Genomic DNA, 55,378 nt, shown 5'->3' with positions numbered 1-55,378 from the left:
AAGACCCGCCTTGGCGGCGGCGAATTGCGCAAAGCCCGCCTTGCCCCGCAGGCTCGCAGAAGCGCCGGTGAAGATCACCGTGCCGCGGCCGATCGGCGCCAGATGACGCGCCGCCTCGCGCCCCACGAGGAAGCCGCCGAAGCAGCAGATGCGCCAGAATTCCTCGAATTGGGCGGCCGTCAGATCGCGAAAGCCGATCTGGCGGTTGATGCCCGCGTTGAAGACGACCAGGTCGGGCGGAGCGATATCGTCCCGGTCAGTAAAGGCGTGCTCGAACAGCCGGATGACCGCAGCTTCGTCCGTCGCATCGGTTTCGATCGCTTCGGCGCTGCCGCCGGATGCCTGGATGGCAGCAGCCACCCGATCGATCTTCGCCGCCGTCCGGCCGGCGATGACGACATGGTAGCCCCTGGTCGCGAGAAGCCGGCAGAGCGCAGCACCCAGTCCCTGTTCCGCACCCACTCCGACGATGATGGCGCTTGGCGTGCTCATTCGGCGGCCTCCCTGGCATCGAGTGTTGGATAATCGGTATAGCCCTCGGCGCCGCCGCCGTAGAAAGTCGGGCGATGATAGGGATTGAGAGGCGCACCCCGCCGAATGCGCTCCGGCAGATCCGGATTGGCGATGAACAGACGGCCGAAAGCGATGGCATCGGCATGGCCGGCGGCAAGTGCGGCCTCGGCCGCATCCGGCCGGAAGTTGCCGGCGGCGATCAGTGTGCCGGACCAGGCGGGCCGGAAGAGTTCCGCAGCCGAAGGCACGTTCTTGCGGTCGACTTCGGCCTGACCGGCACCGCTTGCGCGCGGCTCGATCAGATGCAGATAGGCGAGGTTCAGCCGGTCCAGCTCGCGGATGACATGGCCATAAAGGCGCAAGGGATCGTCCTCGCCGCTGTCATTGGCGATGCCGAATGGCGAAAGGCGGACGCCGACGCGATCCGATCCCCAAACATCGGATACCGCCTCGACCACTTCGAGGAGCAGCCGCGTGCGGTTTTCGATCGAGCCGCCATATTGGTCGGTGCGCTGGTTGGTTCGTGCCTGCAGGAACTGCTCGATCAGATAGCCGTTGGCACCATGGATCTCGACGCCGTCGAAGCCCGCCTGCTTGGCATTGGCGGCCGCCTGGGCATAGACGTCGATCAAAAGCGGCATGAGGTCGATGTCAATCGCCTGCGGCGTCTCGAAGGGCACGCGTTCGAAGGTAGCCGTAAAGGCCTGCCCTTTGGCGGCGACGGCGGAAGGAGCAATCGGTGGAGCACCGTCAGGCTGATGGGAGGAATGGGAGATGCGGCCGACATGCCAGAGCTGCAGGAAGATCTTGCCGCCCTTGCAATGAACCGCGTCCGTCACCGCCTTCCAGCCGGCGACCTGTTCGGCGGTGTGGATGCCCGGCGTCGCCGGCATACCCTGTCCGGTACGGGAAACCTGCGAACCTTCGGAAATGATGAGCCCGCCCTCGCTGGCGCGTTGGGCATAATATTCGGCATTCAGTGCCGAAGGCACATTGCCCGGCTGGCTCGCGCGCATGCGGGTGAGGGGGGCCATGACGATGCGATGCGCAAGTTCGTAGGGGCCAATGGAAAGCGGCGAAAACAAAATGGCTGTCATAAAATTCTCCTGCCTGGAGCGAAAACTGCTCCCCCGGGCGGAAGGGCCTGTCAGCGGCGATTCGGTCTCGGGAGTTCGAATAAGATGATGGTCATCATTTATTCCAACAATCGGACGTGCGCAACTGAATCTCGTATCAGACCGGGATCGTTGCGAGAAAGCCGAGCAAGGCAGCGTTGAACTGCGCCGGTCGCTGCAGCGGCGCGAAATGGCTGACGCCGGGCAAAAGGATCAGCTGCGCACCGGGAATGTGCCGCGCGAGATGATCGGCATGTTCATGCTTGATGAACTCGTCATGCTCGCTCTGCACGATGGCGACGGGCACGTCGATCTCGGCGAGAGCGGCAATGGTATAGTTCGGCTCCGTCCGCTGCATCAGGCCGACAGCCTCGACGAAGGCATCGAACTTGTCCGGCGTAGCCGACAGGGCGGCATAATCCTTCGTGTGGCGGGAAAAGCAGCGCTCGATGACCGGTGTCGCCACGAATTCCTTCGTGCCGCTCGGGTCCATGTTGCAGGCAACGAAGAAGACGCCGGCAACGCGCTCCGGATGAGTTTTTCCAAGCACCAAGCCGATGCAGGCACCGTCGCTCCATCCGGCAACGGCCGCCTTATCGATCTTCAGCCTGTCCATGACGGCGAGAACGTCAGAGGCCATGAGTTCGTAGGTATAGGGCCGCTCGTCTCGCGTGCTGCGGCCATGGCCCCGGCTGTCGATGACGATAACCTGATGGCCGGCATCGATCAGGGCCGGAACCTGATAGCCCCAATTGCCGCTGTTTCCGAGCCCGCCATGCAGGAGAATTATGGGAGCGCCGCTGCCATAGGAGGCATACCAGATACGTGCGCCATCATGATCGACATGGCCTTCCGTCTCGGTATGCGGCAAGGGTGTGGCCCCTTCGGCTTCGAAGCGGTGAAGCTCATCGTCGTGAAATTCCATACCCACCTCCCATTGCGCCGTCTCCTCTCGACAGCCCTCGCGAGAGACTAGTCGATCCTAACGCGTCTTTTCAACAGGCCGGGTCATATCGTTGCCAGATGTTGGAAAAGATCGCGGGCCGGTGACGGAAGCTCTTCGAGCGAGCGGGCGCAGATCGAAAGCCGGCGCGTCGCCCATGGGTCGGTGAAGCGAGCGATCGCAGTTTTGGCGGATCGGCTGCAGCGCCGCGCCGCAGTTTCCGGCACGATGCCGAGACCGATACCCTGGCCCGCCATCTCGCAAATGCTTTCGAACGTCCGCATCCGCACGCGTATTTTCAATCGGCTGCCGAGTCGGGCCGCCTGTGCGTCGATGTGATCCTGCAGCGCTCCGCCGGCAAGCCCGATGAAATGCTCATGCAGGATTCCCGCGAAGGCGATCTGCTTTGCCGCCGCCAGCACATGATCGCGAGGCATGACCACCACCAGCCGGTCGATCGCAAAGGGCCGCAAAATCAGGCCCGCCGTATCGACGGCGCTCGAGAGGATACCGATCTCGGCAAGCCCTGCCGACACGGCGCGCGCAATCTCGACGCTCTGGCGTTCCTTGAGGTCGATATCCGTCTGCGGGTGTTTTGCCATCCAGTCTGCAAGGCGTGGCGGCAGGTATTCGGCAATCGCGGCGGTGTTGGCAAGAAGCCGGATCGTCGCGCGCAGGCCGCTTGCATGTTCGCCAAGCTCGCCGCGCATCTGTGTCAGTTGCCGCTGGATCAATCGGGCATGATGGGCCAGCGCTTCGCCGGCCGGTGTAGGACGGATGCCACGCCGGCCACGCTCCAGAAGCTGCACACCGCCATTCGCCTCCATCTCACGCAGCCTCTCGCTGGCAGCCGGCAGCGAAAGGCCAACATCGGCGGCTCCATGCGTGATGCTGCCGGCATCGACGACGGCGAGGAAGAGGCGAAGGTCGGTCAGATCGAAGCGCATGAAGTGCAGGTTACCGCATATCCAGCCTTCGGAACAGCCGAAGGCTTTCTTCGCATCATCCGCATTGCGCCCGCCTTTGCGTCTGCTACTGAAAAGGCATGATGGATCATTCGATAGGGCTTGTCGCGGCGATCTTCGTGACCTTCTTCGTCGCCGGCACGGTCAAGGGCGTCACCGGCATGGGGCTTCCGACGGTGGCGATGGGAGTTTTGGGTGCGCTGATCTCGCCGCTCACGGCGGCCAGCCTGCTAATCGTCCCGTCCTTCGTCACCAATGTCTGGCAGCTGCTGGCCAGCCCGAGCTGCGGCGCGCTTGCCCGCCGCTTCTTCCCCCTAGTCGTCGCCGTGACCATCGGAACCTTCGCCGGCTCACATATGCTTGCCGGCGACGATAACCGCCTGACCACGGTGGCGCTAGGCGCGGCCCTTATCGCCTATGCTGGCCACGCCCTTCTTGCCCGCCAGCTTCGCGTGTCGCCGCGGTTGGAGCCGCTGCTGTCACCGATCATCGGATTGATTACCGGCTTGTTGACCGGAGCGACCGGCGTCTTCGTCGTGCCAGCGGTGCCCTATCTACAGGCGCTCGGGCTGGAAAAGGAGGATCTGGTCCAGGCGCTCGGTCTTTCCTTCACCGTCTCCGCGGTGGCGCTGGCCGGCGCGCTTGCCTGGCACGGCGCTTTCCACATCGACAATCTCGCACTCTCCACTCTTGCGATCGTTCCGGCACTAGCCGGCATGTGGACCGGCCAGATTATCCGCAATCGCGTCAGCCCCGCCACTTTCCGCCGCTGGTTTCTGGTTTGCCTCCTGGTGCTTGGCGCGGAGATGGTGATCAGGTCCGCTTTCTAGGCTGGTACTCGCGGACTAATTCTGCGTTGTGGTTCAAGCCTTCAAAAAGGCAAGGCGCTCGTCGATACGGCCTGGCGCGATCTCGAGAATATCCGCGCTCACTACGTTTTCGGCCACGAAAGGATTGCTCTCGACGCGCGCCTGTAGATCGGCCCGTGTCACATTATGTGCCAGAACAGCGCCACCGGCGCCCGGCTGAATGCTGCCGGTCATGAGGAAAACGCCATCATCGAATCCACGCGTGATCCATGCGTTATGGCCTTCCATGAACTGCGGGGCCTGAGCCTTGTTGGCGGAAAATTTCAGCGTTACGACAAACATGGTATCTCCTTCGAAAGCGGTTGAATCCGCACTGGTTCAGTTGGCGGGCCGTTGCGCTTCAAGCCAGGCTGTCATGTCGTCGACCTCGCGCCGGATGAAGGCTTCATCCCGAAAGACGGTTGCCAGCGACGCCACACCTTGGCTGCGCATCAGGATGTGCATGGCGAGATTGTCTGCGTCTTTTTTTCGGCCCAGTGCAGAAAATTGAGACGCAAGCCAATCTCGGAATAATGTGAACAACTTGCCCGCATCGTCCTTCGCGACGTGGTCGAGCTTTGCGAGTTCACTGCAGAGTGTGCCGACCGGGCAGCCGTAGAGCATGATCTTCGCGCGGTTCATGATGAGCATTTGGATGAAGCTGCGGATGCGCTCTCCCGGTTCGCGACCTTCTGCGGCCCAGACATTCAGCATCTCGCGCGTCTTTTCCAGCCGGACTGAAATGACGGCGCCGAGAATCTCGTCCTTTGTCTTGAAATGGTAGTAGAAGTTGCCGCGAGAGAGTTTCACCTCCGCGGCAATGTCGGCAAAAGATGTTGCCTCGAATCCCCGTTCGTAAAATAGCCGGTCTGCCGCTTCGACGATGTGCTGACGTGTTTGCGCGGCGCTCATGGGCTTTCTCGTGATTGATTAGGTCATTTGTCCTAACAAATAGGACAAATGACCTAAGTGCGTCAAGCCATCGTCACCGCCAGCAGGGATACCATTCAAGGCGGCGTCGCTCTTGAATGTCACGTCGAATCGTAATATTTGAAGTTACATGAAACGCGATAGCCGACTGTCCTCCGTTCTTCACGCCTTGCTCCATATGGCCGAGCAGGATGGGCCGCTGACCTCCGAAATCCTGGCGCAATGCATGCGCACCAATCCCGTCGTCGTGCGCCGCACCATGGGATTGCTGCGCGAGGCTGGCATCGTCAACTCTGCCAAGGGGCATACCGGCGGCTGGACGATCGCGGCCGATCTGAAAACCGTCACGTTGCGCCAGCTGCACGAGGCGCTTGGCGAACCGGCCGTCTTCGCCATCGGCAATCGCAACGAGACGCCGGAATGTCTTGTCGAGCAATCGGTCAACTCCGTGCTCGATGATGCCTTTGCGGAGGCCGAGGCGCTGCTGCTCCAGCGTTTCGAAAATGTCACGCTTGCCGATCTCGCCGCCGAATTTGCGCGGCGTCACGCGCAATGGCGCTCAGAAAGGACCTTATCATGACCTATGACGTCATTGTCATCGGGGGCAGCTATGCCGGAATGGCGGCCGCCCTCCAGCTTCTCCGTGCCCGCCGCAAGGTGCTGGTCATCGATGCCGGCAAGCGTCGTAATCGCTTCGCCGATGCCTCCCACGGCTTTCTCGGCCAGGATGGCGTCAAGCCCGGCGAGATCGCCCGCAAGGCGCGCGAGCAGCTTTCCGCCTATCCGACCTTGACCTGGATCGAAGGCACGGCCGAGACGGCCGAGGGCGAGAAGGATGCCTTTGCCGTCACCACAGACGGCGCGCGCTATGGCGGGCGGCGCCTTCTCTTCGCGACCGGCGTTTCCGATATCTTGCCCGAGATCGAGGGGCTTGGCGAACGCTGGGGCAGGAGCGTATTTCATTGCCCCTATTGCCATGGGTACGAACTCGATCAAGGCCGCATCGGCTGCATCGCCACCGGCCCGATTTCGCTGCATCAGGCGCAATTGCTGCCGGAATGGGGCGATGTTACGCTTTTCCTCAACGACGCGTTCGCTCCGGACGAGACGCAGCGCGCCGATCTCGCTGCACGCCGCATAGCGATCGAGGAAGCGCCGGTCTCAAGACTGGAAGGAAAGGCCGATGTGCGGCTTGCCGATGGGCGCCTGCTGCGGTTTGCCGGGCTCTTCACTGCCTCGCGCGTATCGCCCTCGAGCCCAATTGCCGAACGACTCGGCTGCACGCTCGAGGAAACGCCTTTTGGCATGCAGATCCAGACGGACACCATGAAGGAAACCAATATCCCCGGGGCCTTTGCATGCGGCGACGCCGCCCGTGTCCCGCATTCGGTGTCGCTCGCCGTCGGCGACGGAGCCTGGGCCGGCGCGCAGCTGCACCGTTCGCTGGTGTTCTAGGTCATTCCAGGAAAAGTACGCAGCGCTTTTCCGTCCGGGATTGCGTGAACACAAAGAGATGGAGCGGTTCGGAGATTCCGTGAAAAACTGACCGCTCCAAGATCGGCTTCGAAGGGTTTTCATCGCGGTCATCCGGGGAATAGCCAGCTTTCCGGCGGGGAAGCCGTGCCCGGCTGCTCTTCCAACAATGAGAGTACCAGCCGAATCCGCGGCGGAATCGGTCTTATCGCCGAATAGAGCGCATGCAGGTCAAATCCCGGCACGGCAAATTCGGGCAGCAGGCGGACGAGCTTGCCGCTGGCCAGATCATCGGCACAGACCGGCCCTTGCAGGACGCCGATGCCGGCGCCGTCCAGCAGGAGGCTGTGCAGCGGCCGCCAATGGCTGGTGCTGAGCACGACGTCGATAGCAGCAAGTTCGGTCCGCCCGTCCAGTCCGATCAACGGAAGCCGCCCGCTGTTGAAGAGGCCGGAGACCCGCAGGAAGGGGTGGCCGGCAAGCTCATCGGGCTTCGTCGGCGTTCCATGCTCATCGAGATAGTCTGGTGACGCCACGAGCATGCGGCCGACATGTCCGAGCTTGCGGGCAATGAAGCCGCCTTCGCCGAGATCGCCGAGACGCAGCGAGATGTCGACGCCTTCCGTCACGGGATCGACGATCCTGTCGTTGAGAATCAGCTCGATCTTCAGCAGCGGATGACGCTTGCGCATCTGCAGCAGGATCGGCGGCAACATGACCTCGCCGAGGCCATGCGGGGCCGCGATCCTCAGCGTGCCGCGCAGCGACTGATCGCCGTTTGCGACGGTCAGGGCATCGTCGGCGCTTTCCAGCACCTGTTTGCTGCGCTCGTAGAAGGCGGCGCCGACATCGGTCACGGAAAGCTTGCGAGTGTTCCTAAGCAGTAGCCGCGTGCCGAGATAGTGCTCCAGCCGATCAATTCGCTCGCTGACCGCGGGTTGGCCTATGCCGAGATCGCGGGCGGCGGCCGACATGCTGCCTCTTTCCACCACCCTGACATAGACGCGCATCGCCACCAACAGATCCATGTGCGCCAATATATCGGCTCACCCGATAAATGTAAGTGGAAGATGCCGCCTAGTGAGGAGGCCTTCGATCGCAGAAAACGGCGATCGAACGTCAACCACAGGTCCGGCCCATGAGCGATATCAGGCTTTACATGTTTCAATCGGGCACGCAGCGATGCAAGGCCCACGACATCAGAATGAACCAGGGCGGCGGCGCCGATTATGAAATCCCGGTTCCCTGGTTTCTGCTCACCCACCCCAAGGGCAATATCGTCATCGATGGCGGGCTTGCGGCCGAGGGCCTTGCCGCGCCGCGCCGCTATTGGGGCAATGTCGTCGACAGCTATCAGCCCGTGATGACCGAAGAGCAAGGATGCGTCGCGCAATTGGCAAGACTCGGCATATCGAGCCAAGATATCCGCTTCGTCGTGCTCTCCCATCTGCATTCCGACCACAGTGGTGCCATCGGCCGCTTCCCCAATGCGATCCACATCGTCCAGCGCCGCGAATATGAATATGCCTTCGCGCCGGACTGGTTCGCTGCCGGCGCCTATGTCCGAAGGGATTTCGACCGTCCCAGCTTGAAATGGCACTTCCTGGAGGGCGCCGCCACCGACACCTATGACCTCCACGGCGACGGCGTGTTGCGGATGATCTCCACACCGGGCCACAGCGTCGGCCACCAATCCTTCCTAGTGCAGCTGCCGAACGCAGGCGCAATATTACTGACCATCGATGCCGCCTATACGCTCGACCACTGGAACGAAAAGGCGCTCCCCGGCTTCATGGCTTCCGCCGTTGATGCAGTGCGATCCGTCGGCAAGCTGAGGGCGCTTGCCGAACAGACCGATGCCCTAGTGGTCCCGGGGCATGATCCCGAGGCATGGCCTCGGTTCAAGCGCGCCCCGGCCTATTACGATTGAAGGCGCAGTCGGTTTCACCGTGAAGGCAGTCATGCCAGATGGTTTTCAGACATCCGTAGAGCGACAAGGGTGCGCATGCTTCGCCACACCCTAAAGTTTGGGCAAGAGCGATCTGATCCGCTCGGCATCGTCAGGCGTTGCCGGATTGTAGACGACCATGCTGAGGTCGGTGCGGCCATCGACAGAGAAGGCCGAATATTCGAATGCGAGCGGACCGAGAACCGGATGGCGTATGTGCTTGACGGCCTCGCTATGAACGCCGGGAAAATCATTATCGCGCCACATGGTTCTGAATTCCGGGCTGATCCGGCACAATTCCTCGACAAAAGGTTCGATCTCTGCCGCCGCGCCCGCGCGGGCCGCATCGACGCGGAATGCGCCCAGGGCAAAGCGCGCCACGCTTTCCCAGTCATACTGCATGGCGCGTGCCCGCGGATCGAGAAAGATGTAGCGCAGGATATTGCGTTCCTTGGGCGGCAGCGATCCGTAATCGATCAGCATCACAGGTGCCGCCCGGTTCCATGCGATGACGTCCCAGGTTGCGGTCCGGATGAGGGCAGGGCTCGGCTCCAGCGCGTCGAGCACGCGCTGGAGCCGCGGCGTCACGCCATCATTCCTGCGATAGCGGGCCTCGGGCGGACGGCCGAGCCCGAGCAGGAACAGATGCTCGCGCTCCACTTCCGTCAGCATCAGCGCACGAGCAATCCGGTCGAGCACGTCGGCCGAGGGAGCCCCGCCGCGCCCCTGTTCCAGCCATGTGTACCATGTCGGGCTGATATTGGCGCGCTGCGCCACCTCCTCGCGCCGTAGCCCCGGCGTTCGCCGCCTTTCCCCGCCAAAGCCCAGGGCGGATGGATCAAGCTTCGCCCGCCGGTCCCGCAGATAGGCCCCGAGCAGATTTTCCGTGTCGAGAAGATCGGTCATCCTGTTAGTGCTTTTCCTATGATAAGGTCACTACTTTACCAGAATAACCGATAGGCCCAGATTTGTCTCCGGCGAAATAAGGAGACTGTACTTATGCGCGTATTCGTTACTGGAGCGACCGGAAATATCGGCTCGCATGTCGTCAAGGAGCTGATCGGAGCCGGCCATCGGGTGCTCGGCCTTTCCCGTTCCAAAGAGAAGGCGGTCGCACTTGCGGCAGCTGGCGCCGAGGTGCTTCACGGCACCATTGAGGATCCGGATATCCTGAAAAGTGGGGCTTCCCAATCGGACGGCGTCATCCATCTTGCCTTCAACCACGATTTCTCGAGGTTCGTCCAGAATTGCGAGGACGACCGCCGCGTCATCGCAACGCTTGCCTCGGCCCTTGCAGGTTCGGCGCGTCCGCTGGTCATCACCTCGGGAACGCCGATCGCCAACACCATCCCGGACGAGCCCGCCAGGGAAGACAATCCGATCGTCGGCTCCGATACGCATCCGCGCGCAGCCAGCGAGGAAGCGGGGAACCTGGCATGCGAGGTCGGCGTCAATGTCTCGGTCGTGCGGCTGCCGCAGGTGCATGATCCGGTCAGTCAGGGGCTTATCACGCCGCTGATCGAGATATTCAGGCAGAAGGGCGTCTGCGCCTACATCGAGGATGGGCTCAATCGCTGGCCGGCAGCGCATTTTACCGATGTCGCTCGCCTTTATCGCCTCGTCGTCGAGCGCGCCGAGCCGAACGCGAAGTACCATGCGGTTGCCGAGGAAGGTGTGCCGATGCGCGATATCGCCGAGATCCTCGGCCGCCGCCTGAACCTGCCGGTGAAATCCGTCGGCAGGCAAGAGGCCCAGGAATATTTCGGCTGGCTCTCCATGTTCGCCACGCGCGACATGCCGGCCTCCAGCGCCAAGACGCGTCAGAAGCTCGGCTGGGAACCGAAGGGTCCGAAGCTGCTCGACGATCTCGCCGAGTTGCAGGTTTCCGCAGCCTGAGGTGTGCTCGGGTTCTTCGATCCAATGATGGATTAGAACCGGATAACTCCACGGATAAGGGCCTGGCCGGCTTCGTCAGCCAGGCCTTTGTCATTCGCGAACGCTCTTCTGGCCAGTCTCGGCGTCAGATGTATGCCGTTCCCGCGAGCGCGGCATCGACACCTGCAAAGCCGCGCTCCATGATGCCTAGCAGAGCGGCGTCGGGCTTTCCGTTCTCGCGAAACACGCGCAGTGCTTCGGCATAGGCGACCACCAGTGTCGCCATCAGCATTGCGCCGGCAAGACGCGCATCGGGATCGGACCGGGGCCGGCCTGCCGCTTCGGACAGCATTGCCGAGAGATCATCGGCAAGCATCACCTGCAACTCGCGCGCATACGCCGTCAGAGTCCGGCTCTCCGCCACCATGCGCCAGAACGCGATAGGCCGCTCCGTGATCCTGAACAGGGGGTGCTGTGATGCCACCAATTCCCGCATCAACACCTGGAATGCGCGAACTGGCGGCTGTTGACCGCGATCGGCAATCGCCTCCCGCACCAGCTCCCGCACTTCATCCTCGCGATCGAAGACCAGATCCTCCTTGCGGCGGAAGTAGTTGAACACCGTCTTCCTGGCGACATCGGCCTCAAAGGCGATATCGGCGACTGACACATTATCGAAGCCATGTTCGACAAACAGGCGCGTTGCGACCTCGGAGATCGCCTGACGCGTCATCTCCTTCTTGCGGTCCCTGAGTTTGATTCGATTTGACATGACGATATTTATACCATAAGTAAATTTATACCGAGTGTAAAAATAGCGATGTGGTCACAGAATTGGTGAAATCGGCACAGGCTTTAAGGCTGTTTCTGTGACCCGGACCGCCGCCCGTTCAAATAGGGATGGGTGAAGCCGAAGTTGTCCGGAGCCCTTGCGGCGCGCTCGCTTGAGGAGTTCTGTCTTGATTTATGATGTCCTGATCGCCGGCGGCGGACCGGTCGGCTTGTTTCTCGCCTGTGAGCTGCGTCTCGCCGGCCTTTCCGTATTGGTGCTGGAGCAGGCCGAGGATCCGCGCTCGCCCTTGAAGCGTCTTCCGTTCGGCATGCGCGGCCTTTCCGCCCCGACCATCGAAGCCTTCTATCGTCGCGGCCTGCTGGACGATGTCGCTGCGTCAAAACCTATGAAGGATGGCTCGGGCGATCGCAGCTCATCTGCGGCGCACTGGATGCACCAGGCGCGTCGCCCCGGCGGCCATTTCGCCGGCATCCAGTTCTGCCATGACAAAATCGACGCCTCGAAGTGGCCCTATCGCCTGCCAACTCCTGCCGGCACCACCATGATGGTCGAGATGGAAAGTCTCGAAACCATCTTGGCCGCACGCGCGGAGGCGATGGGCGCCGAGATCAGGCGCGACTTCGGCGTCGAGGGGTTCGATCAGTCGGATGATGATGTCACTGTCCGAGCTGGCGGCGAGACTTTTCGCGGGCGCTGGCTCGTTGGTTGCGATGGTGGCCGCAGCATCGTCCGTAAGGCCGGTGGTTTCGCGTTCATCGGCACCGATCCCGAATTCACCGGCTATTCGGCCGAAATCGAGCTGGCGGATCCGGAGAAGCTTCGTTCAGGCCGCCACTACACCGCGACGGGCATGTATACCTATGCGACGCCGGGGACGATCGCGATGGTCGATTTCGACGGAGGTATCTTCCATCGCACCCAGCCGATCACGCTAGACCACGTGCAGGCCGTGCTGCGGTGTATCTCCGGCACCGACGTCACCGTGACGGCGCTCAAGCTTGCCACGACGTGGACGGATCGCGCCTACCAGGCGACAGCCTATCGAAGAGGGCGCGTCCTGCTTGCCGGCGATGCTGCGCATATTCATTCCCCCTTGGGCGGCCAAGGTCTAAACCTCGGCCTTGGCGATGCAATGAACCTCGGATGGAAGCTTGCGGCCACCCTCCGCGGCGAGGCGCCGGAGCGCCTGCTCGACACCTATTTCAGCGAACGCCATCCGGTCGGAGCCCAGGTGCTCGACTGGTCGCGCGCTCAGGTCGCGCTCATGCGGCCGAGCCAGAGCTCGCGCGCACTCGAAGCGGTCATCCGCGATCTGATCGACACGCGTGACGGCGCCACCTACTTCGCCGAACGCGTCTGGGGCGTTTCTCTCCGCTACGATCTCGGTGATATCAATCCGCTGGTGGGCCGCAGCGCCCCTGATTTCGAACTGGCCGATGGGACGAAACTTGGTGATTTCCTCGGAACAGGCAAAGGTCTGTTGCTGGATTTCGACGCCCGGGCATCGCTCGAAGCCGTTGCAGGTCGCTGGGGTGACCGGATCACTTACATCGCGAGCGACGTCAAGGACCGGCTGGGCTTGAGCGCGCTGCTCGTGCGGCCCGACGGTGTAGTTGCGTGGGTTGGTGAAGCTGAGCCGGATTTCGAAGCTGCTGCCGAAGCGGCGTCACGATGGTTCGGCACGAGGTTGTCACCCACGTCTTAGGAACAAACTGTTACCTATCTCTCCGGGTCGGACACAATATTTTGATGGCGGACAGGGAGGGATTCGAACCCTCGGTACGCTTTCACGTACACACGCGTTCCAGGCGTGCGCCTTAAACCACTCGGCCACCTGTCCTTTGGCGTTTCGCACCCGGTCAGGAAGCAAATCGTCGGAACGGCCGCGATATATACCGATGAATTTCTGGCAATCAACCCGAATCTGACAGATTTTTGACTTGTCGGCGCAAAACTCCGAATCTGTTCCCCATTGCGCTTGTTTCCGGCGCAACTTATTTAAAGAGACAGATGAGGCGGCATAAGACCGGTCGGCCTGCAAAGGCCTGACGAAGTGAGCATCCGGAGGAGTTTATGCGTTTCCTGTTGCGTTTTGCCAGCCTTGTCGCGCTGGTGGTGGCTGTGATCGCCGGCACCATCGATTCCATCCAATCCGTGGCGGCTTCAGCCGTTGTCATGACCCCCATGGGGGATGCATGGAATGATGTCAGCCCTTCGTCGCTGGCGAGCCTCCGCACGGCGATCGCCTATTACGTCCATCCCCGCTTCTATGACATGGCGATGCAATGGCTGCTGTTTCAGCCGGCTTTCGCTGTCTTTCTGGCGATTTCGCTGCTCCTCTGGATGATCGCCTACAAGCGTCGGCCCTCAGCCGGCCGCTTCAGCGCGTGAGAGGCGATGGAAGCACCTTTCAGCCTGTGCCATTCAGAGAATTCGCCGCTCCCGGGTGGGAGCTGAAGGTGGAATCCCTATGCCGCCGAATGGGGTGAAACCGGCGATCGTGAAGCACGGATCGGCCGTCTCGTTGGCCAATAAAGTTGCAGTTTCAGGCCGAAATTGTTTAAAAAACGGGTCGTCTGGATGGGTTTTCACCAATTCCCACAAATCTTTACCAACTGAAAAATTTCTCGTGAATTTTTCGTGCAGCCATGCAAGGATGCGCGCCAGCTTGGCCTCGGGGGAGGCCGGCGGTTCCGCAGACATGTCCGGTCAACGGGCTTGCGGGAGGACCCAACAAGATAGCAACAACAGGGCTGCACCACATGAAAAAATCCCTTCTGACCCTTTTTGCCTTGGCTGCCATGTCGGCGACGGCGCTTGCGGCCGACATCAAGCCGGCGATCGTCTACGGAACCGGCGGCAAGTTCGACAAGTCTTTCAACGAAGCAGCCTATAACGGCGCCGAAAAGTTCAAGAAGGAAACCGGCATCGCCTATCGCGATTTCGAGCCGACGGGCGACACCCAGGGCGAACAGGCGCTGCGCAACTTCGCCAGCAAGGGCTTCAATCCGGTCATCGCGGTCTCCTTCGCCTGGACCTCCGCTCTCCAGAAGGTCGCCGCCGAATATCCAAAGACCGAATTCGTGCTGATCGACGACAGCCTCGACCTGCCGAACGTCCGCTCGGTCAAGTTCAAGGAAAATGAAGGCTCCTATCTCGCCGGCGTCATGGCCGCCATCGCATCGAAGTCCGGCAAGGTCGGCTTCGTCGGCGGCATGGACATCCCGCTGATCCGCAAGTTCGAATGCGGCTACGAGCTGGGCGCGCGCGCCACCAACCCGAAGATCGAAGTCCTTCAGAACATGACCGGCACGACCGGTGCTGCCTGGAACGACCCGGTTCGCGGCGGCGAGCTCACCAAGAACCAGATCGACCAGGGCGCCGACGTCGTTTACGCCGCTGCCGGCGCGACCGGCCTCGGCGTGCTGCAGACGGCCGCCGACAACAAGAAGCTGTCGATCGGTGTGGACTCCAACCAGAATTACCTGCATCCGGGTTCGGTCCTCACCTCCGTCGTCAAGCGCGTCGACCTCGCAGTCTACAATGCCTTCAGCGACGCCAAGAACGGCAAGTTCACGCCCGGCACCCAGGAGCTCGGTCTGAAGGAAGACGGCGTTGCCGTCGCCATGGACGACAACAACAAGCCCCTCGTCACTCCGGAAATGCAGGCTGCCGTCGACAAGGCGCGGACCGATATCGTCGCCGGCACCATCAAGGTCCACGACTATCTGACCGACAACGCCTGCCCGAAGAACTGATATGAAGCAAGGGCGTATGACGAGGCAAAAACGTCATACGCCCTTTTCTTATCCGGAATCCGGTTTCTGGAGCCCCTATAGTGAACCAAACCTTTGCCATCGAACTCGTGGGCATCGACAAGAAGTTCGGTGCCGTCCACGCCAATAAAGACATCAACCTGACCGTCGCCAAGGGCTCGATCCACGGGATCATCGGTGAAAACGGTGCCGGGAAATCGACCCTCATGTCGATCATCTACGGATTCTATCAGGCCGATAGCGGCGAGATCCGCATCAACGGCAACCCCATCGCCATCCGTGACAGCCAGACGGCGATATCGGCCGGCATCGGGATGGTGCACCAGCACTTCATGCTGGTCGATAATTTCACCGTCCTCGAAAACGTCATGCTGGGCGCCGAAGGCGGCGCGCTTCTCGCCAAAGGCGTCGTCGCTGCGCGCGCCGAGCTCAACCGGCTGGAGAAGGATTACGGCCTGGAAGTCGATCCGGATGCGTTGATCGAAGAGCTTCCCGTCGGCCAGCAGCAGCGCGTCGAGATCCTGAAGGCCATGTATCGCGGCGCCGAGATCCTCATTCTCGACGAGCCCACCGGCGTTCTGACGCCGGCCGAAGCCGACAATCTCTTTCGCATCCTTCGCGTCCTTCGCGATCAGGGCAAGACGATCATCCTCATCACCCACAAGCTGCGCGAAATCATGGCGATCACCGACACGGTATCCGTCATGCGCCGTGGCGAGATGGTTGCCACCCGCAAGACGGCGGAAACCACCGTCGAGGAACTGGCGGAGTTGATGGTCGGCCGCCGCGTGCTGTTGCGCGTCGAAAAGGGCGCTGCTAATCCCGGCGATATCCTGCTCTCTGTGCGCAATCTCACCGTCAAGGACGGCCGCGGCGTCACCATGGTCGACAACGTCTCCTTCGATGTCCGCGCCGGCGAGATCGTCGGCATTGCCGGCGTTGCCGGCAATGGTCAATCGGAGTTGCTGGAGGCCATCGCCGGTATCCGCAAACCGGCTTCCGGCGAGATCCTTCTGCATGGCAAGCCGATCGGCAATGCCGATCCCGCAGCACTACGCGACCTCGGCCTTGCTCATATTCCCGAAGACCGTCACCACATGGGCCTCGTCCTCAAATTCGAGGAATATGAGAATTCGATGCTCGGCTATCACCGCGACCGCAAATACGGGCGGGCCGGCATGCTCGATCTCGATGCCATGCGCAAGGATGCCATCGAGAAGATCGAGAAATACGACATCCGTCCACCGAATGCGCGGCTGAAAACCGCCAATTTCTCCGGCGGCAACCAGCAGAAGATCGTCGTCGCCCGCGAGATCGAGCGCGATCCGGAGGCCTTGCTGATCGGCCAGCCGACGCGTGGCGTCGATATCGGCGCCATCGAATTCATCCATCGCCGCATCATCGAGATGCGCGACGCCGGCAAGGCAATCCTGCTGGTGTCTGTGGAGCTGGATGAGATCCGCGCGCTTTCGGACCGTATCCTCGTCATGTTTGCCGGCCACATCGTCGGTGAGAAGTCGGCTGAGGCCGGTGAACAAACACTCGGCCTGATGATGGCCGGCATTGCCGCGTGAGGCGTTTATGAGCATGGCGTCCGTTCCGCTCCCCAATTGGATCAACTATGGCTTGATCCCCATTCTCAACCTGATCGTCGCCTTCCTGATTTCAGGCCTCGTCGTCTGGTTCATCGGTGAAAGCCCGCTCGACGCGCTCGTCCTGCTGCTGCAGGGCGCTCTGGGCAGCGGCGAGGGCATCGGTTTTACCCTCTACTATGCCACGAGCTTCATCTTCACCGGCCTTTCGGTGGCCGTTGCCATCCATGCCGGCCTTTTCAATATCGGCTCGGAAGGCCAGGCCTATGTCGGCGGTCTCGGCTGCGCTCTCGTCGCGCTGGCGCTCGACCACTATGTGCCCTGGTATGTGACGATGCCGTTTGCGGTCGTCGGCGCGGCGATTTTCGGCGCGCTGTGGGCCTTCATCCCCGCATGGCTGCAGGCCAAGCGCGGCAGCCACGTCGTCATCACGACAATCATGTTCAACTTCATCGCGTCGGCGATGATGAACTTCCTGCTGGTGCATGTGCTGATCGTGCCGGGCAAGATGGCGCCCGAAACCCGCACCTTCCTCGCCGGCGGTCAGCTGCCCAAGCTCGATTGGCTGATGAGCGTTTTCGGCTCGACCATTGGCGCCGCACCGCTCAACGTCTCCTTCCTGATCGCGCTGGTCATGTGCTTTCTGGTCTGGGTGCTCGTCTGGCGCACGAAGCTCGGCTATGAGATGCGCACGCTGGGTCTTAGCCCTACTGCCGCAGTCTATGCCGGCATTCCTTATGCCCGCACGGTCATCATCGCCATGCTGATATCGGGCGGACTCGCCGGCATGATGTCGCTCAATCCGGTCATGGGCGCCTCCGCGCGCCTGCAGGTGGAATTCGTGCTTGGCGCCGGCTTCGTCGGCATCGCCGTGTCGCTGATGGGCCGCAACCATCCCTTCGGCATCATTCTGGCGGCGATCCTGTTCGGCATTCTCTATCAGGGCGGCGATGCGCTGTCCTTCGACATGCCGAACATCACGCGTGACATGATCGTGGTGATCCAGGGTCTTGTCATCCTGTTCGCCGGCGCGCTCGAATACATGTTCCGGCCGGCGTTTGTCCGCATCTATCAGACATTCGCCAGGGCGTGAGGATCAGACGATGGAATATTACGATCTCCTCATCAGCATTCTCGGTTCAACCATCCGCCTGTCGATCCCGCTGATCTTCACCGCGCTTGCCGGCCTCTTTTCCGAGCGCGCCGGCATCTTCGATATCGGCCTCGAAGGCAAGATGCTGGCCTCGGCCTTCGCGGCCGCCTGTGTCGCCTCGATCAGCGGCTCGCCCTGGGCAGGTCTTGGCGCCGGCATCGTCGTCTCGGTCATTCTGGGCCTGCTGCACGGCTTCGCGTCGATCACCAATCGCGGCAACCAGATCGTCTCCGGTGTCGCGATCAACTTCCTGACCGCCGGCCTGACCATCGTTCTCGGCCAGGCCTGGTTCGGGCAGGGCGGCCGCACGCCGACCTTGCCCGGCACAGCGCGCTTTTCCGGCATCACCTTGCCGGGCGTCGATGCCATCCGAAATGTTCCGTTCATCGGCCCGCTCTACGCCAATGTCATCTCCGGCAACAATATCCTCACCTATCTTGCCTTCCTCGCCGTGCCGATTTCATGGTGGGTTCTCTATCGCACACGCTTCGGCCTGCGGCTGCGCGCCGTCGGTGAAAACCCTGGCGCTGTCGATACCGCCGGCATCTCGGTCGAGTGGCTGCGGTATAGGTCGCTGATCGTCGCCGGCATTCTCTGCGGCTTCTCCGGCACCTATCTTGCCATCGCCCAGTCGGCTGCCTTCATCAACAACATGTCGGCGGGCAAGGGCTATATCGCGCTGGCCGCACTGATCTTCGCCAAATGGAAGCCGGTGCCGGTCATGTTCACCTGCCTCCTGTTCGGCTTCCTCGACGCCTTCGCCAATTTCATGCAGGGTAAAGCGGTTCCGGGCATCGGCGAGGTGCCGGTGCAGATTTTCCAGGCGCTGCCCTATATCCTCACCTGCATCCTGCTTGCAGGCTTTATCGGCGTCGCCAAGCCCCCCAAGGCCGGCGGCGTGCCCTACACCAAGGAGCGCTAAACCATGTCGCATGATCTGTTCGAGGCAGCGCGCGGCGCGATGGCTTTCGCGCATGCTCCCTATTCGAAATTTCCCGTCGGCGCGGCGATCCGCGCCGAGGATGGCAAGATCTATACCGGCGCCAATATCGAAAACCTGTCCTTCCCGCAGGGCTGGTGCGCCGAGCCCACGGCGATCAGCCAGATGATCATGGGCGGCGCCAAGAAGATCGTCGAAATGGCTGTTATTGCCGAGAAGCTGCCGCTGTGCCCACCCTGCGGCGGCTGCCGGCAGAAGATCGCCGAATTTGCCGGCAAGGAGACGCGCATCTATCTTTGCGACGAAACCGGCGTGAAGAAAACCATGACCATGGACGAAATGCTGCCCTTCAGCTTCGAAACGAAGGTGCTCGGATGAGCGCGGCCGCCGATATCCTCACCGAAAAGCTCGGCGAGCTGAAGCCCCGCTACGGCATCGTTCTGGGCTCCGGCCTCGGCTCTCTCGTGGATGAGGTCAAAGACGCCCTGCGCATTCCCTATGCCGACCTCCCCGGCTTCCCGGTCAGTGCAGTATCAGGCCATGCCGGCACGCTGGTCGCAGGCAAGCTCGGCGATGTCCCCGTCATCATGCTCTCCGGCCGCGTGCATTATTACGAAAAAGGCGACGCCAACGCCATGCGCGTGCCGATCGAAACCCTGAAGGCGCTCGGCGTCGATACGCTGATCCTGACGAATTCCGCGGGATCGCTGCGCGAGGAAATGCCGCCGGGCTCGGTGATGCAGATCACCGATCACATCAACTATTCCGGCATGAACCCGCTGATTGGCGAGGAAAGTGACAGGCGCTTCGTCGGCATGACGAGCGCCTATGATAGCGACCTCATTATGCGTATGCGCAAGGCGGCGGAAAAGGCCGAGATCAAGCTGTCACACGGCGTCTATATGTGGTTTTCCGGCCCGAGCTTCGAAACGCCGGCCGAGATCCGCATGGCGCGTATCATGGGCGCCGATGCCGTCGGCATGTCGACGGTGCCGGAAGTCATCCTGGCGCGTCTTTTCGGTTTGAGGGTTGCCGCCGCCTCCGTCATCACTAACTATGGTGCTGGCATGACCGGCGGCGAACTCTCGCATGAGGAGACGAAAGACATGGCTCCGGTGGGCGGCGCACGCCTTGCCGCTATCCTGAAAGAAATGATCGCTGACGACGGAGATCCACAATGACCGGCCATTCGCTGAGAGAAGCGGCAGCCGTTGCGCTTTCCCTTCTCGACCTGACCAATCTCAAGGATGACTGCACGCCTGCGCAGATCGAGGCGCTGTGCGCCCGTGCGCAATCCCCCTATGGCAACACGGCCGCCATCTGCATCTGGCCGCGTTTCGTCGCCCAGGCGCGAGGCATCCTCGGCGTCGATCATGCCGTGAAGATCGCGACCGTGGTGAATTTCCCGGGTGGCGATATGGAGGCGGCGGATGTTGCCGCCGAGGCGCGTGAAGCCATTGCCGATGGTGCTGATGAAATCGATCTGGTCATTCCTTATCGCGCCTTCCTGGCTGGCGACGAGCAGGCCGTCGCCGATATGGTTACAGCCGTGCGGGCCGAATGCAAGGGACACGTCCTCCTGAAGACCATTCTCGAAACCGGCGAGATCAAGGATACCACGCTGATCCGGCGCGCGTCGGAACTTGCGATCGAGGCCGGCTCCGATTTCATCAAGACCTCCACCGGCAAGGTTGCCGTCAACGCGACGCTCGAAGCCGCCGACATCATGCTGCGGGCGATCCGTGCCAGCGGTCGCAAGGTCGGCTTCAAGCCTGCCGGCGGCATCGGCTCCGTATCCGATGCGGCGCTTTATCTCAGCCTTGCCGAAACCATCATGGCGCCCGATTGGGCCATGCCGTCGACCTTCCGCTTCGGTGCGTCGAGCCTGCTCGACGATATACTGAATGTGCTGGCCGGCGGCGAGTCCAAGACGGCCCCTTCAGGCTATTGATCCATGATCCCGCAGGAGATCATCCGCCGGAAGCGTAATGGCGCCACGCTTTCGGCGGCCGATATCGATGCGTTTATCGGCGCATTGGGCCGTGGCGAACTGGCCGAAAGCCAGATCGGCGCCTTTGCCATGGCCGTCTGGTTTCGTGGCATGACGCGCGAGGAAACGGTGGCGCTGACGCTCGCCATGGCCCACTCCGGCGATATTTTGTCTTGGAAGGGGATTGGCCGGCCGATCGCAGACAAGCATTCGACGGGCGGCGTCGGAGACAACGTCTCGCTGATGCTGGCGCCCATCGCTGCCGCCTGCGGTCTCGCCGTGCCGATGATCTCCGGCCGCGGCCTCGGCCACACCGGCGGCACCCTCGACAAGCTGGAATCCATTCCCGGCTACGGGATCACACCGGACGCGGCACGTTTCCGCAAGGTGGTGGACGAGGTCGGCTGCGCCATCATCGGCCAGACCGGTGCACTGGCGCCAGCCGATGGCAAACTCTATGCCGTGCGGGATGTCACGGCGACCGTCGATTCCGTCCCCCTGATTACCGCTTCGATCCTGTCGAAAAAACTCGCTGCAGGGCTGGAAACGCTGGTGCTCGACGTCAAGATCGGCAGCGGTGCCTTTATGACTTCGGAGGAAGAGGCTGAGACGCTGGCGCGCTCGCTTGTGGACGTGGCAAATGGCGGTGGGGTTAAGACCTCGGCACTGATTACCGACATGAATCAGCCCCTGGCCGATGCAGCCGGCAACGTGGTCGAACTTCAAAATTGCCTCGACTTCCTGAAGGGCAACAAGGCGGGTACGCGGCTCGAAACGGTCGTCCTTGCCTTTGCATCTGAAATGCTGGTTCAGGCCGGCATTGCCGGGAACGCTGCCGATGCGGAGGCCAGGGCGCGCGAGGCTCTGGCATCCGGCAAGGCAGCCGAAATCTTCGGCCGCATGGTGCATGCTCTCGGCGGGCCGGTCGATCTGCTCGAGCATCCCGATCGCTATCTGGTGCGCGCGCCGGTGCAAAAGCCCGTTCTGGCCGCTGCCGATGGCTGGCTCGGTGCCTGCGATGCGAGAGAGATCGGCATGACTGTCATCGATCTCGGTGGCGGCCGCCGCCGCCCGCAGGACAAGATCGATCACCGCGTCGGTTTCAGCGATCTTCTGCCGCTCGGCACGAAGATCAGCAGGGGGGACCACATTGCCACCGTTCATGCAGCGGATGAGGCAAGCGCGGAGAAGGCCGCGGTCGATTTGTCGGCTAACTATCGTATCGTTGATACCGCGCCTGCTATCTCACCCGTCGTTGTCAGCAGAATTTGATGTGAAGGCGGCAGTGGGTTGCTTGGCAGCCTCGTGCGCTGTCCCGTTGTCCTACTGCTTCAGGAGCAGGGCGCCATTTTGCACGCCATAGGAATTCAGCTTCTTCATGAAGCTCATTCCGATCAGCGTCGTGCTCAGTGCGTTATCCTTTGCCACCACAGCCTCGATATCACGGACGCGGATCGTGCCGATCTCCAGGCGGTCGAGTTTGATGTGGGCGACTTTTGAAGTGCCGTTCGCCGTTTGCATCATATAGCGATAGTCGAGATCGACGCTGCTGAAGCCGAGGCTGCGTGCGGTGCTCTCGTTCATTGTCACATAGGTCGCGCCGGTATCGATCATCGCGTGCACGGAACGGCCGTTGATCGTGAAATCGCCTTCATAGTGGCCGCCCGCATTGGCGCGCAGCTGAACGCTGCCAAAGGAAATGGCAGCTTCCGTCTTCTGAGGGGCAAGCGAAACCGCTTCGAGCGGTGCCGGCTTTGCGCCGCGCTCGTTATAGCTGTTCACCAGCATCGGCACCTGAGTTGCCGCAACGGCGATGGCACCGGCAAAGACAAGAACGCGAACGAGCATCGGCAAGGCCCCTCCTGCGGGCCACGTCATCTATAGGCCAAGTGTGCTGAAAGGACGCTAATGCAATCAATAAAAAGCCCGGCAGTCGTATAACTGCCAGGCTTCGTAAAAGTATAATTGGTGATTTTACTTCGTGCCGTACATGCGGTCGCCGGCGTCGCCGAGGCCGGGCACGATGTAGCCCTTTTCGTTCAGATGGCTGTCGATGGCAGCGGTAAAGACCGGCACATCCGGATGCGCCTTGCGGAAGTTAGCAATGCCTTCCGGAGCCGCCAACAGGCAGAGGAAGCGGATATTGTGGGCGCCGCGCTCCTTCAGCTTCTCGATCGCGGCGATTGAGGAATTGCCGGTCGCCAGCATCGGGTCGACGACGATGATCAGGCGTTCTGAGATATCCTCCGGCGCCTTGAAGTAATATTCGACCGGCTGCAGCGTTTCATGATCGCGGTAGACGCCGATATGCGAGACGCGCGCCGACGGTACGAGGTCGAGCATGCCTTCGAGCAGGCCATTGCCAGCACGCAGGATCGAGGCGAAGACCAGCTTCTTGCCTTCGAGGATCGGCGCATCCATCGGCTGCAGCGGCGTCTCGATGGTCTCGATCGTCAGCTCCAGGTCGCGCGTCACTTCGTAACAGAGCAGCGTCGAAATCTCGCGCAGCAGCCGGCGGAAGCTTCCCGTCGACGTGTCCTTCTTGCGCATGATTGTGAGCTTGTGCTGCACAAGCGGGTGATCGATGACAGTGACGCCGTCCATGGTTTCAGCCTTCCAGTAATTCCGTGATATGAGATGGTTCTTCCACGGAAATCGCCTCTGGTGCAAGAAAATAGGCCACTTCTGGAGATTTCATCCCCAATCTGCGGCCTAAGCCACGCTTTTAGAGCTTCGCTAGCAACGCCGCCCGTGTCGCCTCGTCCACGAACGCTGCTTCGATCGCCGTGCGAGTCATCGCGTTGATCTCCTCGTCGGTAAAGCCGAAGGCTGACGACGCCAGCTCGTATTCCCGCTTTAACGAGGTGTGGAAGAAGGGCGGATCGTCGGAATTGATCGTCACCTTCACGCCGGCATCTCGCAGTCTGCGCAGCGGATGCGACTGGAAATCCGGGAAGACCTTGAGCGCGACGTTGGAGCCGGGGCAGACCTCCAGCACCGTGCCACGATCGGCAAGGCGCTCGACGAGATCCATATCCTCGATCGCGCGTACGCCATGGCCTATGCGATCAGGGCGCACAAGCTCGATGGCATCGGCGACGGAAAAAGCGCCGCAGACTTCTCCGGCATGGATGGTGATGCCGAGGCCGGCCTCGCGGGCGATGTCAAAGGCGCCGGCGTAATCGGCGACACGGCCCATGCGCTCCTCGCCAGCCATGTTGAAGCCCGTGATGAGCGGATTGTCGCTTTTGGCCGCATATTCCGCTGCCTTCACCACGCGTTCAGGCCCGAAGTGGCGCTCGCCGGTTATGATGAGCCGCGCTTCGATGCCCGTTTTTGCCTTGGCGGCATGGATGCCGGCCGAAACGCCCGCCATATAGGCGTCGGCGCCGAGGCCGATGCGATCGCCATGATCGGGCGAAACGATAAGTTCGCTATAGATCGTGCCGATGCCGGCAAGCTCTTCCAGATAGGTTTCCGTCAGCAGCGCATAGTCTTCCTCGGTACGGTAGACCTCGGAGACCTTGTCGTAGCAGACGAGGAATTCGGCAAAATCTTTCCAGAGATAGACGCCATCCTGCAGGAAGGCGCTGGTATCGACTCCGTATTTCTCTGCTTGTGCGAGCGTCAATGCCGGAGGAGCCGCTCCCTCCAGATGACAATGCAGCTCCACTTTCTTCAAATGCGATGTCAAAGGAAGCTCCTCCCGTGCGGCCCGGCCGCAATTCCCAAATGTTTCGCAACCGTCTCACCGATATCTGCATAGGTCTGCCGGACGCCGATGGAGCGGGAGCGAATGCCTGGCCCGTAAGCCATGACCGGCACGCGCTCGCGCGTATGATCGGTGCCGCGCCAGGTCGGATCGCAACCATGATCGGCCGTGAGGATGACGAGATCGCCCGCCTTCAGCTTCTTGTGGACCTCGGGAAGCCGCGCATCGAAGGCTTCGAGCGCCGCGGCATAGCCAGGCACGTCGCGGCGGTGACCATAGAGCATGTCGAAATCGACGAAATTGGTGAAGACCAGATCGCCATCCTCGGCTTCGTCCATGGCCTTCAGTGTTGCGTCCATCAGCGCCATATTGCCGTTGGCTTTGATGACCCTGGAAACGCCCTGATGCGCGAAGATATCGCCGATCTTGCCGACTGCGTGCACCGTGCGTTCAGCCTTGGCCAGGCGGTCGAGCAGTGTCGGCTCCGGCGGCAGCACGGAGAAGTCACGGCGGTTACCGGTCCGCTCGAAGGTCGCCACGGTCTCGCCGATGAAGGGGCGGGCGATGACGCGGCCGATATTGTAGGGGTCGAGCAGGGTACGCACGATCTTGCAGAGGCCGATCAGCCGGTCGAGGCCGAAATGCTGTTCGTGCGCGGCGATCTGGAAGACCGAGTCCGATGAAGTGTAGCAGATCGGCTTGCCGCTGCGGATATGTTCCTCTCCGAGCCTGGCGATGATATCGGTGCCGGAGGCGTGGCAATTGCCGAGAATCCCCGGCAGATCGGCCGCCTCGCAGATGGCCTTCACCAATTCCGGTGGAAAGGCGTCGCCCTCGGCAGGAAAATACCCCCAGTCGAACATGACCGGCGTTCCGGCGATCTCCCAATGGCCTGATGGCGTATCCTTGCCGCGGGAGACTTCGCTGGCGCAGCCATAAAGGCCATAGAGCTTTTCCGGCAGCGGCATGCCGGCGGGATAGTTGCCCGTTGCCGCCTTGCCGATCTCCAGCAGGCCGAGGCCGGACATGTTCGGCAGTGTCAGTGGCCCTTGACGCAGACCTTCGCGGTCGGCAGCGCGTGCCGCACAGAATTCGGCGATATGGCCGAGCGTGTCGGCGCCTTCATCGCCGTAGCTTGCCGCATCCGGGCCGCCGCCCACACCGAAGGAATCCAGAACGAAGAGAAAGGCGCGCGCCATATTCCACCTGATGAGAATGTCGTCACCCCCGGAAGAGACCCGCCGGGGCATTGGACGTCACCCATATAACGGAGGCGGCAGCTTGGCAATTTTCCGTTTTGGCCGACCCGTCGATCCGGTTCTTGGTGCGGGCGCTCAGCAGTCGCTGCAGCTGATCGACGTACCGACACGCTGCCGGTAGTAATATTGCCGGCTGATGGTGATCTGGTTGGTGCCGCTCGGCAGGAAATTGCTGCCGAAGCTCAAGAGCTGGTAGGGCAGGGCAAGTTCGCTGCGGACGAGGAATGTGCTGGCCTGGTTCATGTTGGCCGGCACCGTAAGCGTGGTTCCGGATATATAGGGCCTGGTGCCGTCCTGCGCCCAGGACCAGGCCACGGTCGCGTTGCCCGTGGCGTCGATCGCAATGCCGGTGATCTTCAGCGTCAGACCGGTCGTGGTGTAAGGCGCGAAGATCGCGCCGGCCACGGAGGTCATGGTCGCGAGCACCGACTTGCTGACACTCGACTGCTGCGAGACGATGTCCGCGATCGATCCCGCCGAGCGGCTGGCGCGTTTCGAGACGTTGAGGCCCACCGTAAGCTCGAAGGCACCGAGATAGAGCATCAGCAGCACGGGAAAGAGAATGGCGAATTCGATTGCGCCCACACCGCGTTCGTCGCGGGCGAAGCGTCGAAACAGGCCGGAGAAGGTGTTTTTCCTCTCGGTCATGATGCCCGGCCCGCTCACGGATAATTCTCGTTCTGGAAAGCGGCCGTCGCGACCATGAGATAGACCGATGCCGAGCCGTCCGTCGGATGGACGTTGGTGAGATAAGGGCGCAAAAGATCCGTGATGATCTGCCAGCGATAATAGGCGCGCACCATGTTCAAGGATTTGGCGCCGCCGGGCGTGAACGTGAAACCTGTCGTGTCGAGATCGGCATAAGGGTCCGTCGACGATATGCGCGGGATCGTCGTCGGCATGGATGCGAAGCTCGTGTAGTTTTTCACGTCGATGTAAAGCTTCGATGGCGTCTGCACTTCGGTCGAGGAGCAGGTGATGAGCACGGCAATCTCGTTGCAGAATGCCTGCCGGAATTGCTGTGAAGTGGTATTGGCCGCCGTGATCTGCCCAGTCCGGATCTGGCGCGCCAGGGTATCGACGGCGTTAGAAACGACCTGTTCCGCGGTAAAGGCGACGAAGGTCTCGATGATGGCAAAGATGATCAGGAAATAGGGAATCGCGAGCAAAGCAAATTCGATAGCCGCCGCACCGTCTTGAGAGCGGACGAATTCGCGCAGACCACCCCGGGCACGTCGTCGTGCTGGGCTCGTATCGGCGAGAAGGTCGTCAACTTGCGTCATGGGAAATCCGCGGCGATTTACACGCGGATGACACTAGAATTGTTTTCTTGATAATCCGTTTCCGTTCTCCATTCATATTTAGAGGAAACCCGGATTATTACTTTCAACCTAATATTTGAAAGTATTTTCGAATATTTGCGCCATAAAATATTATTGTCCGGCCGCCCCAGTTGCTGCTGTCGCCGCCGTATTATTTTGCTGGGCATGCTGCTCGCAATTGGGCGTGCACGACAATACGGCCCGGTCCGTCTGACGAAAGACACGTACCGTATTGCCTTCGTCGATGGAGACCAGAACCTGTTCGTCGACGATGGCATTGCCGTCGGCATCGAGCAGGATGATGTTTGTCGTGCCGAAACTGCGGCCGGTCAGCACGATGGTCTTCGGATCCGCGACGGTCGCGTCTGCGACCTGCGAATTGCCGACGATGACCTTGCTGACGGGGCGATTGAGCTTCAACACGCGCGCGTGATCCATATAGACGCGAAGCATGCTTTCCCCGGCAGCGTGGGAAAGCTGCGGCATAAAGCCGGCCATGGCAACGATGCCGGCAAGGAATGCTGTTCTGCGGCCGATTGGCATGACTTGCCTCATGGAAAGCACCGGGTGAAAAAGATTTGTCAGATAGAATGAGTAGGAATGGTGAACGAACGATTAAGCCTGTCTGCCGTCATGCGATTATGGTGCAAGTGTCCCGCTCGCAAACTTCGTTGCCGTCATCCTCTGTGGCAAGTGAGTTAATTCGGGGCAAGTCATATATCTCCCTAATATTCGTGGACCTAATAATTTCTGTTTATCTAAAGTTTTTCTTTAAAACTGCACTGAATGAATTCCAATTCATATTAACTATTCTATTTATGCCGTCATATTTACTGAGCATTAACCGACTTCCTTAAAGCGATGGAAACGGCGCGCAGCTACCGTGCATCTCATCCGATCAACGGCAACAGTTGGCGGACGTGCTGTCAACAAAATGAGTGGAGTAAATTCATGTCCAAGCTTTTTTCGCGCTTCCTGAAGGATGAATCGGGCGCGACTGCAATCGAATATGGCCTGATCGCCGCGCTGATCTCGGTTGCCATCATTGCTGGCGCAACGACCCTGGGAAATACGCTTAGCAACACCTTCCAGAACATCTCGAACAAGATGAACACTGCTTCGGCGGCGCACTAATAGGTTCTGGTCGCGTAGCGGAACGCTTAAGAGAGAAACCGCTCAGCAAAACGAGCGGTTTTGCCTTTTTTTGAGGCGCCAGGCTGGATCATTGTCATGATCGAGGCCGAGGCACTGTTATTTACCTACTGTGCATGTTGGTCGCGGCCATTAAAGCGATGGCAACGATGCGCAGCTTCCGTTCAACTCATCCGATCAATGGCAATAGTCGTCAGACATGCTGTCAACAAATTGAGTGGAGTAAATTCATGTCCAAGCTTTTCTCGCGCTTTCTGAAGGATGAATCGGGCGCAACCGCCATCGAATATGGCCTGATCGCCGCCCTGATTTCCGTTGCCATCATTACTGGCGCAACCACCCTCGGAAATACGCTTAGCAATACCTTTCAGAATATTTCGAACCAGATGAACACCGCTTCGGCAGCGCATTGATAGGTTCTGATAGTGTAATGGAATGCTTAAGATAAAAATCGCTCAGCAAAATGAGCGATTTTACCTTTTAACATATCGGACTGGATCTTTGTCGTGCTCGAAGCTGCGGCATTATTTATCTTCCCGCTCTGCATGTCGATCGCGGCGATCTCCGATCTGCTGACCATGACGATCCCGAATCGCATATCCCTGGCGCTCGCAGTCTCTTTTTTTGTACTGGCACCCGCTTTCGGATTGCCTCTTACAGAAATCGCCATGCATCTTGCCGGCGCCGGCGCCGTTTTTCTCGCCTGCTTCGCTCTGTTCGCATTGAACGTCATGGGCGGTGGCGACGCGAAGCTCTTAGCCGCGGCGGCACTCTGGTTCGGCTTCGATTCTTCCCTTGTGGAATTTCTCGTCTACATCGCATTCATCGGCGGTGTGGTGACCGTTTTGATTGTTCTGATCCGGTCGCAGTCCAGCACCATTATGGCGATCGGCCTTCCCGTGCCGGGCTCATTGTTGGTTGCCAAGAAAATTCCCTACGGCATCGCGATTGCCATCGGCGGGATCCTTGCCTTTCCTTCCTCGCCACTGCTGATTGCTGCTACTCACGCCGCACTTTGAGCTGGAAAATGCCGAGTATAGGTTGCGCCGGAATATAGATAATTTCTAATATATGCCAAGTAATCATGGTTAAGTAACAATAAATGTAACCACCCATTAACCATAATTACACCAATTGCCGGTCATTCTGCGGGGCGAAGACTCGTGTTCCCCAAGGAATGACAATGAAACCCGCTCGCATAATGATACTCGCAGTGGCAGCCGTCGCGGCCGGGATTGCCGGTCTGCTGGCGATGCGCCTTGCCGGATCGCGCAATATCGTTCCCCAGCAGATCGCGGCCGTGGTGGAAAAGGAAACCACGATCAATGTGCTCGTCGCAGGCGCCAATCTGCCCGTCGGCACGCGGCTCAGCGAGAAAACGATCCATTGGATGCCCTGGCCGGAGGGCGGCGTCGTCAAGGGCTTCATCACCCAGAGCGCACGACCCGATGCGCTGAAGGATCTGAACGGTGCAGTCGTCCGCTTGCCGATATTCGAGGGCGAGCCGATCCGCGAAGAAAAGGTCGCCGATTCCAACAGCCGTATCCTGTCCTCGCTGCTGCCGGCGGGCAAGCGGGCCGTCGCCACGGAGATTTCCGTCGCCACCGGCGCGGGTGGCTTCATCCTTCCGAATGACCGCGTCGATGTGATCATGGTGCGCAAGGGTTCACAGCAGCAGCTCGTCACCGAAACCGTATTGAGCAATGTTCGCGTCTTGGCCGTCGATCAGCAGATCGAGGAAAAGCAGGACGGAAGCAAGGCCGCGGTCGGGGCGACCGCGACGCTGGAGCTCACTCCTGACCAGACGAAAGTCCTCGCCGTTGCCCATCAAATGGCGGATCGGCTGACGCTGGCGTTGCGCTCCGTTGCGGACGCGCAGCAGCCCGATACGACGGCGGCCGATTATCTTCTGGCCGGCGACAATGGCGGTGGCCTTGTTCAGGTCATCAAGTCGGGAGCGATCGTGACCGACGGCCCGACGGGGCCGAAACCACAATGACAAGAGGCGAGATCATGTTCAAGACAAGCAACAAGGCCGGCCATTCTCTCGCTGCGCTTCTCGCCTTCTCGCTCGCCTTCTCGGGTCTGCCTCTGGCGGACCTGCCGGCGTTTCTGCGCACCTCTCAAGCGTTTGCCGGCGGCTCCGACAGCATCGTTACCATTGCCGGCCTCGGCACCAAGCGCATGTTGAAACTTGGTCTCAACAAAGCGCTCGTTGTCGATCTGCCGGCCGATGCGCACGACATTCTTGTTTCCGATCCCAAGATGGCGGATGCAGTGACGCGAACCTCGCGCCGCATCTATCTTTTCGGCAAGACGGTCGGCCAGACCAATATCTTCATCTTCGGCGCCGACGGCAAGGAGATCGTCAGCCTAGATCTCCAGATCGAGCGAGACATTGCCGGCCTGCAGGCCAACCTCAAGCGCTTTATTCCGGACTCCGACATCAACGTCGAGATCGTTTCCGACAATATCGTTCTGACCGGTACGGTGCGCACGCCGCAGGATGCGACGCGTGCCGAGCAGCTTGCGGAGGCCTTCCTCAAAGGCGGCGAAGCGACGACTCGAAACCAGACGGCCTCGGGCAGCGGCGACAACAATGCGGTCGCCATTTTCGCAGAGACACGGCAGACGTCGCAGATCGTCAACATGCTGCAGATCGAGGGCGAAGATCAGGTGACGCTCAAGGTGACGGTCGCCGAAATCAAGCGCAGCGTGCTGAAGCAGATCGGTTTTGACAATCTTGTCAAAAGTTCTTCCGGTCTGACGGTAGCCCAGCTCGGGAGTCCTAGCGCGGATGGGACTGCGGCAGTTGGCGGCGGCGGTCTTGCCAGCTTGTTCAAAACCGCCATCGGCAAGTACAATATTAGTACTTATCTCAATGCTCTTGAGCAGGCCGGCGCCGTCCGTACGCTGGCTGAGCCGACGTTGACGGCGATCTCCGGTCAGGCCGCAACCTTCAATTCGGGCGGCCAGACGCTATACGCCGTCACGAACAAGGACGGGAGCGTCACGGTCACACCCTTCACCTATGGTATCAGCCTAGCCTTCACACCCGTCGTGCTGTCTGCCGGACGAATCGCTCTGCATGTTCAGACCCAGGTTTCCAATCCGGTCGGCACGGCCAACGCCGGCACGGCAACCTACAACCAGCGCGCAGCCGATACGTCGGTCGAGTTGCCGTCCGGCGGCTCGATCGCTTTGGCCGGTCTCTTGAGCGACAGCATCCAGCAGACGACCAATGGCACGCCCGGCGCTTCGAAAATTCCGATCCTTGGCGCGTTGTTCCGGCAGAAGAGCTTCCAGCGCGACGAAAGCGAATTGGTCATTATCGCAACACCCTATCTGGTCCGTCCCGTAGCTCGCAACCAGCTCGCTCGTCCCGACGACAATTTCTCGCCAAGCAACGATGTCAGCAGCTTCTTCATGAACCGTGTCAACAAGATCTACGGTCGCAGAGATGGGCCGCCGGTCGCCGATGCCGATTTCCACGGCACCGTCGGCTTCATATACAAGTGAGGGATCACGGATCATGACGCGCGCCTTTTCAACCGGATCAACGAGAAATCAGACGATGGCCAGTTTCGAACGCAATGCGCCTCGCACCTTTGGGCTCAGCCTACCCACATTGGCGTCGATTGCGTCGGTCCTGATGCTCGCCGCCGCCGTCAGCGGCTGCGCCGGCTCTCCGGATGGCATGACGACGAGCGCCATCAAGGACGATTATCGTCAGCGACATCCCATCGTGCTGACGGAGAAAGAGCACAACATAGATATACCGGTCGCATCAAGCGATCGCCGTCTGTCGACGGGCATGCGTGACACCGTTCGCGGCTTCGTCCAGGACTATCGCACACATGCCAGCGGCACGGTCGAAATCCTGTCCCCGCGGGGATCGCTGAACGCAGCGGCAGCATCGATCCTGAGTCAACAGATTCGCAGGGAGCTGGTGGCAAGCGGCATCCGGTCCGCCCGCATCGTCGAGAGCTATTATTCGGCTGGCGACGCCGGCGATTCCTCCCCGATCCGGTTGCGCTTTACCGCGACCACGGCAGCGACCAACTCTTGCGGCCAATGGCCGGACGATCTTGCCGACAACGCCCTTGACAATCAGAACTATTATAATTTCGGCTGCGCGACCCAGCACAATCTGGCAGCGCAGGTCGCCAGCCCAACGGATTTGCTCGCACCCCGGGCCTCATCGCCGATCGATACCGATCAGCGCAGCAAGGTGATCGACAACTACCGCAACGGCTCTGTTCGGACCAGCACCGCCACTCTCGGCGGTTTCAGCGGTTCCGGCAGCTCCGGCCAATGATCATGGGACTCACGTACCGGCGGAACAGGACGGAATCATGAACGCCATCGAATACGATATCGGTTCGACCGCCGCGGAGGCTGAAGAAACCTCGCGCTCGGGCAATCTCGACAGCCTGCGGCCATTGCCGCGCATTTCCGTCCATGCCTTCTGCGAAAGCGAACATCTGCAGCGGGTGATGGACCAATGCGCCAATGATCGGCGTATGTCCAAAGTCAGCCTGAGGATCACCAGCGGCGGTGTTGCGGCAGCGGCGAACATGTTTTCCACGGCGCCGACACCGAATCTGATCATTATCGAGACGCGCGCCAATCCGCGTAATCTGCTGGCTGAACTGGAGCCGCTCGCCGCCGTCTGCGATCCGAGCACCAAGGTCATCGTCGTCGGCTATCACAACGATATCGGCCTCTACCGCGAGCTCATCCGCAACGGCATCTCCGAATATATCGTGCAACCCACTGACATGGCCGATCTGATAGGGGCGGTTGCGACAATCTTCATCGACCCCGATGCCGAGCCTCTGGGCCGCAGCATTGCTTTCATCGGCGCCAAGGGCGGTGTGGGCGCATCGACCATCGCCCATAACTGTGCCTTCGGAATTTCAAGTCTGTTTTCGACCGAAACCATTCTTGCCGATCTCGATTTGCCTTATGGCACCGCCAACATCGATTTCGACCAGGATCCGGCCCAAGGGATTGCGGAGGCCGTCTATGCGCCGGAGCGCCTGGACGAAGTTTTCCTCGACCGGTTGCTGACCAAATGCTCGCAGCATCTTTCGCTGCTGGCAGCACCCTCCATGCTGGATCGCGCCTACGACTTCGAAGGGCAGGCATTTCTGCCGGTGCTCGACGTTCTCCAGCGCAGCGCGCCGGTGGCAGTGCTCGATATACCGCATGTGTGGACGGAATGGACGCGTTCGGTGCTCGGTGCCGTCGATGAGGTCGTCATTTGCGCGGCGCCCGATCTTGCCAATCTGCGTAACGCCAAGAACCTGATCGACGCACTGCACAAGTTGCGCCCCAACGACAAGGCGCCGCATCTCGTCCTCAATCAGGTGGGCATGCCGAAGCGTCCGGAGATCAACCCTTCCGAGTTCTGCGTGCCGCTGGAGATCGATCCGATCGCCATCATCCCCTTCGACATCAATCTGTTCGGCAATGCGGCCAACAGCGGTCAGATGATCTCGGAGACGGATCCGAAGTCGCCGATCGCCGAAACCTTCTCGCAGATATCCCATATCGTCACGGGACGCGTGGCTTCGAAGAAGACGAGAAAAGGCGGCCTGCTCGGCCTCCTGAAGCGGAAGTAGTCGTTTGATTTCGCATGAGCTTTCGGAGGGCTGACCCTTCGGGAAATGCATGCTGCAGCAGTAGAATTGGATCGAAGACATGTTTGGCAAGCGCGGGAGCGAAGGTTCTGCAAAAAGCGGTGGTATGCAACCGTCGGCGCGTGCGCCCGCCGCCGCGAGCCCGTCCGCGGCGCCTGCGGTGCTGATAGAACCTCCGCGTGATTCCTCGCAGCCCCGTCAGCAGGTCGTCGCGCCGCCGATGCAGACGCCGAGCCGCCGCCGGCCCGCTCGCACCGAAGAATATTACGACACGAAATCGCAGGTCTTCTCCGCGCTCATCGACACGATCGACCTGTCGCAGCTTTCCAAACTCGGCGCCGAAGCCGCGCGCGAGGAAATCCGCGATATCGTCAACGACATCATCACGATCAAGAATTTCGCGATGTCGATTTCCGAGCAGGAGGAACTGCTCGAAGACATCTGCAATGACGTTCTGGGCTATGGTCCGCTGGAGCCGTTGCTCGCCCGCGACGACATCGCCGACATCATGGTCAACGGTGCCGGCCAGACCTTCATCGAAGTCGGCGGCAAGACCGTCGAATCGGAAATTCGTTTCCGCGACAATGCGCAGCTTCTCTCCATCTGCCAGCGCATCGTCAGCCAGGTCGGCCGCCGCGTCGATGAATCGAGCCCGATCTGCGACGCGCGCCTGCCCGACGGCTCGCGCGTCAACGTTATTGCACCGCCGCTGGCGATCGACGGGCCGGCGCTCACCATTCGTAAGTTCAAGAAGGACAAGCTCACCCTCGATCAGCTCGTCCGCTTCGGCGCCATCACGCCCGAGGGCGCGACGCTTTTGCAGATCATCGGCCGCGTGCGCTGCAATGTCGTCATCTCTGGCGGCACGGGCTCGGGCAAGACGACGCTTCTGAACTGTCTGACGAACTATATCGATCGCGACGAGCGCGTCATCACCTGCGAAGACACCGCCGAACTGCAGCTGCAGCAGCCGCATGTCGTGCGCCTTGAAACCCGCCCGCCGAATATCGAGGGCGAGGGCGAGATCACCATGCGCGATCTCGTCAAGAACTGCCTGCGCATGCGTCCCGAACGCATCATCGTCGGCGAAGTGCGCGGACCGGAAGTTTTCGATCTGCTGCAGGCGATGAACACGGGTCACGATGGCTCCATGGGCACGATCCACGCCAACACGCCGCGCGAATGCCTGAGCCGTATCGAATCGATGATCGCAATGGGCGGCTTCAGCCTTCCCGCCAAGACTGTGCGCGAGATCGTCTCCACCTCGATCGACGTGATCGTCCAGGCCGCGCGACTGCGCGACGGTTCGCGCCGCATCACCCAGATCACGGAGGTGATCGGCATGGAAGGCGATGTGATCATCACGCAGGACCTGATGCGCTACGAGATCGAGGGCGAGGATGCGAACGGCCGGATCATCGGCCGGCACGTCTCCGCCGGTATCGGCAAGCCGCATTTCTGGGATCGTGCCCGCTATTATAACGAGGAGCGGCGCCTGGCAGCCGCTCTCGACGAGATGGAACAGAAGGCGCAATAGGATTTACGATGTTCGGTATCGATCCGGTAGTGCTCTTGATTGTGCTGCTCGCGGCGGTCTCTGCGGCCGCGGTCTGCTACGGCATTCTCTATTCGCGGATCGAGGCACAGAAGAAGGCGGCGAGCCGGGTCAACCGGGTCAAGCAGGCCGAGACCGACCGTGTCAAGGTCAAGGCGGCGCGCGACCGGGTTCAGGAAATGTCGAAGCGCCGCAAGTCGGTGCAGGATACGCTGAAGGACCTGGAGCGGCGGCAGTCCGAAAACACGAAAAAGAAGCAGTCGCTGAAAGCACGCCTGACGCAGGCAGGCCTGTCCCTGACGCCGGCACGCTTCTACATTTTCAGCGTATTGTTCGGCTTGTTCGTCATGCTGGTCTTTTTCATTGCCGGAGCGCCGCCTCTCGCCGTTCTGGGCGTGCTCTTTGCCTCTGCTTTCGGCCTGCCTCGCTGGGTCATAGGTTTCCTCATCAAGCGCCGGCAGACCAAGTTTCTCGACGAGTTTCCGAACGCGCTCGACCTCATCACGCGCTCGCTTCGTTCCGGCCTGCCGCTCAACGACGCCGTACGGCTGGTGGCCGCCGAGGCGCGCGAGCCGGTCAAGGCGGAATTCCGCCGTGTGGTCGAAGCCCAACAGGTCGGTCTCAGCATGTCGGATGCCTGCACGCGCATGACGAACCATATGCCGCTGCAAGAGGTGAGTTTCTTCGCGATCGTCATTACCATTCAGGCACAGGCGGGCGGCAACCTGTCGGAAGCTTTGGGCAACCTTTCCAAAGTGCTGCGCGAGCGCAAGAAAATGAAGGCGAAGGTCAAGGCGCTGTCGATGGAGGCCAAGGCATCGGCCGTCATCATCGGGGCTCTGCCCTTCATCGTCATGCTGCTCGTCTACCTGACGTCGCCGCAATACATGATGATCCTGTTCGCCGATCCGCGCGGCCATCTGATCCTGATGGGAGCCGGCATATGGATGTCGATCGGCATCTTCATCATGCGCAACATGGTCAATTTCGAAATCTGAGCGGAGGGAGCCGCATAGCCCATGTCCGATCTGGCTGCCAAATTGACCGATCCGAGCACGCTGCTCGCCGTCGTCGTAGCGATCGCCGTCTTTGCCACCTTCTACACGATCGCCATGCCGCTTCTGGAGCGCGGCGACCTCAACAAGCGCATGAAGGCCGTCTCGACGGAACGCGAGCAGATCCGCGCGCGCGAGCGGGCACGCCTGAACGCCGAGGGCGGAAAGGCATCGCTGCGCAACCATAACAATCGCAACGTCCGGCAGATCGTCGAGCGTTTCAATCTCCGCAATGCGCTTGTCGATGCCAACACCGTCAACCGCCTGCGCGCCGCAGGCCTGCGCTCGGAAAACGCGCTGAACATGTTTCTGGTGGCGCGGTTTCTGCTCCCATTCCTGTTTCTCGCGGTTGCAATCGTGGTCGTCTTCGTTCTCGGCTATTTTGCCGCAAAGCCGCTGCCGATCCGATTGCTGGGCGTCATCGGTTTTGCCTATCTGGGCTTCTATACGCCCAACATCTATATTTCCAACCTGGTGACCAAGCGGCAGAAGTCTATCAAGCGCGCCTGGCCGGACGCGCTAGATCTGATGCTGATCTGCGTGGAATCGGGCATATCAATCGAAGCAGGCATGCATCGCGTATCAGAGGAAATGGCAGAGCAATCCCCGGCGCTTGCCGAGGAAATGGTGCTGACCACGGCGGAATTGTCCTTCCTGCAGGATCGCCGCACCGCGTTCGACAATCTCGCCGCCCGCACGCAGATCGAACTCGTCAAATCCGTGACGCAGGCGCTCATCCAGGCCGAACGCTACGGTACGCCATTGTCGCAGGCGCTGCGCGTCATGGCGCAGGAAGGCCGCGATGAGCGCATGAACGAGGCGGAAAAGAAGGCTGCGGCGCTGCCGCCGAAGCTGACCGTGCCGATGATCGTCTTCTTCCTGCCGGTTCTGATGGCCGTCATTCTCGGTCCGGCAATCATCCAGGCCATGGACAAGTTCTGATCGGCAGACTTGCCCGGACACGGCGGCATGGTTAATCTCGCCGGGCAATGTCGCCGATTGCGCCACGTGCATGATCTCTGAAAAGCACCGGAGGTTCGCGTCGGCCGGCTGAGCTGAATTCCAGCCATGTTGGGAGGTGCCGCATGTCATCCATAGCCGTATTTTTCAGTGTCATTGCCGCAGTCTTCATCGGGGCCGTCAGCCCCGGCCCGAGTTTCGTGCTCGTTTCCCGCATTGCCGTTTCCCGCTCGCGCAAGGCCGGTCTTGCCGCCGCGTTGGGCATGGGAACCGGCAGCGTGATTTTCGCGACCCTGGCTCTGTTCGGCTTGAGCGCACTGCTGATGAAGGTCGAATGGCTGTACCTCGCGCTGAAGATCGGCGGCGGGCTCTATCTGATTTATATCGGCATCCGCATCTGGCGCGGTGCCGCCGACGATCTCCCGATCGATGCGCCCGCTACGCCGGCGGCGGGGGGCGTGGCGCGCAATTTCCTCTTTGCGCTCGGCACGCAGCTCAGCAATCCGAAGACAGCCATCTTCTACGGCAGTATCTTTGCCGCCCTTCTGCCGGCGGTTCCCGCTCCCTGGCTGCTGTTCACCGTTCCGCCCGCGGTCTTCGTCGTCGAGGTCGGCTGGTACACGGTGGTGACGATCGCCTTTTCGTCGAACCGTCCGCGCGCCGTCTATCTTGGTGCAAAGCTCTGGATCGACAGGGTGGCAGGCGCCGTGATGGGCATGCTCGGAGCGCGGCTGGTGGCCGAAGGACTGCCGCGTCACCTCTGGCGCTGAGCCACCGCGCATTTCACGCAAGCGCTCAAGGTCCTGACCGCCGTTTTCGGGAGCAGCGTCACGGAAAGCCGTTGTCGCTTTCCGTGACTTTAGAGTCGGATGATTTTAGGTCTGTTCGGCCTAAAATCTGAATCCGCTCCGGAATCAAGGAAGTAGAGCATGATGTCGTCCGAAAGCCGAGCACAGTTTTCGGCATCATGCTCTATCTATTCGATGGCCTTCTTGGTGCCGTTGCTGGCGGCGAGCTTCTGCCATGAGTTGCGCTGCGCCAGCATGCCGCGCAGATAAGCGACATTGGCATTGGCCTGCTGTGCTGTCAGCTCCTGGCGCGCGATCTGTTCCGCTTCGGCAAACCGACCCTGCAGGCCGACGACGAGCGCCAGATTCTGCCGCACGCGGCTATCGACGCCCGGCTGTGCGACGGCCGAGCGAAGGTAGTTTTCGGCATTCTTGAGATCGCCGGTCAGCACATAGGACATGCCGAGGTTGGAGAGGATCGTCGGCTCGTTGGGAGCGAGTACCAGGGCGTCGCGGTATTTGGCGCGCGCATCTGCCGAACGTCCCAGCTGGTCGAGGATCGCGCCCTCTGCAGAGACAAGGCGCCAGTCCGGCCGGTCCGGCAATTGTGCGCGGTCGATGGTCGAGAGCGCTTGGTCGAGCTGGCCTGCCGCCGCTTGCGCCTTGCCATAGGCGGCGAGCACGCTACGATCGCTTGGATTGGCGATCGCTACCTGCTGCATGACGGCAAGCGCCTGGTCGTTGCGGCCGCTTATGCGAAGCGCATTGGCATAATTGATGCCGGCATCGCGATCCCTGGGATTGGCGTCGTAGGCCTTACCGAAGGTCGCAGTCGCCTGCGCGAGATCGGTGCTGTTCATCGAGTCGATGGGTTTTGCCGTCGCGGGAATGGAGCCGGTCGTGATCTTGTCCTTGCCGGTCGTCGAGCAGCCGGCGAGCGCCAGTGCCAGAAGTGCGGCCGAAGCGCCCTGAAGAAGAAAAGCTCTGAGCGGAGACGTGCTGAACGCGGCGGGCATGTCACTTATCCCTGAATTCCTTAGATCTTGCGCCCGGCCTAGAATCGGAACAGGGAAAGGTTCGGCGCAATGTTCGCTCCAGCAATAATCTGTTAACCCTAACAGACAGTTAACTCGCGATTCCCTGAAATTATTGTCAAAGGATGATCATGGCCCCCTATCAGTTCATCGAGCGCGCGACGCCCTTCAATTCGAAGGGTGGCGCAACGTTGCCGATCTTTGCCGTCACTCCGGCACATATAGAAACCGGCACCATCGATCCCATAGCGCTCGATTGGGCCAGCAAGGCCGGTTACAAGGCCGAAAGCGGCTCGTTGCTGCTGATCCCGACGGCCGATGGACATCTGGGCGGGGCCTTGTTCGGCCTGGGCGCCAATCCCTCCGAGCAGCCTTTCCTGACCGGCAGGCTCGCGCGCAGCCTGCCGGCCGGCGACTGGCATATCGAGACCGCGCCATTGACTGCAAACCGGCTTTCGCTTGGCTTCGGCCTCGGCAGCTATCGCTTCGAGCGCTACAAATCTGAAAAGGCGACCGCGCCGACGCTGATGATCCCGCGCGATGCGGATGCGGCCGACATCAAGCGACAGCTCGCAGGCGTCTTCCTTGCGCGCGATCTCATCAACATGCCGACCAACGACATGGGGCCTGAGCAGCTCGAAGCGGCCTTCCGGGCGCTTGCTCAACACTACAAGGCTGAAATGTCCGCCATCATCGGCGACGATCTCCTGAAAGAGAACTTTCCGCTCGTGCACACCGTGGGACGTGCAAGTGCCGATGCGCCGCGCCTCCTGGAAATGCGGTGGGGTAAGAAGGGCCATCGCCGCATTACGCTGGTCGGCAAGGGCGTGTGCTTCGACACCGGCGGGCTCGATATCAAGCCCGCATCCTCGATGCTTCTGATGAAGAAGGACATGGGCGGTGCCGCTAACGTCATGGGCCTGGCGCTGATGATCATGGATGCCAAGCTCAAGGTCGATCTGCGCGTCATCATTCCGGTCGTCGAGAATTCGATTTCGTCCAATGCTTTCCGACCCGGCGATATCTACAGGAGCCGCAAGGGCCTTACGGTGCAGATCGACAATACGGATGCCGAGGGACGGCTGATCCTGGCTGATGCGCTTGCCTATGCCGACGAGGACGCACCGGACCTGATGATCGACATGGCAACGCTGACGGGGGCTGCCCGTGTCGCACTCGGCCCCGACCTGCCGCCCTTCTTCACCGACGACAACGACCTGGCCCGCGATTTGACCGAGGCAAGCCTCGAGACGGATGATCCGCTGTGGCGGATGCCGCTCTACATGGGCTACGACAAGGATATCCGCACGAAGTTTGCCGATATCACCAATGCTCCAGCAGGCGGCATGGCCGGCTCCATCACGGCTGCCCTGTTCCTCAAGCGCTTCGTGACTAGGACACCGAGCTGGGCGCATTTCGACATCTACGGCTGGGCGCAGAGCGAGCGGCCGCATTCACCCGGCGGCGGCGAGGCGCAGGCTATCCGGGCGCTGTATCACCATATCAGGCAGAGCGTACGGTAGGGGCTGTTGTCGCAGTTAGGTGGGTTCTGAATATGCGGAGCCTCCGACACTCCCCTCTGTCACGAAATGACAGAGGGGAGTGTGCACGATCAACGAACTCCGTAGTCACGACTTCCTAACGCCAAGTTGGACGTTCGCCCCTTGAAACCGCCACGATCTTGGCCGAAACTGGAACGGCAGCGTAACGAATCTCGGGGTTGCCCTTGCCGCTTGAACTCACCGCCTCGCAGGCTCTCGGCCTCTGGCATGGCGTGACGCTCGCTCAGGTGCGCCGCGAGGATCATGATTTGACGCTGCGGCAGACGGCGATCCTGCTTCAGATCTATCTCGTGCCGCCGCCGCATACCGTGCGTGGACTTGCGGCGACGCTCGGCGTCACCAAGCCGGTCATCACGCGTGCGCTTGACACCATGGGCGAGATGGGGTTGGTCGATCGGGTACGCGACGACCGTGATCGCCGCAATGTCATCATTAAACGTACGGTTACCGGCGCGCTCTATCTTGAAAAACTCGGCGATCTCGTCATCGAGCACGGCCGCAAACTGTAATCCGGGAATTCCGTCATGATGCTCGACCGCCGTCTCAATGCTTTCAGGCCCGATCTCGCCGAGGCTGCTCTCAAGGGCAAGGTCGAGGCCGAGCGCTTCATCGAGGGCAGCAGCGCACGCGTCACGGTACCGGTCATCGCGCTTCGGCCAAGGCCGGATCTCGCCTCGGGCATCGACACCGAGCTCTTGATGGGCGAAGAGGTGACGATATTCGAGCGCCGCGACGGCTGGTGCTGGGTCAAGGCTCTCTCCGACGACTATGTCGGCTATCTTCCGGAAACGGCGATCAAGGAGGGTGCAGCGGTCCCAACCCACGTCGTCGTCCCACAGCGCACCTTCCTCTATCCCGAGCCGGAGTTGCGCAAGCCGCACGCGGCAATCCTCTCCATGGGCAGCCTCGTGCATGTGACCGGCACGGCGGAGACGCGCGGCAATCATTATGTCATCCTGGAGGACGGCACCGCCATCTTCGCAAAACATGTGCAGCCGATCGGCGACAACCAGGGCGGCGATTTTGTCGACGTCGCCTTGCGCTTCCTCGAAACGCCCTATCTCTGGGGCGGCCGCTCGGGCCTCGGCATCGATTGCTCCGGCCTGGTGCAGCTGGCGCTGTCGATGACCGGCCGCGCCGCGCCGCGCGATACCGATATGCAGGCCGCCCGCCTCGGCCAGCCGATCGAACGCGAGGAGTTGAAGCGCGGCGACTTCGTCTTCTGGAAGGGGCATGTCGCGATCATGGAAGATCCGGAAACCATCGTGCACGCCAACGGCCATACCATGACGGTCGCCCGCGAAAATTTCGCCGCCGCCATCGAACGTATCGGCTGGCTCTATGAGCAGCCGACCGGTTACCGTCGTTTTGCCGACTGATCGCGCTGCATAACCCTGTAGCCGCAGCGCCCGCCAGCATTCGCAACAGGATTGGTCTTACGGCGTGCGCGGACGTGCGATCCAGATGCCGGCGACGATGACGATGCCGCCAAGCGCCTGCAGCAGCGTGACGTTTTCGCCGAACAGGAACCAGGCGAAAAGGGCGGCTGCGATCGATTCCAGGAAAATGACGAGCGAGGAGAAAACGGTTGGTAATCGTCCGAGCGCCACCGAAAGCAGGCCTTGTCCGCCGGCGTGGCTGATGAGGCCGAGCGCCAGGAGCACGCACCATCCCGAGATCGACTGCGGCAGGATGCGCGGCTCGAAGAAGAAGGCGATCAGGAACAGGATCGCCGAGGTGATGACACTCAATTCGAAGGTGACGCGCGCGGCGTTTGTCCCGGGTCGCGCTGCGCCGACCGCCAGGAAATAAAGGCCGAAAAAGGCGCCGGTGATGATGGCGAGAGCATCGCCGACGGCGCGGTCCGGATTGAATGCCAGGCTTTGCACGACAAGCGCCGTGCCGCCCGCAAGGCAGACGAGGAGGCCGAGAAGCGTGGCGCGACTGACACGCTGTCTCAAAAGAAGCCAGCCGAAAATGACGACCCAGAGCGGCGCCATCGTCGCGAAGAAGGTGGCGTTGGCGATCGTCGTCCGCATGATCGAGAGATGCCAGAAGAACAGGTCACCCGTGAAGGCAATGCCGGCCAGAATCGTTGGTATCCTAAAGCTGGCGCGAGGCGCCCTGGGCTCCGCCGCCTCGCCATATCGCATCCAGATCCAAAGGATCGGCAGCGCCAGGAAGACCCGCCAGAAGGCGCTGGCGAAAGGCCCGACATCGGCCAGGCGCACGAGACTTGGCGAGATGCTCATGGCCAACGCCGCGAGAATCATCGCCACCACGCCAAGAAGAAAGCCCTTCGTATCTTCGTTTTCACCGAGGCTCGGGCTGCGGATATCGTATTCGGTGTCTGGCTGTGACATTCTCGTGCCTCTGCAAGTCAGGTGATTTGTCGGGCAAATCTAATACATGCAGAGAGAGCATGTGGCTCGATTTTGATGGCCCTCGTGCAATTTTGTTTCTGTTTCGCACCGGATTGACCTGCAAACGGAGGAGATCAATCAGCTCGGCCGCTTCGGCCAGTTTGTCACGCCCCCCGTCCAGTCCTCGAAGGCCTTGGAAAGACGCAGCACCAGCATGTCGCCGAAGCGCGGGCCGACGATCTGCATGCCGATCGGCATGCCGGAGCGGGAGAAGCCGCAATTGATCGATGCGGCCGGCTGCTCCGACATGTTCCACGGAACGGTGAAGGCGATGTGCTCGAAAGGTCGCGCCGGATCGTTGGTGGGTGAAGCCCATTCGGCGGGATAGGAGACGATCGGATTGGTCGGCGAAAGCACGGCGTCCACTTCCGAGAAGAGTTTGGCGCAGCTCTTGCGCATCTCGTAGGTCTGGTTGAAGCCGCGAACGGCGTCGACGCCGCTGATATCGGCGCCGCCCTTCGCCCAGCCGTAAATATAGCGCAGGATGCTGTTGCGGCGTTCCTCGCTCAAGGCCATGATGTCGCCCCAGAAGCGGGCGCGCCAGAAGGCATCGAGACCATCGAGCATCTGCCTGGTCAGCACCGGCGCGACATCGACAATAATGGCGCCCGCCTCCTCGAAGCGCTTGGCGGCGGCAATGACCGCATCGCGTATCTCATCCTCGACAGGCAGCCCGCAGCCTGCATCCAGCATCAGACCGATCTTCATGCCCCGGACATCTATGTCGAGATCTATCCAATCGATCTCGTTCGGCGGCAGGCTGGTGCTGTCGCGCCAGTCGGGCCGCGAGAGCGCCGCCATGGAGAAGGCGGCGTCCTCGACCGAGCGCGTCATCGGTCCGGCGCATCGCCCCAGATAATAGGGATCGATCGGAATGCGGCCATTGCTCGGCTTGAAGCCGAAAATGCCGGTCCACCCTGCCGGCAGGCGTATCGAGCCGCCGATATCCGTGCCGATATGCAGCGGTCCGTAGCCGGCAGCGGCCGCCGCCGACGCACCGGCGCTGGAGCCACCGGGATTTTGGCTGGGATCCCATGGATTGCGGCTGAGCTTGTGAAAGCTGGAGAGACCTGATGACAGCATGCCGTAGTCCGGGCAGGTGGTCTTGGCGAAGATCACGGCGCCGGCCTCGCGCATGCGGGCGGCGATCGGCGCATCCTCGGCAGCAGGGATGAGTTCGACAGCCGCCGTGCCGAGCGGCACCGGCTGTCCCTTGGTGGCAATCAGCTCCTTCAGCGTGACCGGAACACCGTCCAAAGCCCCAAGCGGCCCGCCCTTCGCCCAACGCTCCGTCGAGGCGGCGGCCTGCTTGCGCGCATCCTCGGGGTCGTAGGCATAAAGAGCCGCAATCGTCGGCTCCCACGCCTCGATGTGCCGCTCGAGCGCCAGCCAATATTCGCTGGGAGACAGGCTCTTCTCTGCGAATTTGCGCTTGAGTTCACGAATGGAAAGATCGGTCGGTTCGGTCATGGTCTATGCTCTTTATGTCTCAATCAGCGGGTCGCTTCGCGGGGGTCGAGGAGATCGCGTAGCCCGTCGCCGAGCAGGTTGAAGCCGAGGACGGAGAGCGCGATGGCAAGGCCTGGCAGGAGAGCCAGCCACGGCGCCAGGTGGAAATAGGTCTGGGCATCGGCAAGCATCCGTCCCCAGGTCGGTGCGGGTGGCGGCACGCTCAAGCCCAGGAAGGCAAGCCCGGCTTCCGTCAGGATTGCAAGACCAAGCTGGATCGTCGCCTGAACGATGATGCTGCCCATGATGTTCGGCAGGACATGGCGTCGTGTGATGGAAAGCTGGGTATTGCCGATGGCGCGCGCCGCCAGCACATAGTCCCGGCTCCAGGCCTGCAAGGCCGAGCCGAGCGCGACACGGGCAAAGACGGGCACCATGAAGACGGCGATGGCGATAATGGCCGTCGAGCGCCCGGTTCCGAGAAACGCGCCGAGGATCATGGCCGATAGGATCGGCGGCAGGGCGAAGATCACGTCGCAGGCGCGCATGACGAGCGCCTCGAACAGGCCGCGTTGAGCGGCGGCGGAAACGCCGATGATCGTTCCGATCGTCCCGCCGATCGCGACGGCCGACACCGAGATCGACAGCGAATTCCAGCAGCCTGCCATCAGCATCGACAGGACGTCATGGCCGAGCTGATCGGTGCCGAGAAGCCCGAAACCGAAAGGTGGCTCCAGCTTGTGGGTGATCTGCATCTTCGCCGGCGGCACCGGCGTCCAGAACAGCGAGACGATGGCGACGGCGACGAGAGCCAGGATGATGAGGGCGCCGACCACGAGATTCGCACGTCGCAATGCCCGAAAACGCCGGCGTGAAGATGGGGCAGCAGCTCTTGCTTCGACTGTCGTCATTGCGCACCTCCCGCCCGCTGCCGGGGATCGATAACGAGATAGGAGAGATCCACCAGGAAGTTCACGACGATGACGAGGCCGGCAAAGAACAGCACGACATCCTGAAGCACGATCACATCACGCTGGCTGAGTGCCTGATAGGCGAGGCGGCCGAGGCCGGGCAGCGTGAAGACGTTTTCGATCAGCACGGCGCCGGCGACCAGAAAGGTGAATTGCAGCCCGACAATGGTGAGCACCGGAACCAGCGCATTCGGCACCACATGCCCCCAGAGCACGCGGCTGCGCGACAGGCCCTTGGCGATCGCCGTACGGGCAAAATCCTCGTGCAGCGTGTCGAGCACGGCCGAGCGAGTGACCCTCGTCAACACCGCCGCCTGCGGCAGCGCAAGCGCGACCGCGGGCAGCACGAGCGATTTCAGGGCCGACCATAACCCATTGCCCCAACCGGGAAAGCCGCCGGCCGGCATCCAGCCGAGCGAGGTGGCGAACAGAAGCACCAGCAGCAGGCCAACCCAGAAGCCCGGCACGGCAATGCCCATCTGTGAGAACAGTGCTGCAAGAACATCGAAGAAGCCGCCGCGTCTTGCCGCTGCCGCAACGCCGAGCGGTACGGCGACAAGAACCGACAACAGGATGGCAAGTGCCGCAAGCGGCAGGGTGACGGCAAGCCGCTCGGCAATCAGGCCGGCGACCGGCACGCCGTAGGTATAGGATTTGCCGAGATCACCCGTCAGTGCACCGGCAAGCCATTGCCCATAGCGGACGATCAGTGGCTGATCGAGACCCATGTCATGCCGAAGTGCTGCCAGCGTTTCCGGCGTCGCCGATGTCCCGAGCGTGATGGCGGCCGGATCGCCCGGCAGCAGCGCCATGACGGAAAAGACCAGCAGCGAAACGGCGATCAGCGTCAGGATGAGGCCGAAAATCCGGCGGGTGAGCAGTACGATCATGACATGTCCGTGGCCGAGCTGGCCGGCATCGAGATCATTGACAACGGGCGGCTCTGGTCCGCCCGTCTGCATCGTTGCGTGGAAACGATATCAATCTTCCCAAGAGACGTTGGTCAGCACGTTCGAGGGGATGGGTTCGCTTTCCCAAAGGCCCTTCAGCTTCTTGTCCCAGACGCCGAGCTTCGGCATGACGAAAAGGAAGAGAGCCGGCACATCCTCGGCAAGAATGCTCTGCGCTTCTCCGTAGAGCTTGTTCTGCTCGGCAGGATCGGCGGTGAGCTGGATCTTCTTCATCAGTTCGTTGAAATCAGGGTTCTTGTAGTTGAAGTAATAGGGGTCGCGCGAGTAGATATCGATATCCATCGGCTCGGCATGGGCGACGATGGTCATATCGTAGTTGCGGCCGCTGAAGACGTCCTGCACCCATTTCGCCGGAAATTCCGTCGGCTCGATGTTCATCGTCACGCCGATATCGGCAAACATCGCCTGCATCACCTGGGCGCTGCGTGGCGCATAGGCCATCTGCGGCGTCTTGATGGTGAAGGTGAAACCATTTGGATATCCGGCTTCGGCAAGCTGTGCCTTGGCCTTGGCGGTGTCGTAGGGGAGCGTGCCCGTCAAATCCTTGTAGCCGGGATCGTTCGGCGTGTAGTGGCTGCCGATCGCCGTGCCGAAGCCGGACCATGCGCCTTCGATGATCGTCTTGCGATCGAGCGCCATCATCAGCGCCTGACGCACGCGCTTGTCGTCGAAGGGCTTGCGCGTGTTGTTCATGCCCGCCACGACCTTGAGCTCGGTATTGCCGATCTTGGTCATTAGCCTGGGATCGCCCTCGAAGGAATTCATGAGCTCCGGTGCGGCGAATTCCGGAAAGGCATCGAGGTCGCCGGCTTTCAGCGCCGCAGCCTCTGCCTGCGGATCGGAAATGAAGCGGAAGGTCGCCTTCTCGAGCTTCACGTCGACCGACTTGTTCCAGTAGTCTGGGTTCTTGATCAGGTCGACATGGTCGCCCTTGGCCCAGGCGGAGAATTTGAATGGGCCTGTGCCGACAGGCGTCGTCTTGTCGTTGGCCGAGGATTTCGGCCCGACCATGACCGAGCTCGGCCAGCCGAGCCAATAGAGCAGGCTGCCGGTCGGCGAGGAGAGATGCAGCACCAGCGTTTCCGGATCCGGCGTGTCGATCGACGCGATGGTCGCAAAGAAGCGCTTTTGCGGATTGACCGAATCGGCGCCGCGCGCCCGATCGAGGGTGAACTTGGCAGCGGCGGAATCGAAAGTCTCGCCGTCGTGGAATTTCACCCCGGTCTGCAGCTTGAACGTATAGGTGAGGCCGTCGGGAGAGATTTCCCAGCTCTTGGCGAGCTGCGGCACGATCTTGCCGTTTTGGTCGATGGCAACCAGACCTTCGAAAATATTCTGCCAGGTGACCTGGCCGATTGCGACAGGCGCGGCGATCGTCGGATCGAGGCCTGTCGGCTCGACACTCATGCCGAGATTGAGTGTCGTCTTCGCGGCCTCGGCCTGTGTCAGCCCCATCAGCAGCAGGCCGGCAGAAACTGCGGCGCCATAGGCAAGCCGGCGCGCGACGTCGCCGAGGCTCGGGCGTGAAAACTTGGTCATGTCGGTTCCCTTGCTTTTTGCCCGCATGTCCGGCTTCCCTCCGGCTTGCGGTCTTTTTTCGAATAGTGTCATCTCGTGGGCGCACACACAATTCCGAAAATGTGTGCTCGGTGTAGCCGAAACCGCTACACTGGTTTCGTGTTCTACAGTGTTGGGTTCAATCCTGCCTCCCCTTGGCGGAAAGTTGCTGATGCATGAAGCGCTCGATGAAGTCGAGCAGCTTGCCAGCGGCGAAGGAGAGCTGGCGATCGGGCGCGATGCAGAGCTCCACCGGGGTCCGCACGCCCTTGTTGCCCGCAACGGGCCGTGCGACGAGCTGACCCGCCTCGATCTCCCTTTGGACGGTCAGCGTCGGCAGCATGGTAATTGCTGCGCCCCGCAGCACCAGCTCCTTCTGCATTTCCAGCGAGCCGGTCTCAAAGACGGGATCGAGTCTCAGCCCCTCACGTTCGAACAGCGCGTCGAAGGCCTGCCTTGCGCCGAACGAGTGATCGGGGACGGCAAGCGCGTGTGACGCAATTTCGTCTAGCGTGATCTCGCTGGCGGCGGCAAGCGGATGGGAGGACGCGGCGATCACGTCGTAGATCAACTCGGAACGCAGACGAACCTGGGTGCCGGAGAGCGGCGGTGCAAACAGCGTCACCGCAACATCGGCCTCGGCATTCTTGACGGCTTCGATGGCGCTGCGGGCGCTGGTAATGGTCACTTCGAAGCGCAGGCGCGGATAGCGCAGACTGAACTCGGCCAGCGCCGGAGCAAGGATGCTGGCGACGGACGCGCCATTGGCATAGATGCTGACGGTCCCGCGCTGCAGGCCCTTCAGGTCTTCGATCAGCTGGTGAACATGATCGAGCTCGCGCAGCGTCCGTCCGGCGCGTTCCGCCAGCAATTCGCCGGCAGCCGTCAATTTGATGCCGCGGGCGCTGCGCTCGACCAGCGGCGTGCCGAAGTGATATTCGAGGTTCTCGATCTGGCGGCTGATGGCCGTCGGCGCCACGTTCAGGTTTTCGGCCGCCTGGCGCATCGAATTGGTGCGGACCAGTTCGTCGAAATAGATCAGGGCGCGGATCTGCATGTGCGCGGCCTCCGGCTAGACGACGGACTTGGCGAAGCGGTCTCGCCAGGCGGGCTGGCTGCCTTCGACCGGAAGCGCCGTCGCCTCATAGACGCCGCGGGCGATGGCGCGCGCCATGACGATGGTGGCGAGATGGCAAAGCTCCATGAAGCCTGGCATGTCGTCACGCGCATGCTTGCCGGTGGATGCGGCAAACACGGTGTCGCCGTCGAGCGGCAGATGCGTTGGCAGCAGCGCGCGGGCAAAGCCGTCATGGGTGCAGATAGACAGGCGATGGGCTTCCGCTTTGGTCAGTTGGGCGTCGGTGACGATGGCGCCGATGGTCGTGGCGGTGATGTTGGTGCCCTTCAGCCGCAGGCGCGAATCGATGGTCTGAGGCATGCCAAGACCGCCGAATTCGCCATTCTCCTCAAAAGGGGCCGCCCAGAAATGCGGACCGTCACCAACGGTGGCGGAACCGAGCGCATTGACGGCGACGATGGCGGCGACAATGTATCCCCTGCTGCTGATAGCGCTCGCAGAGCCGAGCCCGCCCTTGACCGTCGCCGTCGTGGCGCCCGTACCGGCGCCGACCGTGCCGAGTGCAAACGGCCCCTTTGTTGCCGCCTTGAAGGCCGAATAGCCGAGGTCGCGATAGGGCGAATGCAGCCCCCAGTCCTTGTTGCCGCCGTTGATGAGATCGAACAGGATAGCCTGCGGCACGATCGGCACCAGCGCATCGCCGACCTTGAGGCCGCGGCCCATTTCCCTCAAGCCCGCCTGCACCCCGCCTGCGGCATCGAGCCCGAAGGCCGAACCGCCTGAGAGCACGAGAGCATCCACGGTGCCGACCGTCATTGCAGGGTCCAGCAATGCGGTATCCCGTCCGCCCGGCGCACCGCCGAGCACGCTGCAGGAGGCAACCGCCGGTTCGTCGAAGACGATGACGGTGACGCCGGAGCCGAGCGTAAGGTCGGTGGAGTGACCGACGGCGACGCCTTCGATATCCGTCAGGAGATAGAGGAGGTCAGCCAATGAAAAATCCTTCGCCGTTTGCAACGCGAGGTCGTCATGACGATAGGACCGTAAAGAGGGTGAAAAGACAAGATGGGTTTGTCGAAGGCGAGTATTGTCGGAACCGACTCTCGTGGTTCGAGGCTCTGGCTTTCAGCCGGCGCGCCTCGCGATGCGGGCGGAATAGCCCTTGTTCGAATACAATAAAGTTTGATTTCGAGAGCCGAGACGGGTTCATTTGTCAACCGGCGTGAAAAAAACTAGCCCTCACCCTGAGCTTGTCGAAGGGCGAGGGCGGATGATTTTATAATGTAAAAGTAGGGCGAACCGATCCATCAGACATGGATCGGCTTTGCCTGTTGACGAGAGAGGAGATCGCGGATCGCCAGCTTCACTTCGTCCGCGTTTCTGAAACGCTGCTCGTCCAGATCATGGACGTGATATTTCACAGCGATGAACTTGAGCCGATCCTGATCTGGAACGACGATACCGACGGGAACGCCGGCATATTCGATGACTTGCTTCTTCATAAATAGACTCCCTCCGCACCGGCATCGGTGCAGGCATGGCGAATTGACTGTTTGAATCCGGTAAGGGGACGAACGTCACATTCGACAGCGCGGGCTGGAGAGCGCGCCCGCGCGGTCATTGCCAAGCACGGACCACCTAAGGATCGAAGCGATGGCTTTAATATTCAGCATGTCACGTCCCTAAGTTGGTGTTGTACTTGTGAGAACCCCGATGAGGAGCTCCGCGATCCAATGGGTTATTGTCTATTATATTAGTAGACAATAACAACTTCATCTCAAGAAACATATTCCGAAAGATGTCAAAATGTCGACGATCGGGAAAATAAAATTCCTTCGCTGGACAATTGCGGGGAAGGTTATGTTAAGTTTCCGCGCAAATCTCCCACGTTGGAACGGCTTGCCGATCACCGTCACACAGATAGGAACGATCGGGAGATTCGACAATGCCTCTGCCGCATTAAAATTCATACGCCGCTAAAACACCTCAATGGTTAACCGTTTTCTCCGGGCGGATCAAAATCCGTCTTCAAGCGCCTTTTCCAGGGCTCTGACGAAGAAATCGGCGCTCTCGGGCGCAAGGCAAAGCGGCGGCTTGATCTTCAACACATTCAGGTGATCGCCGGTGGGCTGCATGATGACCCCGAGATCGAGCAGGCGCTCGCAGATCGCAGCCGTTTCTTCGGTGGCAGGCGTCAGGCTTTCGCGGTCGCGGACGAATTCCACACCGAGATAAAGCCCTGTGCCGTGCACGGCGCCGATCAGCGGGAAGCGGTCCATCAATGCGATCAGCCCCGCCTTCAGCCGGTCGCCGACGACACGGGCGTTTTCCTGCAGGTTCTCGTCCTGAAGGACATCGAGAACGGTAAGGCCGACGACGCAGCTCACGGGGCTGCCGCCGGCGGAAGAGAAGAAGTAACCTTCCTTTTCCAGCGATTCGGCGATCTCGCGGCGAGTAATGACGGCACCGAGCGGATGGCCGTTGCCCATGCCCTTGGCGACGGTGATGATGTCGGGCACGACGCCTTGCGTTTCGAAGCCCCAGAAATGCTCCCCGAGCCGGCCGTAGCCTACCTGCACTTCGTCGGCGATGCAGAGGCCGCCGCGTTGCCTCACGGCATCATAGACCCCGGCAAGATAGCCATGCGGAAGTGCGATACCGCCGGCATTGCCATAGACCGGTTCGGCGATGAAACCGGCAAGCCCATCCTCCTTTTCATCGATGGCCTGCAGTTTGGATGTGACGTCGCTAAGATAGTCCGGGCCTGAATCGGGACCCCGGAACGGGCCGCGATAGGTATTGGGGGAAAGGACGGGATGCACCCAGTCTGGCCGGGTCGTCAGCGCCTGCGGATTGTCGGCAATCGAGGTTGAGACCGCGTCGCTCGCGACAGTCCAGCCGTGATAGGCCTCCAGCAGGCAAAGCATGTTCCTCTTGCCCGTATGCGCCCAGGCGAGGCGGATCGCCAGATCATTGGCTTCCGAGCCGCTGTTGATCAGGAAGACGCTATCGAGACCATCCGGCGCCAGCGCTGCCAGCCGCCGGGAGAATTCCGCGACGGCGGCATAGTGAAAGCGGGAGTTGGTATTGAGCCGCGACCATTGCTGGGCGATTGCCGCCGTCAGACGCGGGTGGGCATGGCCGAGCGTCGTCACGTTGTTGACCATGTCGAGATAGCAGCGTCCCTGCGTATCGAACAGAAATTCGCGCCAGCCGCGTTCGATCTGCGGCGGAGCCTCGTAATAGTGCTTCTGCGGCTTGGCGAAGCGCGCGTTGCGCAGGGAAAGCAGCGCGGCGGCATCCGGCCGCGCCGCCTCGCATGCCGGGTTCAGGAGTGCGGCGGGCGAGGGGGAAACGGCCGACCAGCCTTCCGCCTGGTCCAAGGTCGCAAAAAGCGGCGGCACGAGATTGGGTACACGGCAAAGCTGGATGCGCAATCCTCCGATCGCCGAGCCTTCGCTGCCGATCGTGCCTATCGTTGCGCCTTGCTCGATGGTCGCTCCATCCTCGAGAGCACTTTCGACGCCGTCGAGATGCAGGCTCGTTTCCTCGCCGGCCAGCACGAAATGCTGGCCTTGCCGTTGCAGCAGGCCGGAAAAAGGAGCGGCGACCGCAGTACCCGCCGGCAGGCAGACATCGCAATGAAGGGCGAAGTTCTGCGGCAGTACCATGGTGAGCGGCGCGGCGAGTGACAGGCGGAATTCGCCGTAGCGGGTCGCCGCAGCTCCGGATGCTATGGCCGTCTGGGCAAGCAACCGCCAGTCCATGTCGGGCTTCTGCCAGTTGCCGTCGATGAAATCAGGCCCGGTAACGGAAAGATCGACTGCGGCGATCTGCGAAGGATCGATGTCGGGCAGCAGCGGCGACCAGTTTTCGGTCGCGATCGGACGGGCATCGAAGCCGATAGTGCGTAGGATCGCCGCCTCCATCACATCTGGCTGTGCCTCGGTAGCGACATCGAAGATTTCGCGTTCGAAATCGAGGTTGCCGCGCACATAGTCGTTATCGGGATCGATGGCGAGCTGCTGTTCGGAGCTGGCCGCAAGGATGACGGCGCGCGCCACGATCAGTGGCCATAGCGCCTTGGCCTCGGCTTCCTGCAGCGGATAGATCGCATGATAGGCCCTGATGGCCGGAAGGATGTAAAAGGGATTGCCGTCCGCATGATGCAGCAGCGACGCGCAGGTGACGGCGAGATCGCCCACCAGCCAGCCCTGGATGATGTCGCCGAAATCGATGACGCCGTCGGGCACGAGCTGTCCATGCGCATCGGGATGGCTGACGACATTGTCGTCGGTAACGTCGTGATGCACCGGCTGCACGCGCAGGGCGCCCGCAAGCGGCTGGATGCGCTTGACGGCGGCGACCATCGCCTTGGCGATGCGGTCGCGTGCCTCATGGTCTGATATGGCCGACAGGAGCTGTACGGCGACCGGTCCTGCGCGGCGCAGATCCCATTGCAGGCTCCGGTGCAGGCCGGGATGATCGAAATCGGCGAGATCGCGGGCAAGCCTGGCCGAAAGCGCGCCGAGACCGGCGGCCGCAGCCGGCGGCAGATGCTTGCATCGCGTCAGCGTCCGGCCGGGGAGAAAGCCGAGCAGCCGGACGAGATAATCCTGTTCGCGGACGGTGATGGCGAGAATATCGCGGCCGTTCAGCGAGGGCACGACATCGGGCACGCGCGGTGCATCCGGCTTTGTATGCAGGTGGCGGATGGCGGCATTCTGCGCCTCGAGTTCGACCAGCTCGTATTCCGCGTGGCATATTTTCAGCACATAGGCATTGTCGCCGGCGTCGATGCGGTAGTTGCGGTCCTGCTGGCTGCCGAGCTCGGTCAGCGTCCCGCTAAGACCGTAATGCGTCTGCAGGATTTCGGCTGCCTCCTCCGGCGTTACCTCCGGTCTCGGCAGTTGCATACGGTTCACGAACGCGACGTCGGCCATGGCATCCCCCGGATGGTTCATTTGCATCGACATTGGAGCCGGATGATTTTAGGTCGAAACGGTCTAAAATCTGAATCCGGCCCAGAATTAAAGAACTAGAGCACGATGTCGTCCGAAAACCGATCACACTTTTCGGCATCATGCTCTAAACCATTCCATCCTAAAGAAAATTACCTAAAGCAGATAGGGGTTGTCGAGCGATGGGGACGAAGATGGGCTACGGAATGCAGCCGGCCGGCCGTAGGAACCTATTCGATCTCGATGGAATAGCTGCAGCCGGCGAGCGTCTTGCCTGGATGAGTATCGACGGTGGAGACGCTGAGCGAGATGCGCGTTTCCAGCACGGTATCTGAATTTTCCTGCTGGTCCTTGCGCGACAGGATTACCTTTTCAGCGAGGAATTTGTTCGGCTGGTCGACCGAAGCTGCCACGCCGAGCTGCTTGGCCAGCGGATGCGGATCGACTTCGTCGAGCACGGCAAGCGGCCCCGTGGAGGCGAAGGCGATCTGGCTCGTCTGCCGTCCGAAGACGGTCACAGGCTTCGAAAGCTGGAATTCCCGCAGGAAGGGATTGGCCGATGGCAGTTCGCTGATGCCAAAGAGTTTCATGGCCTTGGCGCTTTCCGGTCCGGTCAGCCACAGGGCGAAATTGTTGTAGCTTGGCACGTCGTAGGTCGTGCATTCGATCAGCTTGGCGAGATTGATCCTGGAGGGATCCTCTTCGGCGGTCTCCGCATGGGATGCCGGCGCCCAGAGAAGGAACGCCGCGAGCAGCAGCGTTCCATGGCGGTGGAATGACATGTCCTCTCCTTGATCTCCGAAGGATTCGATAGGGGTAATATCAAATCGCGCTTCGGAGCGAAAAGAAAAGGGAGCCGGCCGAAATCGCGCGGATGCCTCTCACCCCATGCGTTCTGAAGCGTAGGAGCCGGGGCTTGCCGGGAAGACGACGGTGCGGTTGCCGTTGAGGAAGGTGCGGAAATGAATATGCGCATGGATGGCGCGTGCCAGCACCTGGCTCTCCACATCGCGGCCGATCGAGACATAGTCGTCGGCCGACTGCGCATGCGTGATGCGCGCCGTGTCCTG

Annotated in this window: 57 protein-coding genes, 1 tRNA gene and 1 pseudogene (1 of these 59 cut by a window edge); 29 read left to right on the top strand and 30 right to left on the bottom strand. The window is 61.1% G+C overall.

The features are described from left to right. The 4 genes from Q4Q11_RS05315 to Q4Q11_RS05300 all read right to left on the bottom strand — a co-directional run. A protein-coding gene (locus Q4Q11_RS05315; RefSeq protein ID WP_498568853.1) for an SDR family NAD(P)-dependent oxidoreductase crosses the window boundary here: on the bottom strand, positions 1 to 492 show its 5' portion. The gene continues 237 nt to the left of window position 1, outside the view; 492 of the gene's 729 nt are visible here — the first part of the coding sequence; the start codon lies at positions 490 to 492; its stop codon lies off the left edge, out of view. Further along, positions 489 to 1,610, bottom strand: a complete 1,122-nt coding sequence (locus Q4Q11_RS05310; RefSeq protein WP_112511505.1) for an alkene reductase — start codon at positions 1,608 to 1,610, stop codon at positions 489 to 491. Before Q4Q11_RS05310 ends, Q4Q11_RS05315 begins: the two co-directional genes overlap by 4 nt. Positions 1,611 to 1,746: 136 nt before the next feature. Beyond that, positions 1,747 to 2,553, bottom strand: coding sequence for an alpha/beta fold hydrolase (locus Q4Q11_RS05305; RefSeq protein ID WP_498568852.1), 807 nt, complete (start codon positions 2,551 to 2,553; stop codon positions 1,747 to 1,749). An 83-nt stretch (positions 2,554 to 2,636) separates the two neighbouring features. After that, positions 2,637 to 3,518: a LysR family transcriptional regulator gene (locus tag Q4Q11_RS05300; RefSeq protein WP_498568851.1), complete on the bottom strand. Its 882-nt coding sequence runs from the start codon at positions 3,516 to 3,518 to the stop codon at positions 2,637 to 2,639. Positions 3,519 to 3,616: 98 nt separating this feature from the next. On the opposite strand from Q4Q11_RS05300, the gene Q4Q11_RS05295 reads away from it, so the two are divergent. Beyond that, on the top strand, positions 3,617 to 4,366 hold the full coding sequence (locus tag Q4Q11_RS05295) for a sulfite exporter TauE/SafE family protein (RefSeq protein WP_112511499.1): 750 nt from the start codon (positions 3,617 to 3,619) through the stop codon (positions 4,364 to 4,366). A gap of 33 nt (positions 4,367 to 4,399) precedes the next feature. Here Q4Q11_RS05295 and Q4Q11_RS05290 read toward each other — a convergent pair whose 3' ends face one another. Then, positions 4,400 to 4,687: a YciI family protein gene (locus Q4Q11_RS05290; protein ID WP_498568850.1), complete on the bottom strand. Its 288-nt coding sequence runs from the start codon at positions 4,685 to 4,687 to the stop codon at positions 4,400 to 4,402. Positions 4,688 to 4,723: 36 nt separating this feature from the next. After that, positions 4,724 to 5,296 carry a TetR/AcrR family transcriptional regulator gene (locus Q4Q11_RS05285; protein ID WP_113223946.1) on the bottom strand — a complete coding sequence of 191 codons (573 nt, stop codon included), beginning with the start codon at positions 5,294 to 5,296 and terminating at the stop codon, positions 4,724 to 4,726. Positions 5,297 to 5,444: 148 nt separating this feature from the next. On the opposite strand from Q4Q11_RS05285, the gene Q4Q11_RS05280 reads away from it, so the two are divergent. Next, positions 5,445 to 5,894 (top strand): Rrf2 family transcriptional regulator, encoded by a 450-nt coding sequence (locus Q4Q11_RS05280; RefSeq protein ID WP_112511491.1) that lies wholly within the window; start codon positions 5,445 to 5,447, stop codon positions 5,892 to 5,894. Then, entirely contained in the window at positions 5,891 to 6,769 is an 879-nt protein-coding gene (locus Q4Q11_RS05275) for an NAD(P)/FAD-dependent oxidoreductase (RefSeq protein ID WP_498568849.1), read from the top strand. The genes Q4Q11_RS05280 and Q4Q11_RS05275 overlap by 4 nt, the downstream gene beginning before the upstream one ends. A 128-nt stretch (positions 6,770 to 6,897) precedes the next feature. Here the strand turns inward: Q4Q11_RS05275 and Q4Q11_RS05270 are convergent, their stop codons facing one another. After that, the gene (locus tag Q4Q11_RS05270; protein WP_112511489.1) at positions 6,898 to 7,815 is read right to left on the bottom strand and encodes a LysR family transcriptional regulator; all 918 of its coding nucleotides are present in this window, start codon (positions 7,813 to 7,815) and stop codon (positions 6,898 to 6,900) included. 110 nt (positions 7,816 to 7,925) lie between these two features. Between Q4Q11_RS05270 and attM the strand changes: the two genes are divergently transcribed. Beyond that, positions 7,926 to 8,717, top strand: a complete 792-nt coding sequence (gene attM, locus Q4Q11_RS05265; RefSeq protein ID WP_498568848.1) for an AttM family quorum-quenching N-acyl homoserine lactonase — start codon at positions 7,926 to 7,928, stop codon at positions 8,715 to 8,717. A gap of 90 nt (positions 8,718 to 8,807) precedes the next feature. On the opposite strand, the gene Q4Q11_RS05260 is transcribed toward attM, so the two are convergent. Further along, on the bottom strand, positions 8,808 to 9,641 hold the full coding sequence (locus tag Q4Q11_RS05260) for a helix-turn-helix transcriptional regulator (protein ID WP_112511486.1): 834 nt from the start codon (positions 9,639 to 9,641) through the stop codon (positions 8,808 to 8,810). A 93-nt stretch (positions 9,642 to 9,734) separates the two neighbouring features. On the opposite strand from Q4Q11_RS05260, the gene Q4Q11_RS05255 reads away from it, so the two are divergent. Beyond that, positions 9,735 to 10,631, top strand: coding sequence for an SDR family oxidoreductase (locus Q4Q11_RS05255; RefSeq protein ID WP_113216422.1), 897 nt, complete (start codon positions 9,735 to 9,737; stop codon positions 10,629 to 10,631). A gap of 124 nt (positions 10,632 to 10,755) precedes the next feature. On the opposite strand, the gene Q4Q11_RS05250 is transcribed toward Q4Q11_RS05255, so the two are convergent. Beyond that, complete coding sequence (locus tag Q4Q11_RS05250; RefSeq protein ID WP_113216423.1) at positions 10,756 to 11,382, bottom strand: TetR/AcrR family transcriptional regulator; 627 nt, start codon at positions 11,380 to 11,382, stop codon at positions 10,756 to 10,758. A 187-nt stretch (positions 11,383 to 11,569) separates the two neighbouring features. Here Q4Q11_RS05250 and Q4Q11_RS05245 point away from each other — a divergent pair, with 187 nt between their 5' ends. Continuing rightward, a complete protein-coding gene (locus Q4Q11_RS05245; RefSeq protein WP_498568847.1) occupies positions 11,570 to 13,108 on the top strand; it encodes an FAD-dependent monooxygenase in 1,539 nt (512 codons plus the stop codon). A gap of 45 nt (positions 13,109 to 13,153) precedes the next feature. On the opposite strand, the gene Q4Q11_RS05240 is transcribed toward Q4Q11_RS05245, so the two are convergent. Beyond that, positions 13,154 to 13,243 (bottom strand) — tRNA-Ser (locus Q4Q11_RS05240). Between the two features lie 233 nt (positions 13,244 to 13,476). Here Q4Q11_RS05240 and Q4Q11_RS05235 point away from each other — a divergent pair. Further along, a complete protein-coding gene (locus tag Q4Q11_RS05235; protein WP_112511474.1) occupies positions 13,477 to 13,794 on the top strand; it encodes a hypothetical protein in 318 nt (105 codons plus the stop codon). A 33-nt stretch (positions 13,795 to 13,827) separates the two neighbouring features. Here Q4Q11_RS05235 and Q4Q11_RS05230 read toward each other — a convergent pair whose 3' ends face one another. Then, positions 13,828 to 14,106 (bottom strand): hypothetical protein, encoded by a 279-nt coding sequence (locus tag Q4Q11_RS05230; protein WP_498568846.1) that lies wholly within the window; start codon positions 14,104 to 14,106, stop codon positions 13,828 to 13,830. Positions 14,107 to 14,165: 59 nt separating this feature from the next. Between Q4Q11_RS05230 and Q4Q11_RS05225 the strand changes: the two genes are divergently transcribed. From Q4Q11_RS05225 to deoA, 8 genes are all read left to right on the top strand, one after another. Next, a complete protein-coding gene (locus Q4Q11_RS05225) occupies positions 14,166 to 15,161 on the top strand; it encodes a BMP family ABC transporter substrate-binding protein (RefSeq protein WP_112511471.1) in 996 nt (331 codons plus the stop codon). 80 nt (positions 15,162 to 15,241) lie between these two features. After that, positions 15,242 to 16,753 (top strand): ABC transporter ATP-binding protein, encoded by a 1,512-nt coding sequence (locus Q4Q11_RS05220; protein WP_113216425.1) that lies wholly within the window; start codon positions 15,242 to 15,244, stop codon positions 16,751 to 16,753. A gap of 7 nt (positions 16,754 to 16,760) precedes the next feature. Continuing rightward, on the top strand, positions 16,761 to 17,864 hold the full coding sequence (locus Q4Q11_RS05215; protein ID WP_112511467.1) for an ABC transporter permease: 1,104 nt from the start codon (positions 16,761 to 16,763) through the stop codon (positions 17,862 to 17,864). Between the two features lie 10 nt (positions 17,865 to 17,874). Then, positions 17,875 to 18,846, top strand: a complete 972-nt coding sequence (locus Q4Q11_RS05210) for an ABC transporter permease (RefSeq protein WP_498568845.1) — start codon at positions 17,875 to 17,877, stop codon at positions 18,844 to 18,846. A gap of 3 nt (positions 18,847 to 18,849) precedes the next feature. Then, positions 18,850 to 19,242: a cytidine deaminase gene (locus Q4Q11_RS05205; protein WP_498568844.1), complete on the top strand. Its 393-nt coding sequence runs from the start codon at positions 18,850 to 18,852 to the stop codon at positions 19,240 to 19,242. Continuing rightward, the gene (locus Q4Q11_RS05200) at positions 19,239 to 20,045 is read left to right on the top strand and encodes a purine-nucleoside phosphorylase (RefSeq protein WP_113223949.1); all 807 of its coding nucleotides are present in this window, start codon (positions 19,239 to 19,241) and stop codon (positions 20,043 to 20,045) included. The genes Q4Q11_RS05205 and Q4Q11_RS05200 overlap by 4 nt, the downstream gene beginning before the upstream one ends. Next, positions 20,042 to 20,815, top strand: a complete 774-nt coding sequence (gene deoC, locus Q4Q11_RS05195; protein ID WP_113223950.1) for a deoxyribose-phosphate aldolase — start codon at positions 20,042 to 20,044, stop codon at positions 20,813 to 20,815. Before Q4Q11_RS05200 ends, deoC begins: the two co-directional genes overlap by 4 nt. Before the next feature lie 3 nt (positions 20,816 to 20,818). Then, the gene (gene deoA / locus Q4Q11_RS05190; protein ID WP_113223951.1) at positions 20,819 to 22,126 is read left to right on the top strand and encodes a thymidine phosphorylase; all 1,308 of its coding nucleotides are present in this window, start codon (positions 20,819 to 20,821) and stop codon (positions 22,124 to 22,126) included. A 51-nt stretch (positions 22,127 to 22,177) separates the two neighbouring features. On the opposite strand, the gene Q4Q11_RS05185 is transcribed toward deoA, so the two are convergent. From Q4Q11_RS05185 to Q4Q11_RS05155, 7 genes are all read right to left on the bottom strand, one after another. Then, positions 22,178 to 22,702, bottom strand: a complete 525-nt coding sequence (locus Q4Q11_RS05185) for a retropepsin-like aspartic protease family protein (RefSeq protein WP_498568843.1) — start codon at positions 22,700 to 22,702, stop codon at positions 22,178 to 22,180. Positions 22,703 to 22,828: 126 nt separating this feature from the next. Beyond that, complete coding sequence (gene upp / locus Q4Q11_RS05180) at positions 22,829 to 23,458, bottom strand: uracil phosphoribosyltransferase (protein ID WP_015338410.1); 630 nt, start codon at positions 23,456 to 23,458, stop codon at positions 22,829 to 22,831. A 121-nt stretch (positions 23,459 to 23,579) separates the two neighbouring features. Next, entirely contained in the window at positions 23,580 to 24,548 is a 969-nt protein-coding gene (locus Q4Q11_RS05175; protein WP_498568842.1) for an adenosine deaminase, read from the bottom strand. Beyond that, positions 24,545 to 25,765: a phosphopentomutase gene (locus Q4Q11_RS05170; RefSeq protein ID WP_498568859.1), complete on the bottom strand. Its 1,221-nt coding sequence runs from the start codon at positions 25,763 to 25,765 to the stop codon at positions 24,545 to 24,547. Before Q4Q11_RS05170 ends, Q4Q11_RS05175 begins: the two co-directional genes overlap by 4 nt. A 135-nt stretch (positions 25,766 to 25,900) precedes the next feature. Beyond that, positions 25,901 to 26,473: a TadE/TadG family type IV pilus assembly protein gene (locus Q4Q11_RS05165; protein WP_112511618.1), complete on the bottom strand. Its 573-nt coding sequence runs from the start codon at positions 26,471 to 26,473 to the stop codon at positions 25,901 to 25,903. Positions 26,474 to 26,487: 14 nt separating this feature from the next. Then, complete coding sequence (locus Q4Q11_RS05160; protein WP_112511447.1) at positions 26,488 to 27,108, bottom strand: TadE/TadG family type IV pilus assembly protein; 621 nt, start codon at positions 27,106 to 27,108, stop codon at positions 26,488 to 26,490. 150 nt (positions 27,109 to 27,258) lie between these two features. Continuing rightward, positions 27,259 to 27,690, bottom strand: a complete 432-nt coding sequence (locus Q4Q11_RS05155; RefSeq protein ID WP_112511445.1) for a pilus assembly protein N-terminal domain-containing protein — start codon at positions 27,688 to 27,690, stop codon at positions 27,259 to 27,261. 408 nt (positions 27,691 to 28,098) lie between these two features. Between Q4Q11_RS05155 and Q4Q11_RS05150 the strand changes: the two genes are divergently transcribed. The 11 genes from Q4Q11_RS05150 (at position 28,099) to Q4Q11_RS05100 (ending at position 38,284) form a co-directional block, all read left to right on the top strand. Next, positions 28,099 to 28,281: a Flp family type IVb pilin gene (locus Q4Q11_RS05150; RefSeq protein ID WP_498568841.1), complete on the top strand. Its 183-nt coding sequence runs from the start codon at positions 28,099 to 28,101 to the stop codon at positions 28,279 to 28,281. Positions 28,282 to 28,529: 248 nt separating this feature from the next. After that, positions 28,530 to 28,712, top strand: coding sequence for a Flp family type IVb pilin (locus tag Q4Q11_RS05145; protein ID WP_113216432.1), 183 nt, complete (start codon positions 28,530 to 28,532; stop codon positions 28,710 to 28,712). A 93-nt stretch (positions 28,713 to 28,805) separates the two neighbouring features. Further along, positions 28,806 to 29,318 (top strand): A24 family peptidase, encoded by a 513-nt coding sequence (locus tag Q4Q11_RS05140; RefSeq protein ID WP_498568840.1) that lies wholly within the window; start codon positions 28,806 to 28,808, stop codon positions 29,316 to 29,318. 164 nt (positions 29,319 to 29,482) lie between these two features. After that, the gene (gene cpaB, locus Q4Q11_RS05135; RefSeq protein WP_498568839.1) at positions 29,483 to 30,298 is read left to right on the top strand and encodes a Flp pilus assembly protein CpaB; all 816 of its coding nucleotides are present in this window, start codon (positions 29,483 to 29,485) and stop codon (positions 30,296 to 30,298) included. A gap of 14 nt (positions 30,299 to 30,312) precedes the next feature. Then, complete coding sequence (locus tag Q4Q11_RS05130) at positions 30,313 to 31,818, top strand: type II and III secretion system protein family protein (protein WP_498568838.1); 1,506 nt, start codon at positions 30,313 to 30,315, stop codon at positions 31,816 to 31,818. Between the two features lie 55 nt (positions 31,819 to 31,873). Further along, complete coding sequence (locus Q4Q11_RS05125) at positions 31,874 to 32,617, top strand: CpaD family pilus assembly protein (protein ID WP_112511616.1); 744 nt, start codon at positions 31,874 to 31,876, stop codon at positions 32,615 to 32,617. Positions 32,618 to 32,654: 37 nt separating this feature from the next. Beyond that, entirely contained in the window at positions 32,655 to 33,926 is a 1,272-nt protein-coding gene (locus Q4Q11_RS05120) for a CpaE/TadZ family protein (protein ID WP_113216435.1), read from the top strand. Positions 33,927 to 34,005: 79 nt separating this feature from the next. Next, positions 34,006 to 35,481 (top strand): TadA family conjugal transfer-associated ATPase, encoded by a 1,476-nt coding sequence (locus tag Q4Q11_RS05115; RefSeq protein WP_112511428.1) that lies wholly within the window; start codon positions 34,006 to 34,008, stop codon positions 35,479 to 35,481. An 8-nt stretch (positions 35,482 to 35,489) separates the two neighbouring features. Beyond that, complete coding sequence (locus Q4Q11_RS05110) at positions 35,490 to 36,497, top strand: type II secretion system F family protein (protein WP_112511425.1); 1,008 nt, start codon at positions 35,490 to 35,492, stop codon at positions 36,495 to 36,497. Between the two features lie 21 nt (positions 36,498 to 36,518). Continuing rightward, positions 36,519 to 37,496 carry a type II secretion system F family protein gene (locus tag Q4Q11_RS05105; RefSeq protein ID WP_113216437.1) on the top strand — a complete coding sequence of 326 codons (978 nt, stop codon included), beginning with the start codon at positions 36,519 to 36,521 and terminating at the stop codon, positions 37,494 to 37,496. A 143-nt stretch (positions 37,497 to 37,639) separates the two neighbouring features. Continuing rightward, positions 37,640 to 38,284 carry a LysE family transporter gene (locus Q4Q11_RS05100; protein ID WP_113216438.1) on the top strand — a complete coding sequence of 215 codons (645 nt, stop codon included), beginning with the start codon at positions 37,640 to 37,642 and terminating at the stop codon, positions 38,282 to 38,284. 206 nt (positions 38,285 to 38,490) lie between these two features. On the opposite strand, the gene Q4Q11_RS05095 is transcribed toward Q4Q11_RS05100, so the two are convergent. Then, entirely contained in the window at positions 38,491 to 39,318 is an 828-nt protein-coding gene (locus Q4Q11_RS05095) for a tetratricopeptide repeat protein (protein WP_113336903.1), read from the bottom strand. A 149-nt stretch (positions 39,319 to 39,467) separates the two neighbouring features. On the opposite strand from Q4Q11_RS05095, the gene Q4Q11_RS05090 reads away from it, so the two are divergent. The 3 genes from Q4Q11_RS05090 to Q4Q11_RS05080 all read left to right on the top strand — a co-directional run bounded on the left by Q4Q11_RS05090 (position 39,468) and on the right by Q4Q11_RS05080 (position 42,277). Further along, a complete protein-coding gene (locus Q4Q11_RS05090) occupies positions 39,468 to 40,859 on the top strand; it encodes a leucyl aminopeptidase family protein (RefSeq protein WP_112511614.1) in 1,392 nt (463 codons plus the stop codon). Positions 40,860 to 41,062: 203 nt separating this feature from the next. Beyond that, on the top strand, positions 41,063 to 41,407 hold the full coding sequence (locus Q4Q11_RS05085) for a MarR family transcriptional regulator (protein WP_112511611.1): 345 nt from the start codon (positions 41,063 to 41,065) through the stop codon (positions 41,405 to 41,407). Positions 41,408 to 41,422: 15 nt separating this feature from the next. Further along, a complete protein-coding gene (locus Q4Q11_RS05080; protein WP_113216440.1) occupies positions 41,423 to 42,277 on the top strand; it encodes a C40 family peptidase in 855 nt (284 codons plus the stop codon). A gap of 57 nt (positions 42,278 to 42,334) precedes the next feature. Here the strand turns inward: Q4Q11_RS05080 and Q4Q11_RS05075 are convergent, their stop codons facing one another. From Q4Q11_RS05075 to purU, 11 genes and pseudogenes are all read right to left on the bottom strand, one after another. After that, positions 42,335 to 43,261, bottom strand: a complete 927-nt coding sequence (locus tag Q4Q11_RS05075; protein WP_498568837.1) for a DMT family transporter — start codon at positions 43,259 to 43,261, stop codon at positions 42,335 to 42,337. 138 nt (positions 43,262 to 43,399) lie between these two features. Next, positions 43,400 to 44,791 (bottom strand): amidase, encoded by a 1,392-nt coding sequence (locus tag Q4Q11_RS05070; RefSeq protein WP_498568836.1) that lies wholly within the window; start codon positions 44,789 to 44,791, stop codon positions 43,400 to 43,402. A 23-nt stretch (positions 44,792 to 44,814) separates the two neighbouring features. Continuing rightward, complete coding sequence (locus Q4Q11_RS05065) at positions 44,815 to 45,681, bottom strand: ABC transporter permease (protein WP_113336906.1); 867 nt, start codon at positions 45,679 to 45,681, stop codon at positions 44,815 to 44,817. Continuing rightward, positions 45,678 to 46,631, bottom strand: a complete 954-nt coding sequence (locus tag Q4Q11_RS05060; protein ID WP_498568835.1) for an ABC transporter permease — start codon at positions 46,629 to 46,631, stop codon at positions 45,678 to 45,680. Before Q4Q11_RS05060 ends, Q4Q11_RS05065 begins: the two co-directional genes overlap by 4 nt. 90 nt (positions 46,632 to 46,721) lie before the next feature. Next, positions 46,722 to 48,251, bottom strand: coding sequence for an ABC transporter substrate-binding protein (locus Q4Q11_RS05055; protein WP_498568834.1), 1,530 nt, complete (start codon positions 48,249 to 48,251; stop codon positions 46,722 to 46,724). Positions 48,252 to 48,408: 157 nt separating this feature from the next. Continuing rightward, the gene (locus Q4Q11_RS05050; protein WP_498568833.1) at positions 48,409 to 49,326 is read right to left on the bottom strand and encodes a LysR family transcriptional regulator; all 918 of its coding nucleotides are present in this window, start codon (positions 49,324 to 49,326) and stop codon (positions 48,409 to 48,411) included. 15 nt (positions 49,327 to 49,341) lie between these two features. Further along, a complete protein-coding gene (locus Q4Q11_RS05045) occupies positions 49,342 to 50,340 on the bottom strand; it encodes a P1 family peptidase (protein WP_498568832.1) in 999 nt (332 codons plus the stop codon). 314 nt (positions 50,341 to 50,654) lie between these two features. After that, on the bottom strand, positions 50,655 to 50,849 hold the full coding sequence (locus Q4Q11_RS05040) for a hypothetical protein (RefSeq protein WP_112511403.1): 195 nt from the start codon (positions 50,847 to 50,849) through the stop codon (positions 50,655 to 50,657). 513 nt (positions 50,850 to 51,362) lie between these two features. Next, positions 51,363 to 54,290: an aminotransferase gene (locus Q4Q11_RS05035; RefSeq protein WP_498568831.1), complete on the bottom strand. Its 2,928-nt coding sequence runs from the start codon at positions 54,288 to 54,290 to the stop codon at positions 51,363 to 51,365. 248 nt (positions 54,291 to 54,538) lie between these two features. After that, complete coding sequence (locus tag Q4Q11_RS05030) at positions 54,539 to 55,090, bottom strand: hypothetical protein (protein WP_113216447.1); 552 nt, start codon at positions 55,088 to 55,090, stop codon at positions 54,539 to 54,541. A 99-nt stretch (positions 55,091 to 55,189) separates the two neighbouring features. After that, positions 55,190 to 55,378 (bottom strand): annotated as a pseudogene (purU, locus tag Q4Q11_RS05025) (formyltetrahydrofolate deformylase); the annotation flags it as partial.

It is taken from the genome of Rhizobium sp. UFLA01-1127 (assembly GCF_059803845.1).
Note: the sequence above shows the minus strand (reverse complement) of the source record. Positions and strands in the feature narration are given on the sequence as shown.

Coding starts and splice junctions, on each gene's coding strand:
- Q4Q11_RS05310 (WP_112511505.1), bottom strand. CDS start 1,610: ATGACAGCCATTTTGTTTTCGCCGCTTTCCATTGGCCCCTACGAACTT.
- Q4Q11_RS05305 (WP_498568852.1), bottom strand. CDS start 2,553: ATGGAATTTCACGACGATGAGCTTCACCGCTTCGAAGCCGAAGGGGCC.
- Q4Q11_RS05300 (WP_498568851.1), bottom strand. CDS start 3,518: ATGCGCTTCGATCTGACCGACCTTCGCCTCTTCCTCGCCGTCGTCGAT.
- Q4Q11_RS05295 (WP_112511499.1), top strand. CDS start 3,617: ATGATGGATCATTCGATAGGGCTTGTCGCGGCGATCTTCGTGACCTTC.
- Q4Q11_RS05290 (WP_498568850.1), bottom strand. CDS start 4,687: ATGTTTGTCGTAACGCTGAAATTTTCCGCCAACAAGGCTCAGGCCCCG.
- Q4Q11_RS05285 (WP_113223946.1), bottom strand. CDS start 5,296: ATGAGCGCCGCGCAAACACGTCAGCACATCGTCGAAGCGGCAGACCGG.
- Q4Q11_RS05280 (WP_112511491.1), top strand. CDS start 5,445: ATGAAACGCGATAGCCGACTGTCCTCCGTTCTTCACGCCTTGCTCCAT.
- Q4Q11_RS05275 (WP_498568849.1), top strand. CDS start 5,891: ATGACCTATGACGTCATTGTCATCGGGGGCAGCTATGCCGGAATGGCG.
- Q4Q11_RS05270 (WP_112511489.1), bottom strand. CDS start 7,815: ATGGATCTGTTGGTGGCGATGCGCGTCTATGTCAGGGTGGTGGAAAGA.
- attM (WP_498568848.1), top strand. CDS start 7,926: ATGAGCGATATCAGGCTTTACATGTTTCAATCGGGCACGCAGCGATGC.
- Q4Q11_RS05260 (WP_112511486.1), bottom strand. CDS start 9,641: ATGACCGATCTTCTCGACACGGAAAATCTGCTCGGGGCCTATCTGCGG.
- Q4Q11_RS05255 (WP_113216422.1), top strand. CDS start 9,735: ATGCGCGTATTCGTTACTGGAGCGACCGGAAATATCGGCTCGCATGTC.
- Q4Q11_RS05250 (WP_113216423.1), bottom strand. CDS start 11,382: ATGTCAAATCGAATCAAACTCAGGGACCGCAAGAAGGAGATGACGCGT.
- Q4Q11_RS05235 (WP_112511474.1), top strand. CDS start 13,477: ATGCGTTTCCTGTTGCGTTTTGCCAGCCTTGTCGCGCTGGTGGTGGCT.
- Q4Q11_RS05230 (WP_498568846.1), bottom strand. CDS start 14,106: ATGTCTGCGGAACCGCCGGCCTCCCCCGAGGCCAAGCTGGCGCGCATC.
- Q4Q11_RS05225 (WP_112511471.1), top strand. CDS start 14,166: ATGAAAAAATCCCTTCTGACCCTTTTTGCCTTGGCTGCCATGTCGGCG.
- Q4Q11_RS05215 (WP_112511467.1), top strand. CDS start 16,761: ATGAGCATGGCGTCCGTTCCGCTCCCCAATTGGATCAACTATGGCTTG.
- Q4Q11_RS05210 (WP_498568845.1), top strand. CDS start 17,875: ATGGAATATTACGATCTCCTCATCAGCATTCTCGGTTCAACCATCCGC.
- Q4Q11_RS05205 (WP_498568844.1), top strand. CDS start 18,850: ATGTCGCATGATCTGTTCGAGGCAGCGCGCGGCGCGATGGCTTTCGCG.
- Q4Q11_RS05200 (WP_113223949.1), top strand. CDS start 19,239: ATGAGCGCGGCCGCCGATATCCTCACCGAAAAGCTCGGCGAGCTGAAG.
- deoC (WP_113223950.1), top strand. CDS start 20,042: ATGACCGGCCATTCGCTGAGAGAAGCGGCAGCCGTTGCGCTTTCCCTT.
- deoA (WP_113223951.1), top strand. CDS start 20,819: ATGATCCCGCAGGAGATCATCCGCCGGAAGCGTAATGGCGCCACGCTT.
- Q4Q11_RS05185 (WP_498568843.1), bottom strand. CDS start 22,702: ATGCTCGTTCGCGTTCTTGTCTTTGCCGGTGCCATCGCCGTTGCGGCA.
- upp (WP_015338410.1), bottom strand. CDS start 23,458: ATGGACGGCGTCACTGTCATCGATCACCCGCTTGTGCAGCACAAGCTC.
- Q4Q11_RS05170 (WP_498568859.1), bottom strand. CDS start 25,765: ATGGCGCGCGCCTTTCTCTTCGTTCTGGATTCCTTCGGTGTGGGCGGC.
- Q4Q11_RS05165 (WP_112511618.1), bottom strand. CDS start 26,473: ATGACCGAGAGGAAAAACACCTTCTCCGGCCTGTTTCGACGCTTCGCC.
- Q4Q11_RS05160 (WP_112511447.1), bottom strand. CDS start 27,108: ATGACGCAAGTTGACGACCTTCTCGCCGATACGAGCCCAGCACGACGA.
- Q4Q11_RS05155 (WP_112511445.1), bottom strand. CDS start 27,690: ATGCCAATCGGCCGCAGAACAGCATTCCTTGCCGGCATCGTTGCCATG.
- Q4Q11_RS05150 (WP_498568841.1), top strand. CDS start 28,099: ATGTCCAAGCTTTTTTCGCGCTTCCTGAAGGATGAATCGGGCGCGACT.
- Q4Q11_RS05145 (WP_113216432.1), top strand. CDS start 28,530: ATGTCCAAGCTTTTCTCGCGCTTTCTGAAGGATGAATCGGGCGCAACC.
- cpaB (WP_498568839.1), top strand. CDS start 29,483: ATGAAACCCGCTCGCATAATGATACTCGCAGTGGCAGCCGTCGCGGCC.
- Q4Q11_RS05130 (WP_498568838.1), top strand. CDS start 30,313: ATGTTCAAGACAAGCAACAAGGCCGGCCATTCTCTCGCTGCGCTTCTC.
- Q4Q11_RS05125 (WP_112511616.1), top strand. CDS start 31,874: ATGGCCAGTTTCGAACGCAATGCGCCTCGCACCTTTGGGCTCAGCCTA.
- Q4Q11_RS05120 (WP_113216435.1), top strand. CDS start 32,655: ATGAACGCCATCGAATACGATATCGGTTCGACCGCCGCGGAGGCTGAA.
- Q4Q11_RS05115 (WP_112511428.1), top strand. CDS start 34,006: ATGTTTGGCAAGCGCGGGAGCGAAGGTTCTGCAAAAAGCGGTGGTATG.
- Q4Q11_RS05110 (WP_112511425.1), top strand. CDS start 35,490: ATGTTCGGTATCGATCCGGTAGTGCTCTTGATTGTGCTGCTCGCGGCG.
- Q4Q11_RS05105 (WP_113216437.1), top strand. CDS start 36,519: ATGTCCGATCTGGCTGCCAAATTGACCGATCCGAGCACGCTGCTCGCC.
- Q4Q11_RS05100 (WP_113216438.1), top strand. CDS start 37,640: ATGTCATCCATAGCCGTATTTTTCAGTGTCATTGCCGCAGTCTTCATC.
- Q4Q11_RS05095 (WP_113336903.1), bottom strand. CDS start 39,318: ATGCCCGCCGCGTTCAGCACGTCTCCGCTCAGAGCTTTTCTTCTTCAG.
- Q4Q11_RS05090 (WP_112511614.1), top strand. CDS start 39,468: ATGGCCCCCTATCAGTTCATCGAGCGCGCGACGCCCTTCAATTCGAAG.
- Q4Q11_RS05080 (WP_113216440.1), top strand. CDS start 41,423: ATGATGCTCGACCGCCGTCTCAATGCTTTCAGGCCCGATCTCGCCGAG.
- Q4Q11_RS05075 (WP_498568837.1), bottom strand. CDS start 43,261: ATGTCACAGCCAGACACCGAATACGATATCCGCAGCCCGAGCCTCGGT.
- Q4Q11_RS05070 (WP_498568836.1), bottom strand. CDS start 44,791: ATGACCGAACCGACCGATCTTTCCATTCGTGAACTCAAGCGCAAATTC.
- Q4Q11_RS05065 (WP_113336906.1), bottom strand. CDS start 45,681: ATGACGACAGTCGAAGCAAGAGCTGCTGCCCCATCTTCACGCCGGCGT.
- Q4Q11_RS05060 (WP_498568835.1), bottom strand. CDS start 46,631: ATGATCGTACTGCTCACCCGCCGGATTTTCGGCCTCATCCTGACGCTG.
- Q4Q11_RS05055 (WP_498568834.1), bottom strand. CDS start 48,251: ATGACCAAGTTTTCACGCCCGAGCCTCGGCGACGTCGCGCGCCGGCTT.
- Q4Q11_RS05050 (WP_498568833.1), bottom strand. CDS start 49,326: ATGCAGATCCGCGCCCTGATCTATTTCGACGAACTGGTCCGCACCAAT.
- Q4Q11_RS05040 (WP_112511403.1), bottom strand. CDS start 50,849: ATGAAGAAGCAAGTCATCGAATATGCCGGCGTTCCCGTCGGTATCGTC.
- Q4Q11_RS05035 (WP_498568831.1), bottom strand. CDS start 54,290: ATGGCCGACGTCGCGTTCGTGAACCGTATGCAACTGCCGAGACCGGAG.
- Q4Q11_RS05030 (WP_113216447.1), bottom strand. CDS start 55,090: ATGTCATTCCACCGCCATGGAACGCTGCTGCTCGCGGCGTTCCTTCTC.